The organism is Sphingobacterium sp. UBA3549, from assembly GCF_002376635.1.
Classification (GTDB): domain Bacteria; phylum Bacteroidota; class Bacteroidia; order Sphingobacteriales; family Sphingobacteriaceae; genus Sphingobacterium.
Genome location: NZ_DFOE01000034.1, coordinates 60,899 through 118,569 on the forward strand (window position 1 = coordinate 60,899; position 57,671 = coordinate 118,569).

Consider the following 57,671-nt stretch of genomic DNA (forward strand, 5'->3'; position numbering starts at 1 on the left):
AAATAGAAGATTCTTATTTCAAAAAATAGAAAAAGGGACCCTTTGGTCCCTTACAATGGTTTTATTTTCGGAAACTATCTGTCATTTTTAGGGTATCCTTCTTCATCAAGATCATCTCTCAAATCTTCTTCATTCTCTGCTAATTTCTTGTCTAAAGGAGATAACCGTTCATGATCAAAAGTCTCAATTCGCATGTTCGCCTGATCCAAATCTTCATCCTGAAGTTCATCTTTCGAAGCATATTCATCTCCCACAAATGGATTTGAATTGTCATAGGTTGAATCATCATCAACAGCACCCTCTGCAATAGTATCGTAATCAGCTGGATGAGCATAATCTGGATCGTTACCTTCGACATCCATTTCATAACTGTCAAGCTCTTTGTTAAAAGTAAGGTCCTGATCTTTATCTGGATAGTCTTCTTCAACTTTCCCGTTTCTATATTCTTTTTTTGACATAATTCTGCTAATTTTTATTCATCATTAAAACAGTTCATATAAAAAAAAGTTTGGATTTTACTAGACAAAATGGGGCTCAAGTGCTATTGGAATACCAATCGAATACCAAAAAGATAAAATTTCATTTTAAAAAGGGCAGAACATGTTAGTTTTAGGAGAAGCCATTCAGCTTTGTCTAAATTATAGTGTCCATGGTAGAATTCAGCTCGACAACTAATCAGGCGCTATTTTTAGCTCTTTTATAAGAGCTTGGTGTAATATTTCGTTTCTTCTTATAAAAATTAGTCAAGTGACTCTCATCGTTAAATCCAAGTTCTTCTACAATTTGTTTCATGCTATATGTATTGGAAGCTAACCTATCTTCAATAAGTTTAATACGAATATCATCGATATATGTTTTATAACTCACAGCATATCGCTTTTTAAAAAATGCACCAAAATAATTAGCGGAAATTTGAAACTGATCGGCAATCGATTTAATTTGTAATTTGTCAGGAAAATAAATGTTTTGATGAATATATTGCTCGATCTCTTGAGACATTTCATAAGATGCATGAATAGGCAGGCCCAGGTCCTTTACAATATTTTCCACTAAGGCGAAAAGAGACATAATTTGGTGGAATATGAAAATAGAAGTCGTTGCGTCCTCACGGTCATATTGATGTATCAGTTCGAATACCTGCTCTGTCAATTTTTTATTTTCTTTCTTAAGGGATAGGCTCCTATTTAAAAATGTCTTCGAATTGAAAATATCCACCGGGCTGAAAGAAAGTCTGAAATTTTGCTGTATAAAATGAAGATCTTTAAAATAGGAACCGGAAAAATAAAGTACAAATACTATTGCATCTTTCTTAGTGTCAAGTGTTTCAAATGTCTTATTCAAAAAGAGTAAGTTTCCTTTCGAAAATTTCAACTTATTTTCTTTAGATAGGATCGATCCTTCCAATATATATACTAAAGCAAAATCAAAGCCTGTTTTATTTAGTTCTATTTTTTGTTTCTGCTTGATTTTTTGAGAAGAGAAAGATAAATTCGTCATATGTACGATTCTATTGAATAAATACCAACTACAAACCTAAGAAAAATAGAATAAACACTTAATTTTTCCTCTTGTTGTAATGGAACAATTATGGATTTACATTCATGATAAAATATAAATAATTTTTGATCCCAATGAATTGTTAGGTGCTTTTTGCATTCCTAGTCATTTTTTCAATATTATCCCACTGGTCCTGCGGAATAACATCCAAACCATTAAATTCGCCGGCTCCTTTAAGCCACTCTCCACCATCTATCGTGATGATATCACCGTTGATATAACTTGCATAGTCAGATACTAAATAAGCAGCGAGGTTAGCAAGTTCCTGTAGTTCACCCAGGCGACCCAAAGGGATACGTTTGGTTGGGGAGAGAAGTTCGCCTAATTCTCCAGGCAACAAGCGTTCCATGGCTCCGGAGGTTTGAAATGGACCTGGTGCTATAGCGTTTAGTCGTATCCCTTTTTTCCCCCATTCCACAGCCAACGAACGGGTTAGCGCTAGAACTCCAGCCTTGGCTGTTGCAGATGGTACGACATATCCAGATCCCGTCCACGCATAGGTTGTGACAATACTGAGTACAGCTTTATTTTGTTCATTTTGCGCGATCCACCTTTTTCCTAGCTCGAGGGTATAATTTATACTCCCTTGAAGGACAATTCCAATGACAGATTCAAAGGCTCTATGGCTTAAACGTTCAGTAGGGGAGATAAAATTTCCAGCGGCATTATTTATGAGAATATCTATTCCACCGAAATGTTCATATCCAAATGAAACGACGTGTTCAACATCATCATAATTGCGAACATCCCCCGCCACAGCAAGACATTTAGCCTGATGTTTTTCTGATAATTCTTTTGCTGTCTGTTGTATAATATCATCTTTGCGACTTGTAATCAAGCAAGAGGCCCCAAGCTCGAGAAAGTAATCTGTCATTGCTTTGCCTAGCCCCGTACCACCACCAGTGATCAGAATTCGTTTTCCTTTTAGTGCATTTTCTTTTAACATGCCCATATATCGTCCAGTTTTATGTATCCTTAAGTTACATAAAATTTGATATAAAATAAAAGGGCGGGGCGGGGAAGATTGTATAGTGAGGAAAAAAGATCTAACTAAAACAGGAGCTATTCATTGAATAGCTCCTGTTTTAGTTAGATCCATTTCTACGAATAGAATGGAGGTAGGTTTACGCGCCTAGTTGTACGCGTTTGAAAGCAGTAACAGTCAATCCTTTAGAAACTGAATCTAAGAATTGTGCAATATTTTTAGAAGAATCTTTTACGAACTCTTGGTTTAACAAGGTTGTATCTTTGAAGAATTTGTTCAATTTACCTTGAGCAATTTTTTCAGCCATTTCAGCTGGTTTTCCTTCAGCGATGATTTGCTCTTTTGCAATAGCGATTTCACGCTCAATTGTGTTTTGATCGACACCATCTTTATCAATTGCAATAGGATTCATTGCAGCAATTTGCATTGCAACATCTTTACCAGCTTCTTCAGCACCAGCAGCGTCAGCAGAAAGACCTACCAATACACCTAAACGGTAGTTACCGTGAATATAAGCGATAACTTTTTCAGCAGTGATCGTTTCGTATTTAGAAACGTCGATTTTCTCACCAATTACACCAGTTTGCTCGATTAAAGAATCAGCGATATTTTTGCCATCAAGTTCCAAACCTTTTAATTCTTCTAAAGAAGCAGGCTTATGGTTTAATGCAATATCTGCAATTTTTTCAGCGAAGGCTACGAAGTCTGCGTTTTTAGCTACGAAGTCAGTTTCACAGTTAACTTCAACTACAATACCTGATTTGCCATCAGCAGTAGCTTTAGCGATGATAACACCTTCGTTAGAGTCGCGATCCTGACGGCTAGCAGCTACCTTAGCGCCTTTTTTACGTAAGTAATCTACAGCAGCTTCGAAGTCACCATTAGACTCAACCAAAGCTTTTTTACAATCCATCATACCAGCGCCAGTTTGTTGACGCAATTTGTTTACATCTGATGCAGAAATTTGTACTGACATGTTTATTTCTTTTTATTATTATTTACGACTGAAATTTGTACAATATTAACTTAAAAAAGGTTAAGCTAATATGAAGTTTAACATTCCTTGCTAAACGGGTTCTGTTAAACAAAAAACCGGACAGATAGGCTAGTTCAAGAAAAGTAAACTTTTCCAGAAACTAACGCTACGCCATCCGGTTTGGAATAAAAATATTATTCTCCGTCTTTCGCTTTGCGAGGACGTTTAGCTTCTGAAGCTTCACCATTATCAGCTTTTGCTTTAGCAGCAGCAGCATCTTTTTCAGCTTCTTCTTCTTTGTCGCGTTTGCGCTCGTCCAAACCTTCTTGGATTGCTTGACCAATGATACCTGCGATTAAGCTAATAGATTTGCTAGCGTCATCATTTGCAGGGATTGGGAAATCAATGTTTGAAGGATCAGAGTTTGTATCTACCATTGCAAAAGTAGGGATGTTTAATTTCATTGCTTCAGAAACAGCGATGTGTTCTTTTTTCACATCGATGATGAATAAAGCAGCTGGCAAACGGTTCAAATCAGCGATACCTCCTAAAAGATTTTCTAATTTGATACGCTCACGTTGAATCATCAACTTCTCTTTTTTAGACAATACATCGTAAGTACCGTCTTTTTGCATTTTGTCAATGTTAGACATTTTTTTGATAGACTTACGAACTGTAGCGAAGTTTGTAAGCATACCACCTAACCAACGCTCAGTCACGAAAGGCATGTTGACCTCTTTAGCTTGTTGTGCGATGATCTCTTTTGCTTGTTTTTTCGTAGCTACGAATAAAACTTTGCGACCTGATTTTACGATTTGTTTGATAGCTGATGCAGCTTCTTCTAACTTCGTAAGTGTTTTGTTCAAGTCAATGATGTGGATACCGTTGCGCTCCATGAAAATGTACTTAGCCATTTTCGGATCCCATTTACGTGTAAGGTGACCAAAGTGCACACCTGCATCCAATAAATCTTGATAAGTAGTTCTTGCCATTTTTTGATCCTCCTTTGATTAACGTTTACTGAATTGGAATCTTCTACGAGCTTTACGACGTCCTGGTTTCTTACGCTCAACCATACGGTCGTCACGCGTTACTAAACCTTTAGCACGTAATGCAGGTTTAACTTCTGGGTTAAGTTCAACCAATGCTTTTGCGATCGCTAAGCGAACAGCTTCTGCTTGACCTTTAACACCACCTCCGTTAACGTTTACTTTTACATCAAAGTTTGCTAATTCACCAGCTACGTTCAAAGATTGAGTAGCGATGTATTGCAAAGGTAATGTTGGGAAATACTCTTTGTGGTCTTTACCGTTTATGATTATGTTTCCGCTACCAGCAGTTAAGTAAATGCGGGCAACAGCAGTTTTTCTTCTTCCTGAAGTATTAGTTGTTGACATGTCGATTCTCCTTAAAATTTAACTGGTTTTGGATTTTGTGCTTCATGCTTGTGCTCAGTACCAGCATAAACGTAAAGGTTCTTAAACAATTGACGACCTAAACGGTTTTTAGGAAGCATACCACGAACAGCTTTTTCAATGATGCGCTCAGGGAATTTAGCCATTAACTCTTTAGGAGAAACGAAACGCTGACCACCTGGATATCCAGTGTAGCGTACGTAAACTTTGTCGCCTAATTTGTTTCCTGTCAATTTGATTTTGTCTGCATTGATAACAATCACGTTATCTCCACAGTCTACGTGTGGGGTGAATGTAGGCTTGTGCTTACCACGAATTACTTTCGCGATGTTGCTCGCCAAACGCCCCAAAATCTCTCCTTCAGCGTCAACAACGATCCACTCTTTGTTAACGGTGTTCTTGTTGGCAGAGACAGTTTTGTAACTTAACGTATTCACTTGCTTTTGTTTAAATAATTTATTAAAAAATTTTTCTTCCCCTTATCTCAAGGGTCTGCAAAGGTACATCTAATATTCTATATTTTAAAATCTATTTTGCTTATTTTGCTGAAAACGAGTCGAATTTCCCACACTCCCCCCTAATCTCAATATTTTTACAACTACCTCGAATGAATATTGTTACATTAGTTAGTATATTGCAGGAACAAATTTTTAATTATTTAGCGGAAGTAGATGAGATTTAATTTTTTGAATAAACGATTTTTAAGTTTTATTGGCGTGTTACTTTTGGTAGTGAATTCATTGCACGCGCAATCACAGGATAGGAAAACAAAACCATATGATACCCGATTTAAAAATGTGCAAGAGATATTGAAGCAAGGCAAAATTGGACCAGGTATGGATTCTCTTGACGCTATCATCGCAGACTTTCCGCAGGCAGACGATATCTATTTCACTAAAGCGATTCTTCTTGCTCAGATGAGAAATCAGGATGGAGCGATTCAAGCCATTAAGCAAGCGCTGGATATCCAGTCTAAGCCAGAATATCTGAGTTTCGCAGTCGACGCTTTTAAAAGTAAAAATGATGCTGACAGTGCATTGATTTATCTCGATAAGCTGATTGATCAGGATGATAATAACACCGCGTCACTTAAACGCGAACGCATCATGCTTCTTTTTAATGGCGGATATAAAGATGTGGCCTTAGAGTATTTTTATAAAACCAAAGAAATTGCAGGTGCTTCCGATACGTTGGATATGGTCGGTAGTGTGTTGTTCAATGATGCTGGCAATTATAAAAGTGTCATTGAGCTTTTGAAGCCCTGGGCGGATAAAGGGACTTCTTTAGCCCAGGTGTATGGTCAGCTGGCACAAGCTTATAATCTTTCCAAAAACTCGAAGCTAGCACTTGAATATATCAATAAGGGAATTCTCAACACAAAAGAAGACTTTCTTTATTTTGATTTAGCTGATCTATACCGATTTGATAAAAAGTTCAAGTTATCCTTTGATGCACTCAAACAAGGGTTTCTATCTAAAAAGATAGACTTTGCAGACAAAAATCGAATCATAATGACCTTATTGAATCCAAAGGGGCCTTATACACCGGATCAGCTGCTGGAGTTAGCTAATATCTTGGTGGAGGTTCATCCACGGATTGCTGAAAGCCATATGGCAAAGGGGCAGGTACTATGGCTAAAAGATGATAAAACTGCTGCGCAAAGCTCTTTGGCAGTAGCGGTTAGTATGAACCCTTATCAGATCGATGCCTGGCGAATGTTAATGAGCTTGGATATGGATAAAGGTGAATTCGATCAGGCAATCGCTCATGGCGGAGAGGCTTTGCATTATGTGCCTAATAACGCTACAATACTCTATTTTACCAGTATGGCTTATCTGATGAAGAAGGATATGGAAAATAGTCGGAAGTTTATGGAGGCAGCACTCAATAATGCACAGGAGGAATCTCCATTCTTACAAGCAAATATCTATGGCGGCTTGGGTGATATCTATAACTCGCTTAAAATGTATAAAGCTTCCGACGCAGCTTACATGGAAGCCATCCGACTTGATAGTACAAATGTGACAGCAATGAACAATTTAGCCTACTATTTGTCGTTAAGAAAGGAGCGACTTGATGAGGCTACGAAATACGCTGCTAAGGCAACAGATTTGCAACCTAATAATGGTACGTTTGAGGATACTTATGCTTGGGTGCTATTTGCCGATGGAAAATATGACGAAGCATTAGTTTGGATTCAAAAGGCATTAAAAAATACTAATCCACAAACTTCGGTGTTGCTGGAGCATTATGGTGATATTCTGTTTAAGTTAGGAAAAACAAACGATGCTGTTAAACAATGGACTTTGGCTTTGGAAAAAGGAGTGGATTCGGATGATAATAAGCTGAAATTGAAAAAGAAGATTGACACAAAAAGTTATGTGGAATAAAATTGTTTGGGCTTGTGCTGTAGTGATGTTGCTCTCTTCCTGTAGTTCGAAGAAGAGGATGCTGAAAGAAGCTGAGCTGAGGGCTCAAAACGAATTGATTATAAAGGATAATACCAGAGAGGCAAAGAAAAATAGTTTACGCAATCTTTTTTTGACCAATTTGAATTATTCGACTTTTTCGGGAAAAGCTAAAATGAGGCTTGATATGGGAAAGGACAGTTATGACGTCAATTCGACGATTAGAATAGAAAAGGACAAGCGAATCTGGATTTCCATTTCTGCTACATTGGGTATCGAAGTGGCGCGTGTTCTAATAACGCCAGACAGTGTTCAGATCCTCAATAAGTTCCAAAGTGAATATATGGTTAAGCCTTTTGACTATCTATACCGTTTCGCCAGCTCCGATCTGACCTTTGGAAACTTACAAGACTTATTGCTGGCCAACCTATCTGTGGATCTCCTGTCTGATATTGATCAGGTAAACTTTAAGCAGGATTCAATGTCCGTTCAGTTGGACGGTAAACTCAATGAGTTGGATTTTTTGTATAGGTTGAATAATAACAATAGGCCTTATCAATTTAGATTAGCCCAGCTTTCAAAGAAACAATTATTGGAAGCTAACTATGGCGAATATGCTATGGCTTCGGGACAGGAATTTCCGATGCTTTTAAAAATGATCATTTCTGATGGCCGCCAAGAAATTAAGACAGAAATTAATTTTAACAAAGTTACTTTTAATGAACCTGTCGAAATGCCTTTTTCAGTATCGTCGCGATATAAGGTAATCCGATGACAGGATGTCTATATGATTTAGATTTATTACTTTCGCAATTAGTTTGCTAAAGTAGGATATGAAGTGATAAGTTAGAAAGATGGCAAACACAAAAAAATAGTACTGTAAATGAACTTTAAAAAGACAATACTTGGTATAGCTGTTTTCCTATTCATGATTGGGATTTCATCGGCGCAAACTAGAGCTGAACTTGAAAAGCAACGTGAGAAGCTCAATCGTGAAATTGCTGAATTACAAAATACGGTCAAAGAAATTGCAAAAGAAAAATCATTGACCCAACAACAAGTGACAGCATTGAGTAAGCAGATTAATTTGCGCGAGCAGAAGATAAATACCATTACTTCCGAAGTAGCTGTGATTAATAGACATATTAATGCCAATACGGCTGCAGTGAGTAAATTAAAGGCTGAATTGGAGAAGATGAAACGTGACTATGAGAAAATGGTTATGTTTGCTTTCAGAAATCGGAATGCATACAATAAATTGATGTTTATTTTTGCATCGAAAGATTTCAATCAAGGGTTTAGAAGAGTAAAATATTTACAACAGTTCAACGATTCTAGAAAGCTGAAAGCTGCCGACATCGAAAATACCAAGAAGCAGATTGAACAGAAAATTGCTCAGTTGCAAGCTGACCGCAACAAACAGGTTGCTTTAATGAAAGAGCAGGAAAATGAGAAGAGAACCATATCGCAACAAAGATCCGTTTATTCAGGGCAATTAAGTGAATTGATCGTTACAGAGCGTGGCGTGAAAAAAGATATTACGCAAAAACAAAAAGAGGAGCGTCGTATCAATGCAGCCATTAAGGAAATCATTAGAAGGGAGATTGAGGCTGAACGTCGCCGGGCTGAGGCTGCGCGCCGTGCGGCTGAAGCTGCAGCTGAGCGAAATCGTAAAGCAAATGAGCCTACAACGAATACAAAAAATAAAAATGCCGCAAGTTCAAAAAGCAGCAATACTGCGCGAAAATCAGATTCTGAGATCTTGCGCAGCACACCGGAAGCTGTTAAACTTTCGAATGATTTTAGATCTAATCGCGGTAGTTTACCTTGGCCTGTTTCCAATGCGAAGATCATGCAAGAGTTTGGTTCAGAAAGTGTTGGTAGAAACGTCAATTGGGATCATGAGACGGTTAAAATTCAAACGTCGAGCGGTGCAGCTGTGAAAGCAGTATTTAATGGAGAAGTGTTAAGTATAGTTTCAATGATGGGACAGCGTATTGTCATGATTAAACATGGGGAATACTTTACAGTGTATATGAATTTGGCAGGTGTAAATGTTTCAAAAGGACAAAAAATAAGCACAGGACAAACCATAGGAACAGCTGATGTCGACTCAGATACTGGGGTTCCGATGGTAGAGTTTTCTGTGTTACAGGGAACGACACCACTTAACCCGATGTCATGGTTGGCTAGATAAGAAATAATTACTATATTTAATAATTATCCTTACATTTGTAAGGAGAGCGAGAAATTTAGTTTAAAAGAATTGAAAAACAAGAAATTATAGTTATGTCAACATCATTATTAATCATGGGAATCGGGGGGCAAGAGTTAATTGTCATTGTAGTAATATTGTTACTATTATTTGGTGGCAAGAAGATTCCCGAATTGATGCGCGGGTTGGGTAAGGGCGTTAAGGAATTTAAAGATGGCCAAAAAGAGGACTCTCCAACAGAGAAAAAAACTGAGGTAGAAGATAATAAATAAGGGAAGTTTAGATCCCATTATAGCATGGATACGATTTTGCGAGGAGCAAAATCGTATTTTGTTTTATACTCGACCTAAAGCTGAATAGGGCGAAAACCATTTTTATACTAAAACCCATTTCTAAGCGTTTAGATTATTGTTGATTTTTCAGTAGATCAATCAAACTCGGATTTAACAGTAAATTTATGATCGGAAAACAGGCGTTAATTTCATTACTAGGAGGGGTATGCTTTGTGCTGCCACTTAAGGCCCAAGAAAGCGCTGTAGAAGGTATGAAAGAAGCAGCTCAAAACTTCTTTCAAAAAAGCATCGAAAAGGAAAAACAGGAGATTTACCAATACCTAGATAGTATAAAATCTACGGGGAATAACGGACAGCAGCATTCGGAAATAACAGACGAAGATATACAGCTGGTTCGGAAATTGAAGGCAATAGAACGAGAGGTCCCACTAGACTACTCGCCTCGAGTGAAAGAGCTGGTGGCGAAATACACCTCAGACAATTATAATCCTTATATGTGTAGAATGATGGGATTAGGACAATACTATTTTCCATTGTTTGATAAAATTTTGGATGAGGTCGGTGTGCCACGCGAACTCAAATACCTTAGTGTAGTTGAATCATCCCTAAATCCGCGCGATATTTCCAGTGCAGGAGCGACAGGTTTATGGCAGTTAATGTATTACGAAGCCAAAACTTATCACCTTACAGTAGACAGTTATACCGACCAGCGTATGGATCCGATCGCCTCCAGCTATGCAATCGCAAAGATTTTAAAAGAGGCTTATGAGGAATACGGCGATTGGCTATTAGCGATAGCATCCTATAACGGCGGTAAAGGAGCTGTTAGCCGTGCAATTCAGCGCTCAGGAAAGGAGAAGGCAACTTTTTGGGATGTTGCACCTTATTTGACACAACAAACTCAAAACTATATCCCGAAATTTATCGCTATGACCTATGCGATGAAGTATGCAGATGAAAATAATATCAATGCGGCAGATACCGAACTTTCATTAAGAACGCAGATCTTGGATATCAATAAGCGGATATCATTGAACCAAATAGCAGATGCATTACAGGTGTCTAAAGAAACATTACGCGCATTAAATCCTAGTTTTAAGAAGAATGTATTAAATGGTACCGAGGATGCCCCATTGCGGTTAGTGTTACCTGTAGTGGACAAGAAAATTGCTACAGAAGAGTTGTATGCAGCACTTAATACGCCAGTCGCCCCGTCAAATGCAATCCAAAATGAAAACATAGTGCAGACCCTACTCAATGGAAAGTATAAAGTGAAAGTTGGCGAAACATTCGCTTCCATTGCTGATAAGTTTGACGTGACAGTTCAGGATATAAAATCCTGGAATAATCTGCGCGGCAATCAAATTGTTCCTGGACAAAACCTAATAATAAAAAAGAAGGATGATTTTGTAAATACAAAATTAGCCCGTAATACAGAACGATCTGCAAAGAAAAGCCAGCAGCATGTAGCCAACACCACACGTACAGCTTACTATGTCGTAAAGAAAGGCGATACATTATCTGAGATTGCAGATAAAAATGGTACTTCAGTGGGCCGGCTTAAAAGTGAAAACGATTTGAGCGGAAACCGGATAAAACCAGGTATGAAATTGAAAGTCTCAAAAAAATAACAGCATGGTTTAAATTAACCATGCTGCATCCTCTTCATTGTCAAATTCTTCGAGCGTAACAGTTACGTGCTCCCGTAATATCGTAGAAAGCTTTGTACCATAGTAATCGCTAAATATTGGGAACTTATGGTGACTTCTATCAATTAATACAGCAGTTCTCATTTTTTTTAACGGTACATTCAAAAATACACCCAGCCCATAAGCTAGTGCCCTGCCACTATTGAGTACATCGTCAACAAGGATAATCGTCTTGTCTTTTGCAATGTCAACAGCTAAGTCTGTGTTTGCGCTTAATGACCTGCTGGTCTTCTTCATTGTGACCTTAATCAATAGAATCTCTTTGTCTGAAATGTCCTGCAAAATTGCTTGAAGACGTTGAGCAAATACATAGCCCCGGTCAGCAATACCTACCAATACGAGCGTTTCATCTTCAAAATTGTCTTCCAATATTTGATAGGCAATCCGAATAGATTTTTGTTTTATTTGTTCTTTATTTAAGATGAGGGTTTTCTTTGAAGACATAATAGTATTTCCAATGATTATTGGGTAAAAATAGGATATTATATTGTATAAAAAAAGTCCAAAACGAGTTAAACGCTTTGGACTTTCAGAGAGTGAATCTAATCCTATTAATTCAATTTATTATCTTTTTCTGCTTTGATTATCTCCGCAGTAAGCGTTCTATTATCTTCTGGTAAACGACCTCCATTGTAGTAATAACGTCGCCAGTATGGCTCATCTAGGTTGCTGATCATGACACCTTTACTAGAAGATGCATGTGCAAATTTATTATCTCCGATATAAACCCCTACATGGGTAATACTTCTACTTCTAATTTTGAAGAATACCAAATCACCAGCTTTAAGTTCATTCTTTTCGACAGTTTTTACTTGAGAGTACTGATTTCTGCTATTATACCCCAGCGATGTGTTGAACACTTTGTCGTATAATTCGTAAGAAAATTTTGAACAATCAATGCCTCTCTTTGAATCTCCTCCTAAACGGTAAGGAGTACCTAGCCATTCATAAACAAATTGATAAAGTTTGGTGTTTGTGGTTGCTGATACTGCAACTCCCATGATTTGTGAAAAGTATTCCTTCGCTAAGTTGTCAGGATCTGATTCTGGTTTGGAGTTTCTGTTGGTTTGTGCCTGCGACACTAGACATAAGCCGATAAATAGCATTGACGCTATAAATTTCTTTGTTTTCATTAAATCGCTTTTTTGTACAACATTTAACTTTTAAAAATTGAATACTGTCATCTATTTTGGACAGCACTGTTGCGAATATAATACAATAACAGTTTAAGGTCAAATTTATTTTCACGTATTTAACGAAATTTTAACAATTTTAACATCTTCAAAGATGTATTTATACTTGTTAAGAACGATTTTATCTGGTGCGTTTCCGTATTTATTAAGGATAGCACCTACGCTATTTTAGCGTACTTATGTGATGATAAAATACCACCTCAATGAGGTTACTATTGTGAATCTTAAAAAAAATATTAATTTTCTTTGGTAAAGTGATAATATTTGTTCTATATTTACAGAACATAATTAAAAGCAATGAACACAACTTCAATTATTACGTCGATTATTATTACCACCGGGATAAGACTCAGGAGGAAGTAGTTTCGTTGTATATAATTGTAGACACAATATTTAGAAGCGCTTTCCTCAAAACAGGAAAGCGCTTCTTTTTTTATCGTAAAATCATCAATCTAAACAAACAGTATAAAGTAGCATGAAAGTTTTAAAATTTGGAGGCACATCAGTCGGTACAGTAGAAAGCTTAAAGGCAGTCCTGGGCATCGTGAAAAAATCTTATGATGCAAAGGAAAAACCGTTGGTTGTGTTGTCAGCTATGTCGGGTGTGACAAATTTGCTTACGCAGTTAGCTGAGGACGCTGCAGAAGGAAAATCCTTTTCAGAGGGACTGAAATCCTTGGAAGATAGGCATTTTACAGTAGTGAAAGAACTTCTGGCTGTGAAATATCAAAATCCTGTATTTACAAAGCTGAAATTATTTTTTAATGAAATAGAAGATCTTCTTCAAGGAATTTTTGCACTAAAAGAGCTGAGCTATCAAAGCAAAGATTTGATATTAAGCTACGGCGAGCGTTGTTCGAATTATATGGTATCTAAAGTGATGGAACAATATGTTCCAGAATCATTATTTGTGGATGCTTCTCACTATGTGAAAACTGATTCGAACTTTGGTAATGCGCATTTAAATGAAACATTGACCGAGCAATTGGTGAAATCACTATACATATCACATGGCGATAAATTATTATTTGTGACGGGTTTTATCGGTAGTAACGAAAACGGTCGTATTACCACTCTAGGAAGAGGCGGTTCAGATTATACAGCAGCTATCTTCGGATCCATATTAAACGCGGCAGCTATTGAAATTTGGACAGACGTAAATGGCATGTTGACCGCGGATCCACGCATTGTAAAAAAAGCTTTTTCTTTACCTGTTTTATCATATACCGAGGCCATGGAATTGTCTTACTTTGGTGCTAAGGTGATTTATCCTCCTACCATGATCCCTGCTTTCTTGAAGAAAATTCCGATTGTTATTAGAAATACCTTTGAGCCTGATTTCTCCGGAACCGTCATTCAGTTTGATAGCGGCAAAACAGCGCTACCAATAAAAGGAATTTCCTCTATATCGGATATTTCGGTTATCAATCTAAGTGGTTCAGGCATGATCGGCAAGTCGGGCTTTAGCGGAAGGCTTTTTACTTTATTGGCTAGAGAGCAAATCAATGTTGTGTTAATTACGCAGTCATCTTCCGAACATAGCATCACATTTGCTGTAAACCCATCTGACGCCAAACGCGCGATACAATTAATCGAAGTGGAGTTTGAATTGGAGATCCAAGCCAATAAGCTCATCGTTCCAGCGATTGAAGATAACCTTTCAGTCTTGGCCATCGTTGGCGAAAATATGAAAAAGACACCTGGTATGTCCGGTCGATTATTTGCCGCGCTAGGGAGGAATGGCATTAACGTTCGCGCTATAGCACAGGGCTCATCTGAATACAATATATCTGTTATTATAGGTAAGGAAGATCTGGCGAAGGCGCTTAACGCTGTACACGACGCTTTTTTTGCCGAGCTAAAGAAAACCCTTCATGTGTTTAATATTGGTACGGGCAACATCGGCGCAACTTTATTTAAACAGCTGGAAAGTCAACATGATTTCCTACTGGATAAAAACGATATCGAAATTAAAGTCGTCGGAATTTCGAATAGCCGTAAGATGCTTTTTAATACCGAAGGTGTTGATTTAAATAATTGGTCTAATGAACTCGACAGAAATGGAACTGAATCAGACTTGGCCTTGTTTATTGAACGTATGAAGGCACTCAATCTGCCAAACTGTGTTTTTATAGATAATACCGCGAGCAAATTACCAGCTACCTATTATGAAGACATCTTTAAATCCAATATTTCGATCGTCACCTGCAATAAAATTGCGAACTCAGGTAAGTATGAGCAATATAAAACACTACGCGATACCGCTCATCGACACGGTGTGGACTTTTTTTATGAGACAAACGTAGGCGCGGGACTACCTATCGTCCGCGTACTCAAAGACTTGATGTTGAGTGGTGATCGTATTGTCAAGATAGAGGCTATTTTATCTGGAACAATCTCGTATATCTTCAACAATTTTAAAGCTGATGCTTCTTTTTATGATGTTGTTAAACAGGCACAGGAACTAGGCTATACTGAACCAGATCCAAGGGACGACTTAGGCGGTATAGATTTTATGCGTAAAATGCTCATATTAGCTAGGGATGCCGGATATCCTGTGGAAGCCGAGGACGTAGACCTGGGTTCAATACTTCCGCCGGCATGTTTGAAAGCTGAATCCGTAGATGCGTTTTACGCAGAATTGCAGCGCGAAAATGACTATTTCGAAGGCATGAAGAAGAAAGCTGAAGATGAAAATAAAGTAATACGCTACATCGGAAAATTGGAAAATGGAAAAGTATCCATTGCGATTCAGTTTGTTGATGAAAACCACCCTTTCTATGCATTATCGGGTAGTGACAATATTATATCATTTACAACAGAGCGCTATAAAGAACGTCCTTTAGTAGTAAAAGGTCCGGGGGCTGGGGCTGAAGTAACAGCTGCGGGTGTATTTGCCGATTTAGTCAATGTTGGAGCATAAAAACGATTCAAGGAAAATAACAATTACATGATGGCTAATAATTTAAATGTAGAGTATCTGAAAGATAAGATTGTAAATTTAGACAGCATGCTGTCCGAAGTTCGTGTCTTTGCACCTGCAACTGTCGCCAATATGATCTGTGGTTTTGACATACTGGGCTTTGCGGTTGAGGCGCCAGGCGACGAGGTGGTCATGCGGCGCACTACACAACCCGGGGTAACTATTCGTAAAATAACAGGCGACGATGGAAGATTGCCCCTTGATCCAGGTAAAAATACCGTTTCTGCCTGCGTTCAGTATTTATTACAGGCTCTGAATATTTCTTCAAAGGTCGGTGTGGAAATTGAATTACATAAACATATGCCTATCGGATCGGGTTTAGGTTCTAGCGCAGCCAGCACCGTGGCAGGGCTTTTTGCCATCAATGCCATGCTGGGTAACCCCTTGACAAAAGAAGAATTATTGCCATTCTGTGTCGAAGGCGAGCGCTTGGCCTGTGGTACGGGACATGCTGATAATGTGGCACCAGCACTCTATGGAGGCATAACGCTAATTCGGGGAAATGAACCTTTGGATGTGATTTCCATTCCTTCGCCTAAAGAACTCGTTGCTGCAGTCGTTTTTCCACAGGTCGATGTTCCCACACGCGACGCTAGACAACTTATTAAAGATAAAGTACTATTAAAAGACGCTGTCACCCAGTGGGGTAATATCGCGGGATTGGTAGCTGCTTTGTTCAAAGAAGATTATGATCTCCTTGCGCGAAGCATGAAAGACGTTCTTATCGAACCGACGCGAGCTATTTTAATCCCTCAATTTTATGAAATGAAAGAGATTGCTCTAAAACACGGTGCCTTAAGTTTCGGTATTTCTGGCTCTGGACCATCAGTTGTGGCAATAACACGAGACGAGAAAATAGCAGAGGATATCGCAGACAAAATTCAAACTCATCTCAAAGAAAATGAAATTGATAGTTTTGGATACGTTTCCCGTGTCAATGTAGAAGGCCCCCGAATATTAGATCAAAAGTTATTTACAGCATAGCGGTCTATCAAATCTAAGGTTAATTCATATTTACCTCTTAAAAAGATAACAAAGTGAAATATCCATGTGAAAATATCAATTCAAATTAAAACGGGATGTTTCATATGGCCTTAAAAAAAAAAGAATATTACATATGAAATTTTATAGCACAAATAATAAAACATTAGAAGTTTCCTTTAAAGATGCGGTCTTCAATTCGCTACCAGCAGACAAAGGGTTGTATATGCCGGAAGCGATCCCTCAATTGGATCCATTATTTATTAAGAATATTCAGCAGCATTCTTTACAGGAGATTGCATTTGAAGTCGCTTACACGCTCTTGAGGGATGATATTCCCAAAGAAGATTTAAAACAAATCGTGAACGACGCGATTAACTTTGATGCTCCCGTAAAATTCTTGACCGACAGCACAGCTGTGCTCGAACTTTTCCATGGACCTTCTTACGCCTTTAAGGATTTTGGTGCCCGGTTTATGAGCAGAGTGATGGGTTATTTTTCGAAGACGGATGATAAATTACTGGATGTGCTTGTTGCGACATCTGGCGATACTGGTGGAGCTGTTGCCTTGGGATTTTTGGGTGTTGAGGGAACGCGTGTAACCATCTTATACCCCAAAGGTAAAGTGTCCGAGGTTCAGGAATTACAATTGACTACGAATGGACAAAACATTCGTGCAATTGAAGTGGAAGGTACATTTGACGATTGCCAGGCATTAGTGAAACAGGCTTTCAATGATCCCGAACTGAATGCTGTCTTACGGTTGACTTCAGCTAATTCAATTAATATAGCACGATTGATCCCGCAGACATTCTATTACTTTTATGCGTATGCGCAATTAAAGTCGCAAGGAATCAATGAGGTCGTATTTACAGTACCGAGTGGTAATTTTGGTAATATTGGGGCAGGCCTATTAGCTTATAAGATGGGGCTACCTGTCAAACATTTTGTTGCGGCAACAAATGTAAATGATACCGTACCTAGATTTCTTTCATCAGGCAAATATGAACCGCTGCCTTCAGTACAAACATTGAGCAATGCAATGGATGTCGGAAACCCGAGCAACTGGGTTCGTATACAGGATATCTTTGGAGGAGATGTGGACGAATTAAAAAGTATGTTATCTTCTTATACTTTTACAGACGAAGAAACAGAAAGAGGAATGCAGAAGTTATTTAAAGAATCGAACTATATCGCCTGTCCACATACAGCAATCGCATGGCTTGGCGCTCGTGCCTATGCAAATGAGTATCCTGGTCACTATGCTTCGGTTTTCTTATCTACTGCTCATCCCTGCAAATTCCCTGATGCAATCGCTGTAGATGTGTTTGAAAAGATAGTTCTGCCTAAAGGAGCAGAAGCTTTGCAAGGAAAGGAAAAGTTAGCTGAACCTTTAAAAGTCGATTTTGAAGCATTCAAAAAATATCTAATCAACCATAATTAAATGCTGGGGGCTCCTTTCGGAGCCCTTTTTGCTTTCATTCACAAATAGCGGTTCTTTTACACGGAAGGAATAATTTAAAAAAAGTATGACGTGTTGACAAAGAGCGAGGTTTTATCCAGAAAGTTTCGTCATGATGTCGAATTAATACGTTAATTTTGCAGTAATGAAATCAGTTTATTTGAATAAGGGTAAGGATAAAGCTGCGTGGCAATTGCATCCTTGGGTATTTTCTGGAGCAATTAAATCATTGTCCGATAAAATTGAGGATGGCGAAGTTGTTGGTGTTTACAATGCTGAACGTGAATTTATTGCCTATGGGCTATTTCACAATAGCTCGCGCGTGGCCATTCGTTTGTTAGAATGGAATCCTCAAGTGCCGATTGATGCAGCGTGGTGGCGTTCACGCGTCCAAAAGGCTGTTGCGGCACGACAGCACCTATTACAGAAAGACGTGACGAATACTGTTCGTCTAATCTTTGCTGAAGCAGATTTTCTTCCTGGACTTATTGCAGATAAATATGCAGATTTTATATCTATTCAGGTTCACGCAGTTGGACTTGAAAAAGTTAAATCAATTATTATCGACGAATTGAATGCTTTGCTACAGCCAAAAGGAATTTATGAACGTAGCGATCTGAAATCCCGTGAACATGAGGGACTACCCGACACCAATGGGCTTTTGTATGGAGAACTTCCACCAGAATTTGTTGACGTTGTCGAAAATGGTATCCATTATAAGGTGAACATTATTGATGGACAAAAATCCGGATTCTATTGCGACCAACGAGAAAACCGTCAGCTGACAGCCAACTACGTTTCTAATAAGCGAGTCCTGGATTGTTTTTGCTATTCTGGTGGCTTTACATTGAATAGCCTGAAAAACGGGGCATCAGAAGTCATTTCCGTAGATAGCTCTGCACTAGCTATTGAAACCCTGGAAAAGAATATTGTTGAAAATGAATTTGAACCCAGTCGACATAAAGCAATATTGGCGGATGTAAACAAGCAATTACGCAAATTCATTGATGCGGGTGAAAAATTTGATATGATAGTCTTGGACCCGCCTAAGTATGCACCATCACGATCAGCCTTGGAAAGAGCATCTCGAGCCTACAAAGATCTTAACCGCCGTGGATTGATGTTGTTAAATAGTGGTGGTTTATTAGCAACCTTTTCTTGTTCAGGCGCGATGGATATGGATACCTTCAAACAAGTGCTTGCTTGGGCAGCGTTGGATGCAGGTAAGGAAATTCAGTTTATCAGACAGTTTCATCAACCTGAGGACCATCCTGTGCGAGCCTCTTTTCCCGAAGGAGAATATCTGAAAGGATTGTTGGTCCGCGTATTATAATTTATTACATGAAGATAATTTGGGTTGGTTTGCGAAAACCAACCTTTTTAATTTTTGAACAACGTCATGATACAAGAAAAATCGAGTAGACCTATCTTTTCTATTTTATTTGCCGTAAGCATGGTGCACCTTTTGAATGACATGATTCAGGGAGTGATACCAGCGACATATCCCTTGCTCAAAGAAGAACATCATCTGAGCTTTTCGCAGGTTGGAATGATCACAATGGTTTATCAGATAGCAGCATCAATATTCCAGCCTGTTGTGGGCTCATTTACAGACAAACATCCTGTTCCATATTCGCAGATTATCGGAATGTCTTTTTCTCTCCTTGGTATGCTTTTATTTTCAAAAGCAAATAGTTATGAATGGATCTTATGTTCAGTCTTTCTCGTTGGGGTTGGATCCTCAATTTTTCATCCCGAGTCGTCTCGCGTCGCTTACATGGCGTCAGGTGGAAGAAGGAGTATGGCACAATCTATTTTTCAGATCGGCGGAAATGCAGGGACAGCTATGGCCCCAATTATTGTCGCTTTTTTGATTTTACCGAGAGGGCAGCAGGCAATCGCATGGATGTGCCTATTCACAATCATTGGCCAATTTATATCTTATTATATCGGAAGTTGGTATAAAGAAAGGCTTCGAAATACAGCTAAATCTACCAAGCGAGCGATACGCGTGCCAGATTTACCCAATGGGCGGATCGTCATGACTGTGATTATCCTCCTATTGTTGATCGTATCAAAATATTTCTATATCGCCAGTATCACAAATTACTTTCAGTTTTATACCATTAAAAAATTTGGGATTAGTGAAGTAGAAGCCCAGGTTTATCTCTTTTATTTTCTTATTGCAGTTGCTGTCGGAACCCTATTAGGAGGAGCATTCGGCGATCGATTTGGCCGAAAATATGTTATCTGGTTTTCTGTATTTGGTGTTGCACCATTTGCATTGGCTTTACCCTACGTAGGACTTACCATGACGGGGATATTGATCGTCATGATCGGATTAATTTTATCATCAGCTTTTCCAGCGATTATTGTTTATGCACAGGAGCTATTGCCGAAAAAACTAGGCATGGTTTCCGGTTTATTTTACGGCTTTGCATTTGGAATGGGCGGAATAGGATCAGCTGTGCTAGGCTGGCAGGCAGATCACACTTCTATCGAGTTTATTTATCACTTATGTTCTTATCTTCCTTTGATCGGTATTGTAGCTTATTTTCTTCCCGATCTACAAAAAACGCAATACAAAGAGATTTAAACTTGAAAATAAACAATAGCAATTGTGTCGTCTTTTAAAAATAGCGAGCGAATATCCAGTACGATATCCGCTCGCTATTTTTATTTAATGCATTCCATCCAGGCGGATGCCATCATCTGTGCCCCAGCAAGTGTGGGGTGAACTCCATCTGCCGCCCAGTAGGCACCAGGAGCATTCTTTTGAGCATTATCAAATATTTTTTGATAGGGAATTAAGATTCCCCCAAATTCTTTTGCTATTTCACGGGCAGATTCTTGATAAGCCAAGAACTTTGGATACCAAGCATCAGTAATATGGCCCACCCCTTTGACCGCAAAGGGTTCTCCAATGATCAGTTTGACATTGGGAAGCTTTTGTAGCGTCTCCTGCAATAATTGTTGATATTGGGATTTATATTCATCAACTGTAGTTTGTGCGCCCCGATCAATCGTGCGCCAAAAGTCGTTTACACCAATCAAAATGCTTAATACTGTTGGTTTAATGGCCAATGTATCTTCCTGCCAACGCTTCTGTAGGTCCGGTACACGGTTGCCACTGATACCTGTATTATAAACTTTGAGGTTCTTTGCTGGATATTTATTTAAAAGTTGACTAGCGGCCAATAAAGCGTAACCGTGACCCAGCGCACCAGTGTCATTGGCATTTCTGTTATTCCTATCCCGACCCACATCTGTAATGGAGTCGCCCTGGAATAAAATAATGTCGTCGTTATTTAAACTTATTTTTGAGGCACTGGATGTTGATTCATGGGCGAAAACTTCGTTTCCTAGTAAACTGGCGCCACTCAAAAGACCGGTGCCAATGATACTTTTCTTGATAAATGATCTGCGGTTCGTATTCATTATTAGGTTTTTGTTTATTATGAGGATTTATTATGCTTAAAGTTACATACTTTTAAGCATACTTTTCCAAACCTTTTATAAGGATATTACACGCTTTTTCGATTTCAAGTTCTGTAATCGTCAATGGCGGAGCTACACGCAGGGCTGTTTCACAATGCAGATACCAATCAATCATTACCCCATTCTCAGCACAGTACCTGCTCACATTGTAAACCTGATCAAAAGAGTGCAATTGAAGACACATCATAAGACCTAATCCGCGAATTTCTTTGATCGCAGGATGTTTGAGCTTTTCTTTGAATAAAAGAGCTTTTCTTTCTACCTGCTCAACTAAATTTTCTGTTTTGATGACTGCTAACGAAGCCAGAGCTGCTGCACAACTCACAGGATGGCCACCAAAAGTCGTGATGTGCCCAAGCATAGGATTATCTTTAATAACATCCATAACTTCCTTTGCTGCAATAAAAGCCCCCAAGGGCATACCGCCGCCTATACCTTTGGCGAGCATCAAGATATCGGGAACAATACCAAAGTGTTCAAAAGCGAAAAGACGGCCTGTCCGGCCGAAGCCAGTTTGGATCTCATCAAAGATGAGTAAGGTACCAGTTTCATCACAGCGTCTTCTGACGGCTTGCATGTAAGCGATGTCTGGCACCCGAACACCAGCTTCCCCCTGAATAGCTTCGAGTATAACTGCAGCAGTTTGTTTGGTAATCTTTGTTAGGTCTTCCAGCTCATTAAACTCGATAAAATCTATTTCGGGTAGGAGAGGAGCATACGCTTTACGATACTCGTCGTTTCCGATCAGACTGAGTGCACCCTGTGTGCTGCCATGATAGGCTTTTTTTGCAGCTATAATCTGCCTACGGCCAGTATATTTCTTTGCTATTTTCATGGAACCCTCTACCGCTTCAGTTCCGCTGTTAGTGAAGTAAACAGATTGAAAATGAGCAGGGAGCTCTGCGAGTAATTCTGTTGCAAACTGCACTTGAGGAACCTGCACAAATTCACCATAAACGGTGACATGTAAGTATTTATCCAATTGTGATTTTATGGCCTCTAACACTTTTGGATGACGATGGCCTATATTGCTGACATTAAACCCGGAGACTAAATCCATATATTCTTCTCCATTGGGGCCATAAAGGTAAACACCTTCAGCCTTTACCACTTCAACCAATCTAGGAGAGCTAGATGTTTGAGCAGTATTCATTAAAAATAATTCTCTGTTGCTTAACATGATATTACAAATGTCCGAAAATAAAAAAGAAGTCTTTAAGACTTCTTTTCTATTTTTAAGATTATTTTCTTCTATTCTGCAGGGATTTGTAAAGATGTTCCCTAAATTCTTGCTCAACTTCGAAAAATTGCGATGCCCGCGCGTTGCCAATCACTTTGGCAAATTTAGCCCGGTATTCCTTTTTGACCTCCACTTCCTTCGCATCGTACTGTAGTATATCTCTCGAACCATTTCTAAAGCTATTTTTAGGACTACCATTTAACTTTTCTTTTCTGATATCCCAAAGTGTTTGACTATACTCATTATAGAGTGGGAAGAATTGCTGAGCCTCTCTTGGCGTTAAACCTAGTTCTTTAGTAATGTAAGCTATTTTTTCATTTTCTATAGCTTGAAAACGATTTTTGTCTTGTGCAAAGCTCAAGGCAATAGAAAATATACTAAAGAACAATGTTATCCATATGTATTTTTTCTTGAACATCATTATAAGGTATAATTTAGATAATCTTCTATTTCTTGTTTAGATAAATTGCTACCAAATCCTTTAGTAGGGAGATTAGCTTCATCAGTATATTGGGACATATATATCATATCATCACCAGACGCTGACGCCGCAAGGTAATTAATGATTTCTTGCTTAGGAATTTCAGATAAATGCTGGCTCAGTTGCTCCTCTGTGATACCGTCTGCAGCAACAGCATCTTGTTGTAGATATTGATATCCCCAGTATCCCCCGATACTCAACATGGCTGCAAAAGATGCAGCAACAGCATAACGCGCGTACCATTTTTTCGGCCTGCCTATGCGGTGGACAGGTGTAAAATCTTTTTCAACTTCCTGTACAGTGTTAATAATTCGATCTGACAGATTCTCAAAATAGTGTTGCGGTACATCAAAATTGGTAGTACCAACAGTTTCTTTTAATTTTTCTTCAGCAATACGCGATAAAATAGTCAATTCTAAGGTTTTCTCATAGTCTACTGGTGCGACGAATCCATCTGTAAGAACTGCATCCTTCAATTGGTGTTCAGCTATCCGTGAGAAAATAGAATTTTCAAGGATGCGGTTGAAATCAGAAGGTACAGCAAAACCATCAGATGAAACTTTTTCTTTCAATTTTTCTTCTGAAATTTGGCTGAGAATAGATGCTGATAGTTCCGAACTATAATTTTCAGGAATTTCGAAACCGTCCACAATGACATGACTTTTTAAATTATCTTCCGCGATTTTACACATAATGGTCTCCGGAAGGTTGTCAAAATACCCCTCTGGAACCTCAAAGACGGTGTCTTTGCTTTCAACCAATTTGACTTGCGTAATTATTTTTGATTCTAGATCATTGAAATAATTTTCTGGTAAGCCAAATGGATTTTTACGCAACGATGCTGGAAGATTGTTAGGCTCCAGCCCATCATGATATGTGCCATTTTCCTTCATAGTATCTTTTAGAGCCCAATTTAGCCAAAAGGTTTAATCGTTGTTGTTAAAAAAAGCTTCAATTTTTTTGACGGCCAAATGATAGGAAGCTTTAAGTGCTCCAACACTTGTTCCGAGAACTTCCGAAATCTCTTCATATTTCATGTCTTCAAAATACTTCATATTGAAAACCAATTTCTGTTTCTCCGGCAAGGTCAACAGTGCCTGTTGTAATTTCATTTGAGCCTTGTCGCCGTTGAAGTAGTTGCCATCAGCAAGTGTTTCAGCCAAATAAGCAGTCGTGTCGTCATCCAACGACACGTTCTGCTTTTGTTTTTTCTTATTTAAGAAGGTGATACATTCATTTGTTGCAATGCGATAAAGCCAAGTATATAGTTGTGAGTCTTCTCGAAAGTTTCCAAGATTCTTCCATACTTTCACAAAGATATCCTGCACAACATCGTCCGCATCGTCATGATCGATGACCATTCTTCGCACATGCCAATAAATCTTCTGTTGATATTTCTTCAACAATAAACGGAAAGCTTCTTCTCGCGTACTTTCTTCAGCGAACTTTGCTATAATTAAAGCGTCATCCATATATTGACCTGCGTAGTATTGTTATTTTCTTTTGATTACTTTTTGAGCCGCTGCAACAATAGCTGCTGCATTCAAACCGTATTTCTCCATCAACTGAGCAGGAGTACCTGATTCCCCAAAACTATCATTGACAGCAACATACTCTTGCGGAGTAGGTAACTCTCTTGTTAGTACCTGAGCCACGCTATCACCTAAACCACCAAGACGATTATGCTCTTCTGCCGTTACCACACATTTCGTTTTGGCAACAGATTTCAAAATAGCCTCCTCATCCAAAGGTTTGATTGTATGGATATTGATAATCTCGGCGTTAATACCTAATTCTGCCAATTTTTCCCCAGCTTGTATAGCTTCCCACACTAAGTGACCCGTAGCAATAATGGAAACATCTGTTCCTTCATTTAATAACACCGCCTTACCAATAACAAATTCTTGATCAGCAGGGGTAAAGTTAGGAACAACAGGGCGGCCAAAACGCAAATAAACTGGACCTTCATATTTAGCTACTGCAATAGTAGCCGCTTTTGTTTGATTAAAATCGCAAGGATTGATCACCGTCATTCCTGGTAGCATTTTCATCAAACCAATATCTTCTAAGATTTGGTGAGTTGCACCATCTTCACCCAATGTCAAACCCGCGTGCGATGCAGCAATTTTTACATTTTTATCAGAGTATGCAATCGATTGGCGAATTTGATCGTAAACACGGCCAGTAGAGAAATTCGCGAACGTACCCGTGAATGGGATTTTACCGCCGATAGTCAACCCGGCTGCAATACCCATCATATTTGCTTCCGCAATACCGATTTGGAAAAAGCGCTCTGGAAACTCTTTAATAAAATCGTTCATTTTTAACGAACCGATCAAATCAGCACATAATGCAACCACATTTTCATCTTGCTTTCCCGCTTCCAATAAGCCCGCTCCGAATCCTGAACGTGTATCTTTTGACTCTGTATAAGTATATTTTTTCATTCTAGTAATCTCCTAAAGTTTCTGTAAGCTGATTCAACGCCGACGCCAATTGTTCGTCACTTGGAGCAACACCATGCCATTTGTGAGAGCCCATCATAAAATCAACACCACTACCCATTTCGGTATGCATTAGGATGATGACAGGTTTACCCTTTCCTGTACGTGACTTGGCTTCTGCCAAACCAGCTACCACAGCGTTCATATCATTGCCTTTCGCAATTTCCATCACATCCCAGCCGAACGCTTCCCATTTTGCACGAAGATCACCAAGAGATAATACTTGATCCGTAGATCCGTCAATTTGCGCTTTGTTGTAGTCAACAGTAGCGATCAGATTGTCTATTTTGTTGTGTGGTGCATACATTGCAGCTTCCCAAACTTGGCCCTCCTGCAATTCACCATCACCCATTAATACATAAACTAGATTATTGTCTTTATTCAGTTTTTTTGCCTGTGCGGCACCAATTGCAACAGATAATCCTTGGCCCAAAGATCCCGAAGCAATACGAATGCCCGGAAGGCCCTCGTGTGTTGTAGGGTGACCCTGAAGTCTGGAATTGATTTTTCTGAACGTTGCTAATTCGCTCACTTCAAAATATCCCGCATGTGCCAATGTACTATAAAATACAGGAGAGATGTGTCCATTTGACAGGAAGAATAGATCTTCTCCTTTTCCATCCATGTCAAAGGAAGGATTGCGTTTCATTGCATTGAAATAAAGCGCCACAAAGTAATCTGTACAACCTAACGAACCACCTGGGTGTCCTGATTGACAAGCGTGTACCATACGTACGATATCACGTCTTACCTGTGATGCAATTTGTTCTAGTTTGATAATATCTGCACTCATTTTTTTTGTTGGTTTCACAATTGGTCGTAAAGTTAACTATTTTTAAGCTAGATGCTTGTTAAAAAATGAATTTATATTGACTTATGCCCGAATATCAAGCCGCTTCAGAAGAAGGTTCGCAGGATAGCAATCAAAAAATGCTAGTGAAGCCGAGGAGTTTTGCCTACCTGACTAGTACTTTGATACGCTGGATATTTTCAGACCTTTTACATTACCGGACATAAAAAAAGGATTCAGCACTACTAATTGCCGAATCCTTTTTATTATAAATGTGAAGCTAAGATTACATGGCTTCAGCAACAACTTCAGTCACTTCCGGAACCATGCGCTTCAACAATCCTTCAATGCCTGCTTTTAAAGTAATTGTCGATGATGGACAACCACTACAAGAACCCTTTAGTTCAACCGTTACCACACCTTCATTAAATGATTTATAATGTATGGCACCCCCATCCTGTTCAACAGCAGGTCGTACATAATCGTGTAAAACTTGTTGTATCTTTACTTCAGTTTCGGTGCCCTCAAAATTCACTTCTGTGTCGTGGTGTACCGTTTTTACAGCAAGTTCAGACTCTACAGCCCCTTTTACAAAATCTTTCAACAAAGCTTCGATGTCTTCCCATTCCGCATCTTCCGTTTTGGTGATAGTTACGAAGTTACTCGCGAAAAATACGCCATTTACAAAATTAAATTTGAACAATTCAAGTGCAAACGGTGAATCTTGTGCTGCTTCTTTATTTGGAAAATCCACACTACCGTTGATCAATAACTTATTGACCAAGAATTTCATGGTAGAAGGGTTGGGTGTAGATTCTGTATATACGTTAATCGTAGCCATGTATTATCTATTTTTTTATTCCAAGCAAATATATATCAAAAGGAGCTTTATTAAGGTCATTTATAAGTAAAAGCTTATAAAGTGACACCCGTGTAGTTAGCAGGACTGATCGCTTTGAGTTCTGCTTTGACTTTATCGGAAACATGTAGCTGATCGACAAACGCTGCGATTGTCTCTTTCGTTACCCGCGTGTTTGTACGTGTAAGATCTTTCAGCGCTTCGTACGGTTTTGGATAGCCTTCTCTTCTTAATATGGTTTGTAATGCTTCGGCAACTACAGCCCAGTTATTTTCAAGATCATCAGCCAATGCCTGTTCGTTTAAAATCAATTTACGTAAACCTCTTAATGTCGATTTAACGGCAATTAGCGTGTGCGCAAATGGAACACCAATATTACGTAAAACCGTCGAATCTGTTAAATCACGCTGAAGACGTGAAATCGGTAATTTAGCGGAGAGATGCTCGAAAATAGCATTTGCAATGCCCAAATTTCCTTCTGCATTTTCAAAGTCAATTGGATTGACCTTATGGGGCATAGCGGATGAACCGATCTGTCCGGCAGTGATTTTTTGTTTAAAATAATCCATCGAAATATAAGTCCAGATATCGCGGCATAAATCGATTAGGATATTGTTTATGCGTTTTAAAGCATCACAGCTCGCCGCAAAGTTATCGTAATGTTCAATTTGCGTTGTGGTTTGAGAACGGTCTAAACCCAAGATATTGTTGACAAAATTATTTCCAAAATTGATCCAATTGGTTTCCGGATAAGCAACCTGATGTGCATTGAAATTACCCGTTGCACCACCAAATTTGGCGGAATATGGAACTTGATTGAGTAGTTGTAACTGTCGCTCTATTCGTTCGATAAAAACATAGAACTCTTTGCCCAATCGAGTTGGAGACGCAGGCTGTCCATGTGTACGGGCCAACATCGGAATGCCTGACCATGACGTCGCTAATGATTTTAATTCATGAAGCAACTCGTCAATCGCTGGCGAGTAACTTTCTTTAATGGCTTCTTTCCAAGAAAGCGGAATAGCTGTATTATTGATATCTTGGGATGTTAAACCAAAATGAATGAATTCAAGGTAGTCCTGTAGCCCTAATTTTTCAAATTGATCTTTTAGAAAATATTCAACCGCTTTAACATCATGGTTCGTAACTTTCTCTGTGTCTTTGATCCAAATGGCATCTTCCTCAGAAAAATTTCTATAAATATCACGCAATTTCTCATTTAGACTTTTGTCAAATTGTTGCAATTGGGCAATACCTGATTCACCTAATGCAATAAAATATTCCACTTCCACGCGTACGCGATATTTTATTAAAGCAAATTCAGAAAAAAATGCTGAAAGTTCATGAGTGTTATTGTAATAGCGTCCGTCGATAGGAGTAACTGCTGTTAAAGATGATAAAGCCATAGATTGAATGATTTTTTGGCAAAGGTAAAAAAATGCTTGGAGCTTAGCAATTTAATTGGCGCAGATATAAAAAAAGCCTCCTTGGTGAAGGAAGCTTTTTTATCAAGTCTAAATTCTATTTCAGAAAATTAGTGAGCAGCTTTAGTTGAATCAACTTTAGCCTCAGCTGAATCTACAGCTGATTTTGCTGAATCCAATTGTGTGTTAGCTGAATCTAAAGCAACATTAGCTGAATCAGTAGCAGCGTCAGTTGTTTTACCAGTTTCACCACATGATGCGAAAGCTAATGTTAAAGCTAAACCTAAAAAACCGAATTTGAATGCGTTTTTCATTTTATTAAAATTAAATATTTTTAAATCTTGTTATTTAGGGGTTAATACCGATAAATTAAAAAGGTAACCCCAGATTTTTCTCTTTTTGAAAAAAGAAAGACCTTTTGTTAAAAAAGGCCTTCCAAAAGCTTTATTCAGTCCTAAATTATTTTTTAGTAGCAGCTGAATCAACTTTAGCAGCAGCAGAATCAACTTTAACAGCAGCTGAATCTACGTGGTTAGCAGCTGAATCCAAAGTGTTAGCAGCTGAATCAACTAAAGCAGAAGCTGAATCTGCAGCACCTTCAGCTTTTTTCTCTGAATTGTTACAAGATGCGAAAGCTACAGTTAAAGCTAAACCTAAGAAACCGAATTTTAATGCGTTTTTCATTTTCTAATTTTCTAATTTAAATTGAAATAATTTTCTTTTTCATCTGTTAATACACGTAACCAAAAAAGGTAACCCAAAAAATATATTTTTTTTAAAAATTTATATAAAAGGTTGTTTATCAAAGTTTTATTTTTTTTTAGCAAGACGTGTATCTTAGGCTTTCGACTGCGCTATCCTTTAGCGTTACAAAGGTTAATTAAGGCAATCGCTGGGTGGATCTTGTCTATTTGTTGTGCATAAGTTGTGTGCAGCCTCTAACTCGACAAATGTATCGGTCCAACTGTTATTAAATAGCAAACAATTTTCGGTTATTTTTCTTATTTTGAGAAGTACGCACTTTTAAAAAAAATACACATATGTTTGATAAAGTTAAGAATATAATGGATTTGGCAAAATCGATAGACTTTGGCAAATTGGAAGAAATAGCAAAAAAAGTGGATTTGGGAGCAGTTATGGATGCTGTATCAAAAATGGATGATAAACAGCTGCATGGTTTAATGAAAATGCTGAATTCCGGAAAGGAAAAGCGAGAATTGCCTCCTATTAATGGTGATTTCTATGCGATGGATAGTAAATTAAACGATACAGACCGCGCTTTACAATTGAAGGTGAGAGAATTTATGGAGACCGAAGTCAAACCAATAGTTAATAAATATTGGTTGAGAGATGAATTTCCTTTTGAAATCGTACCCAAACTGGCGGCATTAAATATTTGTGGCTATACATACAATGGGTATGGATGTATGGGCGGAAGTTCTTTGATGGAAGGAATTATAGCGGCTGAGATAGCACGTGTGGATGCTTCTGTAGCAACATTCTTTGGCGTACAGAGTGGTTTGGCAATGGGGTCAATTTATCTTTGCGGATCTGAAGAACAAAAGCAAGAGTGGTTGCCCAAGATGCAACAGATGCAGGTGATAGGTGCGTTTGGATTAACAGAACCTGAAGTGGGCTCGGGGGCTGCAGGCGGATTGACGACAACTTGTAAAAAAACAACCGATGGTTGGGTTTTGAATGGTCAGAAAAAATGGATCGGAAATTCTACGTTTTCCGATATCACAATTTTATGGGCTAGGGATCTCGATGATGGAGAAGTCAAAGGTTTTATTGTAAGGAAGGATAACCCAGGTTTTTCTGTCGAAAAGATCAAAGATAAGATGGCATTGCGTATTGTGCAGAATGGCCTCATTACTTTAAATCATTGTATCATTCCTGAAAGTGACCGTTTACAAAAGGCAGACTCCTTTAAAGATACAGGTAAGGTTCTTCAGATGACGCGGGCCGGGGTCGCCTGGATGGCTGTGGGCTGTGCTAGAGGAGCCTATGAAAATGCATTGGATTATACCCGAAAAAGGAAGCAGTTTGGTAAGCCAATCGCCTCTTTTCAGCTTATTCAGAATCACCTGGTTGAAATGTTGTCCAATTTGACCGCTATGCAAACGCTAGTCTTTAGGCTATCTGAACTTCAGGATAGAGGTGAGTTAAGAGATGAACATGCTTCGCTGGCAAAAGTGTTCTGCTCTTTGCGTACGAGAGATATTGTTTCCAAAGCCCGTGAAGTGATGGGGGGCAATGGCATTTTGTTAGAGTATAATGTCGCGCGATTTCTGGCGGATGCAGAAGCAATTTATTCCTATGAGGGTACAAAGGAGATTAATTCCCTCATTGTTGGTCGAAGTATAACTGGATTTAGTGCTTTCGTGTAGCTGCTTTCCGGCTAACTTTTCGTTTCTTGATGTCGAGAATTACTAAAAAGGACTTTGTTAAACAACAAAGCCCTTTTTAGCTGAATTAAACGCAAACCGAACTTGACTATTTGCGTTTAAACCGCATCATGGCGATATCGCCCATGATAAATGTTAGGGTATTCTCGCTGATACTGTATGTGTTTACCTTTTCTAAGGTAGAGAAAAAAGTTGCTTCGCCATTCCCTTCGCAAGCCATTTTTGTTGACATAATTGGGCCGAAATTAATACTATTTCCATTGGTTTTGAACGTCATATTATAGTTGTTACAGCTACTATTGCCATTTACCTTTCCGCTGACCGCGTCAAATATCATTGTTGGTTTACGGTCGGGATATAGACCATCGAAAGCAATGCGTGCGCCCGATATATAATCAAGCTCCCAAGTTCCAGAAAGTTGCTGCTTATCGTCCTGGATCAACTTAAATTTTGCCAATGGAGCCATTTTAGCTTTGTTCAGGCTAAGAATACCATTGTTGACAGTGTAATTATCTGCAGCGATCAAGTTTTTTGATAGCGCTTGTTCGATAGACATGTCCGGACAGGCCATCATAGTTGACATTCCCTGACCAAATTTAATTTTTCCATTTTTGGATAGTATTAAATCTCCTCCGATGCCATTGCAGCCCCCACTTGCACTGTAGCGTTTTTCCTCCAGTTGCAGATAGGGCATTTTACCATTGATTTGATCCGCTACGGCATGCCCATTGATTTCAATTAATTGCCACTTTTTTCCAATGACAGCTGATGTCGAACTGTTTTCACTTTGATCAGTCGACTTCTTATTGACGACAGAACAACTACCAAGACCAATACTTAAGATGGCCAATATTGCGAAGTTTTTAAAGTTCATATTTTAAATTTTAACCTATTAACATCCCTTTTAACGTTTGGTTTGGCAAAGTGCTACAAAAGTTTACAAACAAATAAGGCTTCCAATCTGGAAGCCTTATTTATCAATCGAATAAATGTTACTATTTATTTTTATTTTGTTGTGCCTGCTGTTGAGCACGCATCATTTCTTCCATTTTAGCCTGGAAGCTTGATTTTTTTTCTGCTTTTGGATTCTTTTTGTTCTCCTCCAATTTAGCTAATATTTTCTCATCATTCACCATGGTGCGGATTACCAATTGCGTCAAGAATGTAAATAAAGCACTCAAGAAGTAATAGTAGTTCAAACCAGCCGGGAAGCTGTTCAACACAAAGAAGAAAATCAACGGCATGATATAGCCCATGTATTTCATCTGACCTGTAGCGCCTGATGTAGCATTGTTATACCAAGTGGTCAACAACGTTGTTAACGTCATCAGGATACACATCAAAGAAATGTGGTTAAACGATCCAAAGATGGGAGCAAATGTGAATAGGGTATCATAGGTTGACATGTCCTTCATAAACAAGAAACTCTGTCCTCTCAATTCAAACAAATTTGGGAAGAAATAGAAGAATGCAATTGTAAAAGGCATTTGTAATACGAGGGGAAGGCATCCACCAAGAGGATTGACACCGACCTGTTTGTACAATTTCATTTGCTCCTGTTGCATCAACATTTGGTTGTCTTCGCCGACTTTTGCTTTGATCTCGTCCAGCTGCGGTTTTAATACGCGCATTTTGGCCATAGAAACATAAGATTTGTAGGTCATTGGCGAAAGGATCAATTTCAACATCAGTGTCAATAAGAGTATAACGATACCGTAGCTCATATGGAAACCATCCAGGAAGTTGAATACCGGTACTGTAATCCATTGGTTGATCCAACGCATAGGGCCCCAGCCCATATTGATGATCGATTGATAATCATTACCCTCCGCTTTCAGCACATTGTATTGGTTGGGACCAAAGAAGAAGTTCAACGAATAGCTATTGTCCTTATGGTTGTCAAATGCTAATTCCGCGTTCGTATTGTAAAACTTGATGACATCCGATTCAGTCGCATGTTTTACATCCACTTTAGCATTCACAAAACCATCTTTCGCGTTCAAGATACTAGAAAAGTAATGTTGCTTAAAAGCAATCCATTCCACTTTTTTCTCCAATGCTTCATCAGCGTCTTTTGATTCTGAAAGATGATCTACCTTATTGTCTTCTTTATAGTAAAGAGTAGATTTTTGTCTTTCAGACTCTATATTTTGTTCCTTCTGTCTTAACGTGGTATTCCAGTTAAGGGTCAACGTTTTTTGACTTTGTGGAACTAAATTCTGTATCCCTTTTGTATGGATGTCCAGCGCTACATTATAACCTTTGCCGGCAATAGAGTATATATATTCAATGTATTGGTCGGCACTGTAATTTAGTCTGAATTTTACCGATTGTTTTCCTTCACCAGAAACTTGGATATCCGAAGATTCTGTATTGAAGTACAAATCGTTTGTTGCCACGTTTTGACCCGCTGCATTAAACAGAAAACCAAATTTATTGTCCTCACCTTCAAAAAGCATCAACGGTTTTCCATTGAAATTCTTTTCACCTTTTAGTTCGACAGATTTAACTTTACCGCCTTTCGTGCTGATCTTGGCAATGATTTTTTCATTTTCAATCGTGATGACTTTCTCGGTTCCAAATTTCGTGGCACCAAAAGGCTTTTTCAGTTCCGCCGAATCAGCAATCACTGCTGTTTGTGCTGTTTTGGCTTTCGCGGTAGAGTCACTTTCAGCAGGAAGTCCTTTTTCTGTACGCGCTTTAGCCTCTTGTCGCGCTTGTTCTTGTTTGATTTCTGATTCTGAAGGCTTCATCAGGTAAAATGAACCAGTGATGATAGCAAACATCAGGACCAAACCAATTAGGGTATTTCTATCCATTTTTAATAATTAAACTTAATTAATTGTATCCTTCTATTACTACTTTGATTTCTTGTTGGCCAAAGCAGCGGCTACAAAGCTAACAAAAAGTGGGTGAGGATTTGCAACTGTTGACTTTAATTCTGGATGAAATTGTCCGGCAACGAAAAATGGATGGTTTTTCAGTTCCACAATTTCTACCAATCCAGTCTCTGGATTGAAGCCTGAAGCAATCATTCCGGCCGCTTCATATTGCTTCAAATAGTCGTTGTTAAATTCATAACGGTGACGGTGTCTTTCAGAAATTTTTGTTTTGCCATAGATTGCAAAGGCTTTAGTTCCTTTTTTAATTTCACAATCGTAAGCGCCCAAACGCATGGTACCACCCATATTGGTAATGGTTTTTTGCTCCTCCATCAGATTGATAACCGGATTAGTCGTGTTGGCATCCATCTCAAAACTGTTGGCATCTTTCAGTCCCAATACGTTTCTTCCGAATTCAATTACCGAACATTGCATACCTAAACAGATCCCAAAGAAAGGAATATTATTTTCACGAACGTATTGGATAGCATTTAACTTACCATCCAAACCGCGTTCACCGAATCCTGGAGCAACCAACACGCCGTCCATTCCTTTTAGCTTTTCAGCAACATTTTCTTTTGTAACACTTTCGGCGGCAATGTAACTCACTTTTACTTTACACTCATTTGTAGCACCCGCATGGATAAATCCTTCAGTAATGGATTTATACGCATCTGGAAGTTCAACATATTTCCCAATCAATGCAATATTAATTTCATTTGTCGGGTTTTTTAGCTTACCTAAAAAGTTTTTCCAGTTTTCCAGATCAGGCTCATTTTTGTTGGAAAGTTTCAGTTTTGTTAATGCCGTTTTATCCAAGTTCTCCTTCAGCATCAGTAAAGGCACATCATAAATTGTAGAAGCATCGATGGATTCGACTACTGCATTGATATTGACATTACAGAATTGCGCTAATTTTTTACGGATTTCCTGAGATAATTTATGTTCTGTACGACAAACAAGAATATCAGGTTGTACCCCATATTCCAATAATGTTTTAACAGAATGTTGAGTAGGTTTTGTTTTCAGCTCGCCAGCAGCAGCCAAATATGGAACCAAAGTCAAATGGATAACCAACGAATTATTGGCTCCCAATTCCCAACGGAGTTGTCTTACTGCTTCCACGAAGGGTAAAGATTCAATATCACCAACAGTTCCTCCTAATTCGGTGATCACAATATCATATTGACCAGACTCTCCCAGCAATTGCATTCTGCGTTTTATCTCATCTGTGATATGCGGAATTACTTGAACGGTTTTTCCTAAATATGCACCTTCACGTTCCTGTTGGATAACGTGTTGATAGATGCGGCCTGTTGTGACATTGTTTGCTTGTGAGGTAGGGACATTCAAGAAACGCTCGTAATGACCCAAATCAAGGTCAGTTTCGGCGCCATCTTCAGTCACATAACATTCGCCATGTTCATATGGATTTAGTGTTCCTGGATCAATGTTAATGTAAGGGTCAAATTTTTGAATGGTAACTTTATAGCCACGCGCTTGGAGAAGTTTAGCAAGGGAGGCAGCAATAATACCTTTCCCCAACGACGAAGTAACGCCGCCCGTAACAAAAATATATTTAGTCATAACAATTAAAGGATTTTCAATTTTATGTGGTCAAAATGACCAATAATAGTTGCTTTATGTACGGGATACAAAGGTAGCAATTATTATTAAAAATTAGCATTGAAGATTGCTCTAATAATTAAATTAAAAATAAATATTACCCCGGCTATCTATAGTTGTCTTTAATGTACGCTTTGTTTTTGACTTGATTTCAACACGATAGAAATTATTACTATTTGAAAATATGATGTCATATTTTTTCCGCTCATTCAAAATTTCAGGATATAGTTTGCTCAATTCCAAAATAGACGTCGCATAGCGTTTTTTATCGTTTCTAAAGATTTGTTGTAAATAAGAAATATTCCAGGCCATTTTTTCAAGAGATAAGAATTGCTCATCGATAAATAGCTGATTGGAACTATCGATAAATTTGATATGTCCCCATCGTTCAGGATAATGCATATTAACAAGACCAATAGGAGACCATACCCAGTTCTCCTCGGCAAGAGTCTTTCCAGTATCGTCTTTTTTCTTGCTATAAGTTGTTCCCGTATTCTCATAAAGCCATTGAACGCGGGAGAAATTTATCTTCCAGATCTCATTGGCCTTAATCTGATCTCCTTCGCCAAAGTATTTCAGACTCTTAACCGGTATTTTCATTTCCACTGTCCAATATTCATCTTTATCTTTTGGGTTGTTGATTGTTCCTGAATGATAAACGGCGCTTTCAATATCTTTTGTGTCCCAATTTAGATTAGCCCTGCCGCCAAAGCGATACGGTTTAGTCATCAAAAGATCCATGACCGTATTTAAAGCATTTACTTCAATCTCTATATATTCCGGAGATAGTAAATTTGGCTTAAGAAAAACCTCAAAGTCATTGTCGTGATAAATGATGGTGTCCTTTTGTTTTAAATATCCTTTAATATGAGGCTCTTCAAGCTTAGCAAATAAGTATAGGTTTTCCTTGTCCCAAAGCATCTTGACTTTTGTGTCAAATATGGGATGAGGTTTTTGTGCTCCTTCAATATCCTTAAAAGAATCTGTCCATACGGCTTTAGACCACGAATCTTCACTGTCTTTGCCATCTATAATAATAGCATCTGTTATTGGCTGCACATAATACACTTGAGGCTGCGGCTGTAGTTGAAGAAATTCTTTCATATTCCGCTGTGCGAAAGCAAAGTTCGGATAGATAATAAAAATAAGGATAAAAGCGATAGTTCTCATCGATATATAGTTTAATTATTCGAGCCAAAAATAAAGTGAAGATAATACGGTATTAAAAGTAAGTAAAATGTTTTAGTGAGGCAAAAAGAGGGGACTATTTTAAAGAGCAAGATATAATTATCCTAAATTTATTACAGAAGGAAGTTGGTAATATGTATTGGGGGGTAAAAAGGAAATCTATAGTCCATAAAAAAAGGCTTTGAATGATTGATTTCAAAGCCTTTTTTTATGCCGTGGTAGTCGTAATTAGATTCTTTTCGATTTAATACGAGCAGCTTTACCAGTAAGGCCGCGTAAATAGAATAATTTCGCGCGACGAACTTTACCGTAGCTGTTTACTACAATTTTTTCAATGTTTGGTGAGTTTACAGGGAAAATACGTTCAACACCTACACCGTTTGAGATTTTACGAACGGTAAAAGTAGCGTTAGCACCTTCGCTGTTTAATTGAATTACTACACCTTGGTACACCTGTACACGCTCTTTATTTCCTTCGCGAATTTTATAATGAACGCTGATGGTATCTCCAGCTTTGAAAGCGGGAATTTCATTCTTTACTACCGCTTGTTCTTCTACAAATTTTACTAAATCCATGATTTCGAGTAATTATTAACGATTTATATCCTGTAAAAATCGGAATGCAATATTACGACTTATTTTCTGAATATAAAAATACTTTTTTAAAAAACTATTGACTGATATTCAAATCGGATGCAAAGATATGAAAATGAATTGGATAATTTAAAGATATTTTGAATATTCCTTTGGCAGTTATTTAGGCGGGGTTTTCGACAAGGAAAGGCTAGAGAATATATTATTCCTGTAAAAATAGTATGCAATTAATCAGTTGGTTAGTGATTATTTTTTGGTCGACTGTTGACAAAGTCAAAAAATGATTAGATATTTGTGCCACACAAAACAAAGGTGATACCTTTTCGGGGTGTAGCGTAGCCCGGTATCGCGCCACATTTGGGATGTGGAGGTCGTAGGTTCGAATCCTGCCACCCCGACTTAAAAGCTCGACATTCGTCGAGCTTTTTTTGTTTTGTCTATTATTCGTCTCGTAAACTATTTACAGGATTGGCTATCGCTATTCGGATGGCTTGCCATCCTACCGTCATCAGAGCGATAGCTATCGTCACAGCTCCAGCGAGCAAAAAGAGCCACCATGGAATAGTAATGCGGTAAGCAAAGTCCTCCAGCCATTTATTCATGATCAGCCAGGCCGTTGGTGCCGCGATAAGTAAAGCAATTAGTACGGGTTTCAGAAAATCTTTTGACAACAATGCTGTAACGCCGGATACCGAGGCGCCAAGCACCTTACGTATTCCAATCTCTTTATTTCTTTTGGTAGCCGTAAATGAAGCTAGGCCGTACAGGCCGAGACAGGCTATAAATATGGCTAATCCCGCAAAAAGACTAAGAATGCGCTGTTGCCTGAGGTCGGTTTTGTAGAGGGTGTCAAACTTTTGGTCCAAAAAGCTATATTCAAAAGGGTATAAGGGAGCTGATTTAGCAAATGCCTTTTTAATAGTATTTAGCGCCGCAGGGAAATCCTTTGTGTTCAATCTCAGAAGCGCTACCCTTAGGTCATCGGAAGGAGAAATCACGAGTGCATCCATGTTTTCTTTTAGGGATAGAAAGTTGAAGTCGTCCACTACGCCGATGATTGTTCGTGGAGATTGGTCACGGATCGTATTTTTTATCCATTTTCCAACGGCCTGTTCTGGAGTATATCCGAGCATTGATGCTGCAGTACGATTAACTAGTACGGCGCTAGCGGAGTCTGTTGGATATTGCGCCGAGAAGTTACGGCCGGCAATTATTTTAAGTTTTAAGGTGCTTACGTAATCAAAATCAGTGAATTCAGTTCTGGATTTCCACTTCTCACCGATTTTTCTCTCTACTTCAAATGTGTGGCTATCGAAAAAGCCGCCTGGTTCGCCAGACATAAAGGAGACCGATGCAATGTCTCTGCTCGCAGATAGTTCATTTTTGAATGTACGTAGGTTGTTATATAGTTCTTCATTGTCAATAGGGATAACGACGGTCTGTTGGTCGTCGTATCCAAGCCCCATTTCTTTTACATATTTCATCTGCTTGGTAATAATCATTGTACCTATGATAAGCAGAATGGAGATGCTGAACTGCACCACAACTAACGTATGGCGAAACACCGTTCCACCTTTACCTATGCGTAATTTGCCTTTTAATGCTTGTGTAGGGGAAAAGGTCGAAAGGTATAATGCAGGATAGCTGCCTGCTAATAAGCCTACAATAACGATAAGCGCCAGTAGAAAAATATAGATGGGCCACCAATTCCAGGGAACTGTCAGCGTGTATCCCAAGAGCTGATTGTATATGGGCATTAATAGTTGTAGCAGGCAGATGGCGAGCAAACAGGATATTGCAGTTAGTAAAATAGACTCTCCGATAAACTGTCCCATTAATTGAATACGTTGTGCTCCGAGCACCTTCCGTAAGCCGACTTCTTTTGATCGGTCAACCGCACGTATCGTTGAAAGATTCATGAAGTTGATGCAGGCGATAACCAATATGAGTATGGCGATCGATAAAAAGATGTAAATGACTTTTTTATCACCATGTTTTGCACTGTCAAATGCGCTGTGTGACTCAAGATATACGTCTTTCAGCGGGGTGAGCGCTAGATCAAAATGAATTCCCATATTTGTGGAAACCGCTTTCATATGCCTGTCCATAAAAGAGGGGAGCTGATTTTCAAGTTTTTGGGCGTTTTTATTTTCGTTGAGTAGGATATAAGTAAATAAGTTGTTGTTTTCCCATGCTTTGAACGGTTCGGTATTGATATAGTTGGATAATGGAATGACCAAATCAAAATCTAAGTGAGAGTTGACCGGAAGATCTTTTGCAATCCCTGTAACGGTGAGTTGTTTGCTTTTATCCAACTGGAGTATTTTGCCAATTGGATTGTCATTTCCAAAATATTTTCTCGCTGTTTTTTCTGTTAATACTACACTTGTTGGGTTTTTCAAAACAGTCGTTGGATTTCCTTTGAGCAGGGGAAAGCTAAAGAGTTCAAAGAAATCAGCATCAGCAATAAAGAGTTTTTTTTCATTGAACGTAATGCTATCAAAAGCGAATAGTCCATTGGCGGGCATGACTCGTACAGCCTTTTTGATTTCATCCGGATAATCGGTTAATAGGGCAGGAGCATATGGGGCAGATAAATAAGGTGCACGATCTTTGCTATTGTCGAAACCGCGCATGAGGCGATAAATGCGGTCACCCTGGCTGTGAAATTTGTCAAAACTAAACTGATTGGCAATAAATAGGAATATCATAGCACAGACCGTGATCCCTATCGTTAAACCAAGAATATTGATAAAGGAGAAGACCTTGTTTTTCATCAGGTTCCGCCATGCGATTTGTAAATAATTCTTTATCATACTTTTCGTTATATGTGTTCATTTTGATCTTCTGATAATCAATAGCTTTGAATAATATCTTAATCTACAGACTCTTAAAAATATTAATTTAGGTCAGTTTCAAAAAAACTGCCAAATCAATAAATATCTAGTAGTTAATGAATTACATTTTTTTTAATGATTTAAGTGTTTGGATATGAACACCTGATGTTCATATCCGAACATGTTAAGTGCTGAAATAAAAGCGAGTTATCGGAGAGGTGCTGTAAATGGAAAAGACGGTTGTGAGAAGAATATGTCGCAATGAAACAACAGGTTAGTTTTATTTTGTGCATTTCATTTGCAAATAAATTGTAAGAAGCGTATATTTGTGCACACAAAACAAAGGTGATACCTTTTCGGGGTGTAGCGTAGCCCGGTATCGCGCCACATTTGGGATGTGGAGGTCGTAGGTTCGAATCCTGCCACCCCGACTAGAAAAAGCTCTAACGAAAGTTAGGGCTTTTTTTTGTTTCGGGACAGAGTGAAGATATCGGGTTTTTCAGATACGCTATTGCTCAATCTTTAGAACATTTAGCCGGTCCTGCCGTTTAAGCTACCACTATTTAATCGTTTGCTTGTGTATTTATTCTACAAATTAGGGGGGTGTTATATTAGTTTTTATACCGAAATTGATTGAGGCATTAAATCTTTTATAAATTATTTTACAATAAATCAGTTTGTTAAGTGTTTTATGAAGAATATTCTTGAAAGATAGCTATATTTAATGTACTTTTGTGCCACACAAAACAAAGGTGATACCTTTTTCGGGGTGTAGCGTAGCCCGGTATCGCGCCACATTTGGGATGTGGAGGTCGTAGGTTCGAATCCTGCCACCCCGACTAAGAGAGCTCTAACGAAAGTTAGGGCTTTTTTTATATCTATTTTTAACATAATATCCTTGTAAACCCGCTGTTAAACAGTTAAATTGCTTTAAATTTACTGTCAATTCGAATATAAACATAAATAATATGAACAGAAAAGCGGCATTTCTTTTAGGAATTTTGGCCTCTTGTGCATTACCGCAAGTAACCTTTGCTACACATTCAGTTGGAGAGTCTTTCCATTATCAACAAGATGTAGAGGGTAAAGAGCTGATAGGGCGATGGGATATCGAAGTGGATGTCAACGGTACACCAGCACCATCCTGGTTAGAGGTGAAATTGTCAGGCTATAGAACGTTAGTCGGTCACTATGTGAGTACTTCTGGGAGTGCCCGACCGGTTTCTCATGTGTTTTACGAAAAAGGAAAATTTAAGTTTTCTATCCCTCCTCAATGGGAGAGTGGAAAGATGAATTTGAGTGTGGAGGGCGAACTTGTCAATGGTGTTTTGGAAGGAACGATAACAGAGCCGGATGGCAAAACATATCGTTTTAAAGGTACACGCGCTCCAGAACTAAAGCGCACCGCTGCTGTCAAATGGGGTAAACCTATTCAACTATTTAATGGAAAAGATCTATCCGGATGGAAAGCCACAGGTAAGACAAATCAATGGTTGGTAAAAAATGGTATTTTGACCAGTCCGCAGTCCGGATCTAATTTAGTTTCTGAACAAAAATTTGAAGATTTCAAATTGCACGTCGAGTTTAAAATTCCAGCAGGGAGCAACAGTGGAGTCTACCTGAGAGGTCGTTATGAGGTTCAGATAGAGGATAGTCCCAAGGATGCCCATCCAAATGCCGTGCTTTTCGCAGGGGTATATGGCTTTTTAGCTGCCAATGAAATGGTCAATAAAGGAGCCGGACAATGGCAAACATTCGACATTACACTTATTGGCCGTCTCGTGACGGTAGTGGCAAATGGTAAGACTGTGATCTGTAATCAAGAAATCCCAGGCATAACTGGCGGTGCGTTGGATAGCAAAGAGGCAGAGCCGGGACCGATCTATTTCCAGGGGGATCATGGTCCGGTTGAATTCCGTAAGGTGATTATTACACCAGCAATTAAGTAACAGCACATCACGCTAAGGCTGCCTGAGAATAGGTAGCCTTTTTAAATTCCTATGACAACGACCACAATATCTTCATTCTGGTAGGATGTATAATAACGTTCAATAGATCCATTATCCTTGTATTCCTTCAGTTCTTCAAAAACCATTTTTTTGAGCATTCCTTTTCCCTTGCCATGAATAAACTTTATTTCGTTCATTTCCCAATAAATAGCTGCGTCTAGATTAGATCGCATAAAATCAATGGATTCCTGTAAGAGTTCCTCTGGTGAATAATCTTCCCAATCATCAAGGAAGGCATCGGTATGTAAGTCAACAATAGCTGAAGGTTTGCGCATTTCTCAATATTTTACAATGCTGCAAAAGTATAACAAAACGGCGACTTAATAGGTGAAGTCGTTTACGAAATAAATCGCTTGGGCAAATTTTTCATGCCATTTTTTGATAATAGCTGCAATTTCATATTCTTCCTCATCGGCATGGCTGAGCATCAATGATTCGATCGACTGTAGTAACTGCTTGACATCAAGAAAATAACCGTCAAAATCCCGGAATCCAGAAATTGTGTCGCGAACCAGCAGCATCACATCGTGGCGAAGTGTTATCATATCGTAGCGCGAAGAAATTCTATCCAGCAACCATTCCTTTTGGAAATTGGAATCAATATGTCTGTTGCACGCCTGATTGAAAAGTAGCTCAAATTCAACGACTTGATGCTTAAGGTCATAAATAGCTTGTTGGAGCTCTTCAAAAGTGCTGATAATTTTCTCCTGCGTCTCCATATTCTTCGATACAATTGCCATGATAATTTACTTAAAATGATATACAATTGATTTTTAGCTGTTTAAATAAAAATATGTAAGGTAAATACAAATAGGTAAGCAGAATGTTTTTAATGTTTTAATTTGTATGCGTAACTATTAGTTTTACTCTTTTTAACCTTAGTATTAGTCCAATACAGGGAAGAGAATAGGTTATTTGCTGTTTTTTTACGTTATTCGCGTAAACAAAAAATAGCTTAATAAAATCAAATGAAGGAAAAGGCGATTGGGAATTACCAATTAGAAATCTGTTCAAATTCTGTGGCGTCTGCTATAGAGGCCGAAAAGGGGGGAGCAACCCGCGTAGAGTTTTGTCAAAATTTAGAAAACGGGGGAACTACACCTTCGTTTGGCCAGCTACAGTTAGTACGAAAATTGGTTAACATTGGAATTCATGTGCTTATCAGGCCACGTGGAGGCGACTTCCTTTATACCGAGACTGAGATTTTGGAAATGATCGCAGATATTGAAATATGTAAGCAGTTGGGGATGGATGGCGTTGTAATCGGTATGCTGAATGCAGATGGTACGGTCGATAAAGTCAATACCTTGCGGTTGGTTGAAGCTGCACGCCCCATGCATGTTACGTTCCATCGCGCCTTTGATCGCGTAGAAAATCCTTTCCGTGCGTTGGAAGACGTTATTGATATGGGGATAGATCGTATTTTGACATCCGGTTTAAGAAATTCTGCACTCGCTGGAGTTTCATTACTCAAAGAGTTGGTTCAACAAGCCAGTGGCCGTATTGTAATTATGCCTGGTGCAGGTGTCGATGCATCTAATATCGTTCACATTTTAAAAGAAACGGGTGCAGTTGCGATACACAGTTCGGCAAAGGAGCTGCATGTTTCGAAAATGAGATTTAAGCAGGCTCAAGTCAATGGAATGGATGAAGCACAGTGGATGAGCTCAAAAGAAAAAGTCCACCAAATGGTGGACCTATTAAAAAGCCTTTAAAGTTATACTTTAAAGGCTATTAGATTCTTCTTACTTATTTAGCTTCTGAAGCTAATTGATTTAAGATAGCATCGTTTTTAACGATTTGGTTGCTAGCTTTCATTTTTGATCTAGAACCCAACTCTACGTTAGTTCCTAATTTCAAAAACTGAACTTCAACACGTGAAACAGTTTTATTTCTTCTATCTTTTCTTTTTAAACGTGTAACTCCCATTTTGATAATATTTTTATTGTTTAAAATAAAACGAGGTCGGAAGCGGATTCGAACCGCTGTAGGAGGTTTTGCAGACCTCAGCCTAGCCACTCGGCCATCCGACCCTATTTTTTCCTTTTGAAGGTCTGCAAAAATAAAACTTATAATTGGAATTAAAAAATCTTTATGATAAAACTTTTGAGTTTTTAAGCATTACTCTGAAAACCAAGCTTGTATTTTCAATGCATAGCCTTTAACACATGTTTATGAAAATGTGTTTAGCAATTGAAAGCGAAATTTTAGCCGCTTTACTTCAAAAAAGTATCCAGCTATTTATGAAGGCTTTTTTAGATGATTATTACCAAAATAGTAAGGTGGAATTTACTGCACCAATTGTCTTTTTTAAAGGACATTAGTAAGTATAGTATTTTTGAATTTTAATATTTTTTTGATTTGAAAATGAACGTATTATATATTTTGGAATAGATATTGCAAATCACGTTGTCAGAAATCTCATACAGGAAATATATGAGAATAAAAGATAAAGAACAAAGTAATTAAATTGGGAAACATGAAAAAATTATTATTATCTGCAGCAATTTTATTTGGATCAATGGGCGCATTTGCACAAGGAGGATTGGGTTATGGATTACGTGCGGGTGTAAATATCCCTAAATATTCGTACGAGAATGGAAGTTCAGAATCAAATACCGGCTTCTTTGTGACCGGTTATTTGGATGCCCCTGTGTCTCCATACTTCTCCATCCTGCCTGGATTGTCTTTGCAAAATAAAGGTGGCAAGAGAACAATAAGTGAGGGATCAAGTTCTGGTGAATTTAAACAGAGTATCATGTCGTTAGACATCCCTGTGAATTTAGTAGCTAAATTGCCTACGGGTGCATCTGGTAATTTCATTGTTGGTGCTGGACCATATGTTGGCTTCGGACTGAGTGGTAAAAACAAAGTTAAAGGTAATGTTGGAAATTGGGGGGCAGAGGGCGAAACTGACGTGAAATTTGGAAGTGGCGACAACGATCAATTAAAGCGTACCGATTTTGGTGTTAATTTCTTGGCGGGTTATCAATTAACCAATGGCTTTCAAATTAATGCTGGTTATGGTTTGGGTTTGACAAATTTAGCGCCAAATGGTGGTTCGGCTAAAAACAGAGTTTGGTCCGTTGGTATCGGTTTCGGACTTTAAGAAATATAAGTACTTAAACTTATTATGAGGAAAGAGTCCCTGCAGTTGTGGGGACTTTTTTAATGGATTAAACTTAAATCGACCTAAATTGTTATTTTTATGCAAAAGATAGCTGTATGAAAAGATTTCTTACTTTACCATTCTATGTGAAGTTGGCCAGTGTACTTATTTGTATTCTCCTGTTAGGTTATTTAGCAAAAATTGGCGATACCATTCTGGTCCCGATGATCCTGGGATTACTATTCTCCCTACTTTTAATACCGTTGAGCAATTTCATGGAACGTAAACTACGCTTCCCGAGAACATTAGCGGGCATTTTAAGTGTAATATTATTCTTCGGAGTTTTGGGGTACGGGCTTTTTCTATTAGCTTCCCAACTCACACTCCTGAAGGAAGATTTTCCAGCATTTAAGGAGCAGATAATGGATGGTGCGAGCAAACTGCAAAGCTGGGTCAGTGAACAATTTGGCATAAGGCACAAAGAGCAAATGGAATTCATCAATAAGACGGCTTCGAAGTCTGTGGATTCTGGCACGCTATTTCTAGGAACGGCATTGGTTTCTCTTTCATCCATGTTTATATTATTTGTCTTTACTTTCCTTTATACGTTTTTCCTCCTCATCTATAGAGGGCATATCGTGAAGTTTCTTCTATTTGTCAATCGCGTCGAAGACCGGCCCATTGTGGTCGATGTAGTACAGCAGGTACAGTATGTGGTCAAAAAGTATCTCATTGGTCTATTGATCCAGATGAGCTTAGTGTCGCTTTTGGTCTTTATTGTTTTGTCATTGATTGGTGTCAAATATAGTTTGCTTTTAGCATTGATTACAGGGGTGTTCAATGTGCTACCCTATGTCGGTATTTTTTCCTCTATACTTATTATTTCCATTCTTACTTTCGCGACATCATCGTTGACCCATGTGGTTTTGGTCATCTTAGCGTTGATTATTGTACACATGATTGATAGTAACTTTATCGTCCCCAAAATTGTGGGGTCTAAAGTTAAAGTAAATTCATTGTTTGCGATGTTGTCTATCATTATTGGTGAGATGATATGGGGTATTTCCGGGATGTTTTTAGCCATTCCTATTTTGGCAATAGTTAAGATTGTGATGGATCGCATTAGAGAGCTTAAGCCCTGGGGATTTTTACTGGGAGAAGAAGATAGCAAAGATGAAGTATATAAGGATTTATTTGAGACGCTCAATCCGATAGAGAAGAATATTATTGACAATGAAGTGAAGGAGTAACTTGATTCTACATTATGTGCCTCATGCTTTTGTATGCCTTGTCTCGCCCTTGGATCGTACCATCTTCGGATTGCCCCCTATAGCTTGCCTGTAGATAATATGGTAAGGCGGCGGGGGAACAAATTGCGAAGCATCCCCCAATTGAATATTAATAAACACTAAACTATTTGCAGAAAATCTTATCCTCTTAATTTTATCGGCTTTATGGACGTTGTCTATAGATGGCGGTCCACAGATGGTGCTAAGGTGTAATTACCATATCGCCATCGTTTAAATTAATGCCGCTGATCCATATTGGTCTTAGAAAATCTTCTTTTGTGATAGGGGCAGTCATATAACTACGTATAATCTGAAAAGGGTCTCCATCAAAAAGGTCTACCTCTTTTGTATCCGATATTTGAAAATGTATTGTTGAGTTTGCAAGGATAGCCTCGTCCTCTTCCATTAGTTTTCTTTTAAAATATTTTCTATCTACCAGATTTTTCATAGTTTCATAATCTGCGTCGGATTCAATGAAAATTGATGCTGCTCGCCCGAAGGTGATTTCATTGACATACATTAAATCTTTAGGGTCGAGCTTCGCTAGAGCGGAATGTGCTTTTGCTTTGGCAATATCCGTCATACACGTCAAACTATAGATCAGATTGGTGAAACTTACAGCATAGAGGTATTTAGAACCTTTAGATTGTGGGTTAACAGCAAGCATGACCTCCGAGTTGATCTTTTGACCAAAAACTGCTCCTAATTTTTCGTAAGATGCAACCCTTTGAACTTTGGGTATTGATTCGCTGACTATGCCTGCTAGGTCATCGCCTTCAATATTTTTGAGAATGAAATTAACCATTGCAGCTTTACTGGGCATGATTACCGCGTCAGCTGTCTTTGAATTAACGTTCACGGTTGGAAGATTCGAAGCTTCAATAAATTCATAATTATCCTTATGAAGGGAGCTGATTTTCATAATGGCACCTAGATACAATTTGTCAAGATTTTTTATTCATGAAAAATCGGCTGGCTTCATCTTCTATCTCCTGCGCGGCGATGTTTAAATTTTTTGAATTAATTAGTATAAAACGGTTATGGGTTAATATCTAGAAGTCTGTCTCTTACAAGTAGGCATGCTCCGATCACCCCTGCCTTTTCTTGTAGCTGTGATAATTTTATTTTGGTGTCTGTACTTACAAGATTTAATGAATATTTGTTGATTGCACTCTTTATAGGGAGTAGGATATAATCGTTAGTTTGTGCCAAAGGACCTCCGAGAACAATCAATTCTGGATTGTATAGGTTTATCAGAATTGCTATAGCTCTGCCGAGTTTTTCACCAATTTTCGCCAGTAATTCAATGGCTAGCACATCATCCGAGTGAATTGCCGAAATAATGTGGTTTAAATTGATATCTTCGATCTGAACGGTTTGTGTTAAGGTGGTGGCATAGCCTTCAGCAACTTTTTGTATAAAAAGATCCTTTAAAGCGCGGCCAGAAGCCTCAGTCTCAAGACAACCTTTCTTGCCACAGTGACAGATGATTTCATTGTCAAACATTGGGATATGGCCAAACTCACCCGCAAATCCAGATTGACCGTAATAAATCTGTCCATTGATAAGCGTGCCCATCCCAATACCATAATCGAGATTTAAAAAAAGTACATTTTTTTCCTGTTTCACTACCCCTGACATAAACTCTCCATATGCCATTGCTCGTGAATCGTTCTCAATGAAAGTCTTTATTTTTAAAGTTTCTTCAAGGTATTTGCTTAGCGGTGTCTCACTGAAATAAAAGAAACTATAACTATACCCTGTCTTGTAGTTAATCCGGCCACTTAGATTCATGCCCAAGGCTAAAATCTTTTCTTTCGGAACAGTGGATTTCTTTATGAAATCCTGAATGATCTTACAGAGATGATCCAAAGAAGCTTGATTATTGGCCAACTTATAGGGAAGGTGCTCGGCAATAGATATTACATTTTTGTTAAGATCAATAAGCCCTATATTCACATGGTTGTGCTTGACATCAACTCCAACAAAGAAGCCTGAAGTGGGAAGTAGTCCGTAGATATTTGGTTTCCTTCCACTGACAGATGTCGACTTTCCATAATCTTTTACCAGTCCTTCTTCGATTAGTTCATTGATTACATTCGTGATTTTTGGTACGCTAAGCTTCAGTTCCTTACTTAAATCTGCGATCGTACTGTTGCCATTCATAGAAAGGATCACAATAATATGCTTCTTGATGGAATTGTTTTTGTAGGCAACGCCAGAAATATTCTCGTTTTCGATATGCTCAAAAAATGTCATCGGATATAAATTGTAAAAAACAAATCTAACAAATTTAAATGTATATATTGAATCTTAACTGTCTTTAAGGCTTAAATAACATTATTTATTTTTATATAGAAGCTATTTATTAAATTATTTTATTAAATACATTGCATTATTAAAATTTATTTTTAATTTAGCATTGTCTTCTGCTGGGTAAGCCTTATAACCTAGTTCAGAAATTCGCAAAAATGCCAACTAATAACATTATGGATAAGCAGAATCGTAGAAAATTTTTAAAACAATCATTTCGTACCGGCCTTGCCGGAGTGGGAAGCTCGATTCTGTTGCAGCGTTGCGGTATAGAAGATGGGGCTGATTTGGAAAAAATCCCCACGATCAATACAGAGATTCGAGATACTTACTTGGTAAATTCCAACGATGCTCTTCCAATAACGGCAACTTTTCTTGATGAAATATCGCATGATATTCCACATCAGAATTGGGGCGAGCCAGAATGGGACTTAGATTTTAGACATATGAAAAAAATGGGGATAAATACCGTTATTTTGATCCGATCTGGCTATCGCAAATTCATTACCTATCCTTCGAATTATTTACTTGCGCAAGGCTGCTATAAACCTAGCACTGATTTGCTTGATATGTTTTTACGGTTGGCGGACAAATACAACATGTTGTTTTATTTTGGCCTGTATGATTCTGGTGCATATTGGGATACAGGGGATTTGTATAAGGAGGTAGAGCACAACAAGTACGTGGTGGATGAGGTGTGGTCGAAATATGGGGTAAAGCATAAAAGCTTCGCCGGTTGGTATATCAGTGGCGAGATCAGTAGAAAAACCAAAGGGTCCATCCGCGCATTCCGCGATTTGGGGATCATGTGTAAATCAATATCAGATGGTTTACCGACCTTTATCTCTCCTTGGATTGATGGCAAAAAAGCGGTAATGTCAGCTTCCGCAGGTCTTTCCAAGTCAGATACCGTTAGCGTTAGGCAACATGAAGAAGATTGGTCGGAGATATTTGATGGTATACGGGGCGTTATAGATGCCTGCGCATTTCAAGATGGACACATAGATTACAATGAACTCGATGCTTTTTTTACAGTAAATAAGCAACTTGCGGATCGTTATGGCATCGCCTGTTGGACAAATGCCGAAACATTCGATCGTGATATGCCCATTAAGTTTATGCCAATAAAATTCGATAAGTTGCGCTTGAAGTTGGAGGCAGCCAAGCGGGCCAGCTACGAAAAAGCGATTACCTTTGAGTTCTCCCACTTTATGAGTCCGCAATCTGCTTATCGTCAGGCGGCGAATCTTTACGACCGTTATATGCAATTCTTTAACCGTCGATAACAATAAATACCTAGTTACCTAATGAATAATATCATCGATATGAACAATAACCAAATTAACTTAAATTATATCAGCTTCCTCTCGGTCGTGGCAGCTATAGGCGGATTTCTATTCGGATACGATACAGCGGTTATATCTGGAACGATCGCACAGGTAACGACACAATACGGCTTGGATAACGTTTCTCAGGGATGGTACGTAGGCTGCGCATTGGTAGGTTCCATACTGGGTGTCACCTGTGGAGGTTACCTTGGTGATCGCTTTGGCCGTCGTAAAATGTTGTTTATCAGTGCTGTTCTGTTTTCTGCTTCGGCGCTTTACTGTATGCTTTCTTCTGGTTTTCAACAGCTTATTTATGCACGTATCATCGGAGGGATAGGTATTGGGGTGGTTTCGATCATATCGCCTATGTATATTTCAGAGCTTGCCGTACCCCAATATCGAGGCAGATTAGTGTCTCTCTATCAACTGGCGGTTACGATCGGGTTTCTGGGTGCTTATATCGTGAACTATTTACTTATGCAATACGCGATCGGTGATGCACAAAATTTACAAGGTGATTGGCTTCGGCTCATATTCTATCAGGAAGTATGGCGTGGCATGCTTGGGATATCTGGATTGCCGGCTGTTTTTTTCTTTCTCATTATCTTCTTCATTCCGGAAAGTCCACGTTGGCTGGTGAGACATGGTCGATCAGAAAAAGCACATGATATATTCCGGCGGATCTATGGCTCGGAGAGTGAGGCCAGAACAGAACTCAATAAAATTCAGGATGCAAGTTCCAAAGAAAAAAAAGTCGATTGGAAGCTGTTGGCTCAACCCGGTGTACGTAAAGCTGTGTGGATCGGAGCTGCAATAGCCATCCTCGGGCAGTTCATGGGGGTAAATGCCGTACTTTACTACGGTCCTACCATTTTTGAAAGTAGTGGCATTTCTGGTGGCGACTCACTCTTCTATCAGGTAATCGTTGGATTGGTCAATGTCTTGACGACCGTACTGGCTGTTTTTATCATTGATAAAATAGGGCGCAAGAAGCTGGTATACCTAGGTGTTTCAGGAATGATCGTTTTTCTTTTGCTTATTGGTGTATATTTCTTTTGGGGCAAAGTCCTTGGCCTCCCAAGTTTGTTTATGTTAAGCTGCTTTTTAGCTTATGTATTTTGTTGTGCCATTTCTATATCAGCGGTAATCTGGGTATTGCTCTCGGAAATGTATCCAAACTCCATTCGCGGACTGGCCATGTCCATAGCAGGTCTTTCCCTTTGGTTGGGGACCTACCTGATCGGACAGCTTACCCCATGGCTATTGGATAATTTAAGCCCCGGCGGAACTTTTTTCCTTTTCGCAGCAATGTGCGTACCCTATATGCTCATTGTGTGGAAACTCGTGCCGGAAACAACAGGCAGATCCTTGGAAGATATTGAACGACATTGGATTCATTAACCTGCTTATTATAAATGAAAGTATAAAGAATTATTAGATTATAGATGGATTTTAAAAAACTTAGTAAACAGTACAAATCGGAACTGTTAGAGAACGTATTGCCCTTTTGGTTGGAAAATTCGTTGGATAGGGAATATGGTGGATATTACAGTTGCTTGGACAGGAAAGGGCAGGTTTTTGACACCGATAAGTTTATCTGGTTGCAAGCGCGTGAGGTTTATATGTTTGCGAGCATGTATAACAAGACGGAGAAAAAGCAGGAGTGGCTTGAGGCAGCGGAACATGGCGCCGCCTTTTTGCTGGAGCATGGCCATGATGGTCACTACAATTGGTACTTTGCAATAGATCGGGTAGGTAACCCGCTCGTAGAGCCGTACAACATTTTTTCCTATACATTTGCGACCATCGCATTTGGGCAACTTCACTTGGCAACAGGCAATCCACGTTATGCTGAAGTAGCGAAGGAAACCTTTAGACTGATCTGTTCGAAGCTTGACAATCCCAAGGGGAAGTGGAACAAAGCGGTTCCTGGCAGCCGTAGCCTCAAGAATTTTGCCCTTCCCATGATCCTCTGCAACCTAGCTTTGGAAATTGAGCACCTGCTTTCAGCGGAGCTGTTGGATGGCTTTATTGATAACTGTTTGCACGAAGTGATGGCGGTTTTTTACAGACCGGAACTCGGTGGTATTGTCGTAGAAAATGTCACCTTGGAAGGGCAGTTGTCGGATACCTTTGACGGGCGCTTAATCAATCCTGGGCATGCGATCGAAGCAATGTGGTTTATCATGGAGCTCGGCAAACGCCTAAAACGCGACGACCTGATTCAGAAGGCCGTAGAGATAACGCTCAATATGGTCGAATATGGATGGGATCATAACCATGGTGGAATTTTCTATTTCATGGATCGTTCGGGCAATCCCCCGCAACAGTTGGAATGGGATCAAAAGCTCTGGTGGGTGCATATTGAAACCTTGATTTCGCTTATTAAAGGCTATCAATTGACCGGATCGCCGGAATGTCTAGCTTGGTTTGAACGTGTCCACGATTATACATGGGCGCATTTTAAAGATACAGAATATCCAGAATGGTTCGGATATCTTAACAGACAGGGAGAGGTGCTGTTGCCACTTAAAGGTGGTAAATGGAAAGGTTGTTTCCATGTGCCGCGGGGCCTTTATCAATGCTGGAAAGTACTCGAAGATATTGCCTGTAAAGATTTGTTTGTTCAAGTTGTTTAGTTTGGAGCCGGCCTTCGCCCTTCGGGGCCGGCCTCTCTTATAGTTAATTTACCTATTTATGATGAAGTCAGTTTTGTTACTTTTATTCAGGCTTTCGCTCATTTGCGCTATACCCTTATGTACTTTTGCACAAAGAGCCAAAAAATACCCTTTAGCCTTATCGTTGGAAAAAGCGGTATTGGAAGATAAAATAAAGGGCGGATGGGCAGGTCAAACAATAGGTGTAACTTATGGGTGGCCTACAGAATTTCTCTATCAAGGTACGTTAATTCAGGATTACGAACGTATTCGCTGGGAAGATGATTATGTAAATCGCGCCATGCGCGAGTTTCCTGGATTATTTGACGATGTGTATGTGGACCTTACGTTTATGGAAGTACTGCATCGATTGGGATTAGATGCTCCGGTAGATTCCCTTGCACATGCTTTCGCAAAGAAAGAGTATGAACTTTGGCATGCCAACCAGGTAGCACGATATAATCTCAATAACGGCATTCCGCCAGATAAATCCGGACATTGGTTGAACAATCCACATGCTGACGATATCGATTTTCAGATTGAAGCTGATTTTGCAGGCCTGATCAACCCGGCTATGCCGGAGGCTGTTACAGCCATCTGTGAAAAGACCGGTAAAATGATAGCCTCCGGTGATGGGTATTATGGCGGGCTCTTCGTTGCACATCTATATGCCCAAGCATTTCGGATGAATGAAGTGAAACCCCTGATCGAAGAGGCGTTGCAGGTGTTGCCGCCGCAAAGTAAATTCTACCAATGTATACGTGATGTGTTAGCATGGTACGCCCAGGAACCGTCTGATTGGAAAGAGACTTGGTGGCAGATCCAGAAGAAATGGTCGGAGGATCACGGCTGTCCAAACTTTGTTTTTCACCCGCTGAATATCGATGCAAAACTTAATGCCGCTTATGTCGTCATGGCATTACTTTATGGAAATGGTGATTTTTTTCATACCATGGACATTGCGACCAGAGCGGGGCAAGATTCGGACTGCAATCCTGCAACAGCTTGTGGTATACTCGGAACCATGCTGGGATATAGTCAAATACCGAGCACTTGGATAGGCCCACTAAAAAAAGCAGAGGATGTGTCCTTTAGTTATAGTAACTATTCCCTCAATGATGTATATCGTGTCAATGTGGACCTTGCACTGGCAAGCATCGTTAAGGCAGGTGGTGTAGTGGGCAAAAATCGCGTAACCATCCCGTACCAAAAAATAGTGCAAGTACCTTTCGAAGAAAACTTCGCCGGGCATTACCCAAAAGAGCGTGTAAAGGTTGCGAAATCTTTTCCTCAAAGCTATCAATTTAATTTCGAAGGTTGCGGTCTGGTGCTCAGTGGATACGTGCAAAAAGTGGATAATGCAGTGAGCGATAGGGCGGTACAGTTGGGCTTGTATATCGATGATCAATTAGTAGAAACGGCAAGTCTTTTTTCCAATGCGAATATGCGTCGTCCGGAATTATGTTGGCGGTATCAAATGCCCGATAAAAAGCATCGGGTAGAAATAAAACTATTGATGGAAGAACCGGGGTATCAGCTCTACGTCACTGACTACTTGGTTTATGCATCTCATCCGCAAACGCTAATCCCATACCATCATGATTAAAATAACACTTTTGTTTACGGCGTTACTGTCGATGATCTGCCTATCAACAGCATGTTGTGCAAGGGGATTGGAAGTGCAGGGGCAGGTGCGACAGGTCGACGGCCAGCCGGTAGCAAAAGTGGCCGTTACTGATGGATATAAAATCGTCTTTTCTGACCATCGGGGACACTATCGTATCATTCCTTCACCTTTGGCCCGTTTTGTCTATATCACGGTTCCTGCTGGCTTTGAGATGTCCGCAAAAAATAACGGAGGTAATTTTTATATCCCATTGCCCAAAGAGGGGACCACAGATGCTTTCAATTTCGTTTTGGAACCTATAGGAATTGATTCAACGCATGCATTTTTCGTATTGGGCGATCCGCAGGTATATAACGCTGCTGATGTGCAACGTTGTGCGCTGTTTGCAGCGGATATAAAAAACTACAAGGATAGCGCTTTGCGCAATATTCCCGTGCATGGAATGGTGGTGGGCGATATGGTGGGTGATAGGCCAGACCTCTTTGTTGGAGTAAAACAGGCATTTGAATTGGCAAATATGAACTATTTCTTTAGCAAAGGTAACCATGATCTACGTACAGACCAACGTTCAAATACGACGGCAAGTATGTTATACGAAGAAAATTTTGGTCCACGTTACTATGCATTTGATCGCGGTTCCATGCATTACATTGTGCTTGACGATGTTTTCTATTTGGGGCGCGGTGGCGAGTATGTAGGGTATATCTGTGAAGAACAGTTCCGTTGGCTCAGGCTGGATCTTCAAAAAGTGCCCAAAGGTAATACGATCGTCATGATGTTCCATATTCCGACTGCTAGTAAGGATTTTCGAAAAATAGAACGAAAGCAACAAGTCGTTAATGCTAAACATCTGTATACGATGTTGAAGGACTATAAGGTACATATATTGTCTGGACATACTCATTTACACGACCATTTTCAGCCTGCGCCCCGTATTATGGAGCATAACCAAGCCTCGATTTCGGGCATCTTTTGGCAAGAGAAAAATTCCTGTGCGGATGGAACACCAGTTGGTTATTCCGTTTATGTGGCTAAAGGCGACAGCCTCACTTGGAGATATAAATCGCTCGGATTGCCGGACAATATCCAAAGCAGGGCATATGGTCTAGGAGAAAATCCAGAGCGCCCGAATGAGCTCACAGCTTTGGTATGGAATTATGATAATGTCTGGCGAGTCTCTTGGTATGAAGACGGTGTTTATGCGGGGGAAATGCAGCAGTTCATCGGACATGATCCGCAGACAAGAAAGAAAATCGTCGAAAATAAAAATAAATACGCTTACGATTGGATTTGGACGACAACAACAGACCATTTGTTTGCAGCGAAACCACTGAATCCAGATTCAGAAATGATGATTTTGGTAGAGGATAGATTTGGAATTAAATACAAAACATATGTTCAACAGAAAAAAGATAGATAGCTTGTTCTTGATGGCCCTAGTGATCCTTTTATGCATCGCATCCCCATCAATCCTGCTAGCTCAAACACCGTTGATTTCGCTTAGCAATTACACAATCCCACTTAACAGCAAGGGAGCTTATGTCGCAACCATTCATGCTCCGTTGCCGCTGAACCAGCTGCGGATGAAGATTGTCTGTGATACGGCAAAGCTTTTTACTTTGGACAAAAACGGGAAAATTTATCTTCGAAAGTCAAAGCTGGTGCCCGCAAATGATGGTATCCGCGCGTATAGTATAACGGTAGAATTTGACAGAAAAAGGTACGAAGTGGAACTGGTGAAGGATGAATTCCTGCGCAACAAAGTAATCGCACATCGTGGGGCATGGCGTGCAGAAGGTGTCATGCAGAACTCCATCCGTTCTTTTCAACAAGCCGTCGCCCTAGGCTGTGCCGGTTCTGAGTTTGATGTATGGTTGTCTAAGGACCGACAGGTTGTGCTGTCTCATGATCCACATATCGGCGGTCTCGCTGTAGAAGAATCTACGGCACAAGAACTTTATACATCAACGCTCAAAGGGGGCGATCCTGTACCCACGCTAATCGAGTTCATCAAGCTGGCAAAACAGCAGAACAAAACGAAAATGATCCTGGAGATAAAATCTTCGCCAACGGGTAGAAGCCTGGAGCTTGCGGATTCGGTTTTAGCTGTCGTGCACCGCCTTAAAGCACAGGGCTATATCGAATATATTAGTTTTGATTATGCTGTTCTCTGCCATATCATTAAACGTGATCCGAGTGCTCGCACGGCTTATTTATACGGGAACAAGACTGTCGATGAACTTAAAGTAGATAGGCTCGCCGGACTCGATTATGATTTCTACCAGTATAGGAACGACCCTACATTGATAAAGCGCGCAAAGGAAGCAGGTCTATGGACCAATGTGTGGACAGTCAATACCGTAGACGAACTGCGCAAGTTTCTAGATAGCGAAGTAGATTGGATTACCACTGACGAACCCGAGCTACTGTTAAAACTAAGCCATGAAAAAAAACTAAAATTTAGACTATGAATAAGCTGAGAAAACTTTTGCTGTCCTGGATGCTAATCCTTATCATGGTACCATTTGCTGTGATTGCACAGGAAGGTATATCCCTTACGTTAATTCCACCGACGACGATTACTAATCAGGTTGATCTCGACATCCGTGCGGGTTTAAGAAATGAGGAAGGAACGGCTAAAATTGTAGAACTATCTGTTTACTTAGGGAAGGAACGACCCGAAAACCTGTTGCATTATTCAAAGAAAGAAGTAATGCCCCAAACAGCGTACGAAATCAAGCATATCCTCTCGACAAAAAATTTGGTGGGAAATCAAAAGATTACCCTTGTGGTCAAGTACGGTAATAAAAAATACCGAAAAGTTCGCGATA

The 57,671-nt window shown here is 39.2% G+C and carries 53 protein-coding genes and 4 tRNA genes (1 of these 57 cut by a window edge); 25 read left to right on the forward strand and 32 right to left on the reverse strand.

Annotation, left to right across the window (positions count from 1 at the left end; all coding sequences use genetic code 11):
• Window positions 1–74 precede the first annotated feature (74 nt).
• From B2W36_RS16725 to rplM, 7 genes are all read right to left on the reverse strand, one after another.
• Window positions 75–458 (reverse strand): hypothetical protein, encoded by a 384-nt coding sequence (locus B2W36_RS16725; RefSeq protein WP_293888820.1) that lies wholly within the window; start codon window positions 456–458, stop codon window positions 75–77.
• Window positions 459–675: 217 nt separating this feature from the next.
• Window positions 676–1,497, reverse strand: coding sequence for a helix-turn-helix domain-containing protein (locus B2W36_RS16730; protein WP_293888822.1), 822 nt, complete (start codon window positions 1,495–1,497; stop codon window positions 676–678).
• Between the two features lie 142 nt (window positions 1,498–1,639).
• Window positions 1,640–2,503 carry an SDR family oxidoreductase gene (locus B2W36_RS16735; protein WP_293888980.1) on the reverse strand — a complete coding sequence of 288 codons (864 nt, stop codon included), beginning with the start codon at window positions 2,501–2,503 and terminating at the stop codon, window positions 1,640–1,642.
• Between the two features lie 178 nt (window positions 2,504–2,681).
• The gene (gene tsf / locus B2W36_RS16740) at window positions 2,682–3,518 is read right to left on the reverse strand and encodes a translation elongation factor Ts (protein ID WP_209581459.1); all 837 of its coding nucleotides are present in this window, start codon (window positions 3,516–3,518) and stop codon (window positions 2,682–2,684) included.
• A gap of 194 nt (window positions 3,519–3,712) precedes the next feature.
• A complete protein-coding gene (gene rpsB / locus B2W36_RS16745) occupies window positions 3,713–4,510 on the reverse strand; it encodes a 30S ribosomal protein S2 (protein ID WP_075994149.1) in 798 nt (265 codons plus the stop codon).
• Between the two features lie 18 nt (window positions 4,511–4,528).
• Entirely contained in the window at window positions 4,529–4,915 is a 387-nt protein-coding gene (rpsI, locus tag B2W36_RS16750; protein WP_209581462.1) for a 30S ribosomal protein S9, read from the reverse strand.
• Window positions 4,916–4,926: 11 nt separating this feature from the next.
• Complete coding sequence (gene rplM, locus B2W36_RS16755) at window positions 4,927–5,370, reverse strand: 50S ribosomal protein L13 (RefSeq protein ID WP_046671993.1); 444 nt, start codon at window positions 5,368–5,370, stop codon at window positions 4,927–4,929.
• 234 nt (window positions 5,371–5,604) lie between these two features.
• On the opposite strand from rplM, the gene B2W36_RS16760 reads away from it, so the two are divergent.
• The 5 genes from B2W36_RS16760 (at window position 5,605) to B2W36_RS16780 (ending at window position 11,480) form a co-directional block, all read left to right on the forward strand.
• Window positions 5,605–7,323 (forward strand): tetratricopeptide repeat protein, encoded by a 1,719-nt coding sequence (locus B2W36_RS16760; protein ID WP_293888824.1) that lies wholly within the window; start codon window positions 5,605–5,607, stop codon window positions 7,321–7,323.
• Window positions 7,313–8,116 carry a DUF4292 domain-containing protein gene (locus B2W36_RS16765; protein WP_209581468.1) on the forward strand — a complete coding sequence of 268 codons (804 nt, stop codon included), beginning with the start codon at window positions 7,313–7,315 and terminating at the stop codon, window positions 8,114–8,116. Before B2W36_RS16760 ends, B2W36_RS16765 begins: the two co-directional genes overlap by 11 nt.
• Before the next feature lie 108 nt (window positions 8,117–8,224).
• Complete coding sequence (locus B2W36_RS16770) at window positions 8,225–9,538, forward strand: murein hydrolase activator EnvC family protein (protein WP_293881875.1); 1,314 nt, start codon at window positions 8,225–8,227, stop codon at window positions 9,536–9,538.
• Between the two features lie 92 nt (window positions 9,539–9,630).
• Window positions 9,631–9,828: a twin-arginine translocase TatA/TatE family subunit gene (tatA, locus tag B2W36_RS16775; protein WP_209581473.1), complete on the forward strand. Its 198-nt coding sequence runs from the start codon at window positions 9,631–9,633 to the stop codon at window positions 9,826–9,828.
• Between the two features lie 185 nt (window positions 9,829–10,013).
• Window positions 10,014–11,480: a LysM peptidoglycan-binding domain-containing protein gene (locus tag B2W36_RS16780; RefSeq protein WP_293888826.1), complete on the forward strand. Its 1,467-nt coding sequence runs from the start codon at window positions 10,014–10,016 to the stop codon at window positions 11,478–11,480.
• Between the two features lie 9 nt (window positions 11,481–11,489).
• On the opposite strand, the gene B2W36_RS16785 is transcribed toward B2W36_RS16780, so the two are convergent.
• Window positions 11,490–12,002: a phosphoribosyltransferase family protein gene (locus B2W36_RS16785; RefSeq protein ID WP_209581480.1), complete on the reverse strand. Its 513-nt coding sequence runs from the start codon at window positions 12,000–12,002 to the stop codon at window positions 11,490–11,492.
• Window positions 12,003–12,109: 107 nt separating this feature from the next.
• Entirely contained in the window at window positions 12,110–12,691 is a 582-nt protein-coding gene (locus tag B2W36_RS16790; RefSeq protein ID WP_209581483.1) for a C40 family peptidase, read from the reverse strand.
• 535 nt (window positions 12,692–13,226) lie between these two features.
• Between B2W36_RS16790 and thrA the strand changes: the two genes are divergently transcribed.
• The 5 genes from thrA (at window position 13,227) to B2W36_RS16815 (ending at window position 20,773) form a co-directional block, all read left to right on the forward strand.
• Complete coding sequence (gene thrA / locus B2W36_RS16795) at window positions 13,227–15,674, forward strand: bifunctional aspartate kinase/homoserine dehydrogenase I (protein WP_293881919.1); 2,448 nt, start codon at window positions 13,227–13,229, stop codon at window positions 15,672–15,674.
• Between the two features lie 87 nt (window positions 15,675–15,761).
• Window positions 15,762–16,718, forward strand: a complete 957-nt coding sequence (locus tag B2W36_RS16800; protein ID WP_293882015.1) for a homoserine kinase — start codon at window positions 15,762–15,764, stop codon at window positions 16,716–16,718.
• Window positions 16,719–16,851: 133 nt separating this feature from the next.
• A complete protein-coding gene (thrC, locus tag B2W36_RS16805) occupies window positions 16,852–18,159 on the forward strand; it encodes a threonine synthase (RefSeq protein WP_293881921.1) in 1,308 nt (435 codons plus the stop codon).
• Between the two features lie 163 nt (window positions 18,160–18,322).
• Window positions 18,323–19,510 (forward strand): class I SAM-dependent rRNA methyltransferase, encoded by a 1,188-nt coding sequence (locus tag B2W36_RS16810; RefSeq protein ID WP_293888828.1) that lies wholly within the window; start codon window positions 18,323–18,325, stop codon window positions 19,508–19,510.
• A 66-nt stretch (window positions 19,511–19,576) separates the two neighbouring features.
• Window positions 19,577–20,773 (forward strand): MFS transporter, encoded by a 1,197-nt coding sequence (locus B2W36_RS16815; protein WP_293888830.1) that lies wholly within the window; start codon window positions 19,577–19,579, stop codon window positions 20,771–20,773.
• Window positions 20,774–20,853: 80 nt separating this feature from the next.
• Here the strand turns inward: B2W36_RS16815 and B2W36_RS16820 are convergent, their stop codons facing one another.
• From B2W36_RS16820 to B2W36_RS16870, 11 genes are all read right to left on the reverse strand, one after another.
• Complete coding sequence (locus B2W36_RS16820) at window positions 20,854–21,615, reverse strand: SGNH/GDSL hydrolase family protein (RefSeq protein WP_293881927.1); 762 nt, start codon at window positions 21,613–21,615, stop codon at window positions 20,854–20,856.
• A 52-nt stretch (window positions 21,616–21,667) separates the two neighbouring features.
• Window positions 21,668–22,855, reverse strand: coding sequence for an aspartate aminotransferase family protein (locus B2W36_RS16825; RefSeq protein WP_293888832.1), 1,188 nt, complete (start codon window positions 22,853–22,855; stop codon window positions 21,668–21,670).
• A 61-nt stretch (window positions 22,856–22,916) separates the two neighbouring features.
• Window positions 22,917–23,336, reverse strand: a complete 420-nt coding sequence (locus tag B2W36_RS16830) for a hypothetical protein (RefSeq protein ID WP_293888834.1) — start codon at window positions 23,334–23,336, stop codon at window positions 22,917–22,919.
• Window positions 23,336–24,289 carry a hypothetical protein gene (locus B2W36_RS16835; protein WP_293888836.1) on the reverse strand — a complete coding sequence of 318 codons (954 nt, stop codon included), beginning with the start codon at window positions 24,287–24,289 and terminating at the stop codon, window positions 23,336–23,338. The genes B2W36_RS16830 and B2W36_RS16835 overlap by 1 nt, the downstream gene beginning before the upstream one ends.
• A gap of 33 nt (window positions 24,290–24,322) precedes the next feature.
• Complete coding sequence (locus tag B2W36_RS16840; RefSeq protein ID WP_046671841.1) at window positions 24,323–24,868, reverse strand: RNA polymerase sigma factor; 546 nt, start codon at window positions 24,866–24,868, stop codon at window positions 24,323–24,325.
• A 21-nt stretch (window positions 24,869–24,889) separates the two neighbouring features.
• On the reverse strand, window positions 24,890–25,843 hold the full coding sequence (locus B2W36_RS16845; RefSeq protein WP_293881937.1) for a transketolase family protein: 954 nt from the start codon (window positions 25,841–25,843) through the stop codon (window positions 24,890–24,892).
• Window position 25,844: 1 nt separating this feature from the next.
• A complete protein-coding gene (locus B2W36_RS16850) occupies window positions 25,845–26,693 on the reverse strand; it encodes a transketolase (RefSeq protein WP_293888839.1) in 849 nt (282 codons plus the stop codon).
• 283 nt (window positions 26,694–26,976) lie between these two features.
• Window positions 26,977–27,531 (reverse strand): NifU family protein, encoded by a 555-nt coding sequence (locus B2W36_RS16855; protein WP_209581510.1) that lies wholly within the window; start codon window positions 27,529–27,531, stop codon window positions 26,977–26,979.
• A 74-nt stretch (window positions 27,532–27,605) separates the two neighbouring features.
• A complete protein-coding gene (gene purB, locus B2W36_RS16860) occupies window positions 27,606–28,955 on the reverse strand; it encodes an adenylosuccinate lyase (protein ID WP_293888840.1) in 1,350 nt (449 codons plus the stop codon).
• Window positions 28,956–29,083: 128 nt separating this feature from the next.
• The gene (locus tag B2W36_RS16865) at window positions 29,084–29,287 is read right to left on the reverse strand and encodes a hypothetical protein (RefSeq protein WP_293888842.1); all 204 of its coding nucleotides are present in this window, start codon (window positions 29,285–29,287) and stop codon (window positions 29,084–29,086) included.
• Window positions 29,288–29,432: 145 nt separating this feature from the next.
• Window positions 29,433–29,657 carry a hypothetical protein gene (locus tag B2W36_RS16870; RefSeq protein WP_286778244.1) on the reverse strand — a complete coding sequence of 75 codons (225 nt, stop codon included), beginning with the start codon at window positions 29,655–29,657 and terminating at the stop codon, window positions 29,433–29,435.
• A 356-nt stretch (window positions 29,658–30,013) separates the two neighbouring features.
• On the opposite strand from B2W36_RS16870, the gene B2W36_RS16875 reads away from it, so the two are divergent.
• Window positions 30,014–31,363, forward strand: a complete 1,350-nt coding sequence (locus B2W36_RS16875) for an acyl-CoA dehydrogenase family protein (protein WP_293888844.1) — start codon at window positions 30,014–30,016, stop codon at window positions 31,361–31,363.
• 106 nt (window positions 31,364–31,469) lie between these two features.
• Here the strand turns inward: B2W36_RS16875 and B2W36_RS16880 are convergent, their stop codons facing one another.
• The 5 genes from B2W36_RS16880 to rplS form a co-directional block, all read right to left on the reverse strand.
• Window positions 31,470–32,255, reverse strand: a complete 786-nt coding sequence (locus tag B2W36_RS16880) for an META domain-containing protein (protein WP_293888845.1) — start codon at window positions 32,253–32,255, stop codon at window positions 31,470–31,472.
• A 121-nt stretch (window positions 32,256–32,376) separates the two neighbouring features.
• Window positions 32,377–34,200: a membrane protein insertase YidC gene (gene yidC, locus B2W36_RS16885; protein WP_293888847.1), complete on the reverse strand. Its 1,824-nt coding sequence runs from the start codon at window positions 34,198–34,200 to the stop codon at window positions 32,377–32,379.
• A 39-nt stretch (window positions 34,201–34,239) separates the two neighbouring features.
• Entirely contained in the window at window positions 34,240–35,850 is a 1,611-nt protein-coding gene (locus tag B2W36_RS16890; protein ID WP_293881953.1) for a CTP synthase, read from the reverse strand.
• 123 nt (window positions 35,851–35,973) lie between these two features.
• Window positions 35,974–37,059, reverse strand: a complete 1,086-nt coding sequence (locus tag B2W36_RS16895; protein ID WP_293881955.1) for a carbohydrate-binding family 9-like protein — start codon at window positions 37,057–37,059, stop codon at window positions 35,974–35,976.
• A 246-nt stretch (window positions 37,060–37,305) separates the two neighbouring features.
• A complete protein-coding gene (gene rplS, locus B2W36_RS16900) occupies window positions 37,306–37,653 on the reverse strand; it encodes a 50S ribosomal protein L19 (protein WP_209581561.1) in 348 nt (115 codons plus the stop codon).
• 342 nt (window positions 37,654–37,995) lie between these two features.
• Between rplS and B2W36_RS16905 the strand changes: the two genes are divergently transcribed.
• A tRNA-Pro gene (locus B2W36_RS16905) sits at window positions 37,996–38,069 on the forward strand.
• 42 nt (window positions 38,070–38,111) lie between these two features.
• Here the strand turns inward: B2W36_RS16905 and B2W36_RS16910 are convergent.
• Window positions 38,112–40,487 carry an ABC transporter permease gene (locus tag B2W36_RS16910; protein ID WP_293888848.1) on the reverse strand — a complete coding sequence of 792 codons (2,376 nt, stop codon included), beginning with the start codon at window positions 40,485–40,487 and terminating at the stop codon, window positions 38,112–38,114.
• A 378-nt stretch (window positions 40,488–40,865) separates the two neighbouring features.
• On the opposite strand from B2W36_RS16910, the gene B2W36_RS16915 reads away from it, so the two are divergent.
• The 3 genes from B2W36_RS16915 (at window position 40,866) to B2W36_RS16925 (ending at window position 42,457) form a co-directional block, all read left to right on the forward strand.
• Window positions 40,866–40,939, forward strand: a tRNA-Pro gene (locus B2W36_RS16915).
• 334 nt (window positions 40,940–41,273) lie between these two features.
• A tRNA-Pro gene (locus B2W36_RS16920) sits at window positions 41,274–41,347 on the forward strand.
• Between the two features lie 129 nt (window positions 41,348–41,476).
• Complete coding sequence (locus B2W36_RS16925; RefSeq protein WP_293888849.1) at window positions 41,477–42,457, forward strand: 3-keto-disaccharide hydrolase; 981 nt, start codon at window positions 41,477–41,479, stop codon at window positions 42,455–42,457.
• 41 nt (window positions 42,458–42,498) lie between these two features.
• On the opposite strand, the gene B2W36_RS16930 is transcribed toward B2W36_RS16925, so the two are convergent.
• Window positions 42,499–42,792, reverse strand: coding sequence for a Smr/MutS family protein (locus B2W36_RS16930; RefSeq protein WP_209581567.1), 294 nt, complete (start codon window positions 42,790–42,792; stop codon window positions 42,499–42,501).
• A gap of 45 nt (window positions 42,793–42,837) precedes the next feature.
• On the reverse strand, window positions 42,838–43,257 hold the full coding sequence (locus B2W36_RS16935; protein WP_209581568.1) for a hypothetical protein: 420 nt from the start codon (window positions 43,255–43,257) through the stop codon (window positions 42,838–42,840).
• A 228-nt stretch (window positions 43,258–43,485) separates the two neighbouring features.
• On the opposite strand from B2W36_RS16935, the gene B2W36_RS16940 reads away from it, so the two are divergent.
• Window positions 43,486–44,232, forward strand: coding sequence for a copper homeostasis protein CutC (locus B2W36_RS16940; protein ID WP_293881965.1), 747 nt, complete (start codon window positions 43,486–43,488; stop codon window positions 44,230–44,232).
• Between the two features lie 34 nt (window positions 44,233–44,266).
• On the opposite strand, the gene B2W36_RS16945 is transcribed toward B2W36_RS16940, so the two are convergent.
• A complete protein-coding gene (locus B2W36_RS16945; protein ID WP_046671880.1) occupies window positions 44,267–44,446 on the reverse strand; it encodes a hypothetical protein in 180 nt (59 codons plus the stop codon).
• Between the two features lie 33 nt (window positions 44,447–44,479).
• Window positions 44,480–44,550, reverse strand: a tRNA-Cys gene (locus B2W36_RS16950).
• A gap of 446 nt (window positions 44,551–44,996) precedes the next feature.
• Here B2W36_RS16950 and B2W36_RS16955 point away from each other — a divergent pair.
• The gene (locus B2W36_RS16955; RefSeq protein ID WP_293888851.1) at window positions 44,997–45,626 is read left to right on the forward strand and encodes a porin family protein; all 630 of its coding nucleotides are present in this window, start codon (window positions 44,997–44,999) and stop codon (window positions 45,624–45,626) included.
• Window positions 45,627–45,742: 116 nt separating this feature from the next.
• Window positions 45,743–46,876 (forward strand): AI-2E family transporter, encoded by a 1,134-nt coding sequence (locus B2W36_RS16960; RefSeq protein WP_293888853.1) that lies wholly within the window; start codon window positions 45,743–45,745, stop codon window positions 46,874–46,876.
• A gap of 241 nt (window positions 46,877–47,117) precedes the next feature.
• On the opposite strand, the gene B2W36_RS16965 is transcribed toward B2W36_RS16960, so the two are convergent.
• Window positions 47,118–47,837, reverse strand: coding sequence for a hypothetical protein (locus B2W36_RS16965; RefSeq protein ID WP_293888854.1), 720 nt, complete (start codon window positions 47,835–47,837; stop codon window positions 47,118–47,120).
• 116 nt (window positions 47,838–47,953) lie between these two features.
• Window positions 47,954–49,174, reverse strand: a complete 1,221-nt coding sequence (locus tag B2W36_RS16970) for an ROK family transcriptional regulator (RefSeq protein ID WP_293881979.1) — start codon at window positions 49,172–49,174, stop codon at window positions 47,954–47,956.
• Between the two features lie 230 nt (window positions 49,175–49,404).
• On the opposite strand from B2W36_RS16970, the gene B2W36_RS16975 reads away from it, so the two are divergent.
• The 7 genes in view from B2W36_RS16975 to B2W36_RS17005 are tightly spaced (at most 58 nt apart) and all read left to right on the forward strand, a layout consistent with a single transcriptional unit that may run on beyond the window.
• On the forward strand, window positions 49,405–50,514 hold the full coding sequence (locus B2W36_RS16975; protein ID WP_293881981.1) for a DUF4434 domain-containing protein: 1,110 nt from the start codon (window positions 49,405–49,407) through the stop codon (window positions 50,512–50,514).
• Window positions 50,515–50,553: 39 nt separating this feature from the next.
• Window positions 50,554–51,957, forward strand: a complete 1,404-nt coding sequence (locus tag B2W36_RS16980; protein WP_293888856.1) for a sugar porter family MFS transporter — start codon at window positions 50,554–50,556, stop codon at window positions 51,955–51,957.
• Between the two features lie 44 nt (window positions 51,958–52,001).
• On the forward strand, window positions 52,002–53,195 hold the full coding sequence (locus B2W36_RS16985) for an AGE family epimerase/isomerase (RefSeq protein WP_293888858.1): 1,194 nt from the start codon (window positions 52,002–52,004) through the stop codon (window positions 53,193–53,195).
• A gap of 58 nt (window positions 53,196–53,253) precedes the next feature.
• On the forward strand, window positions 53,254–54,819 hold the full coding sequence (locus B2W36_RS16990) for an ADP-ribosylglycohydrolase family protein (protein ID WP_293888860.1): 1,566 nt from the start codon (window positions 53,254–53,256) through the stop codon (window positions 54,817–54,819).
• Window positions 54,812–56,260, forward strand: a complete 1,449-nt coding sequence (locus B2W36_RS16995) for a calcineurin-like phosphoesterase family protein (RefSeq protein ID WP_293888862.1) — start codon at window positions 54,812–54,814, stop codon at window positions 56,258–56,260. Before B2W36_RS16990 ends, B2W36_RS16995 begins: the two co-directional genes overlap by 8 nt.
• Window positions 56,235–57,311: a glycerophosphodiester phosphodiesterase gene (locus B2W36_RS17000; RefSeq protein WP_293888864.1), complete on the forward strand. Its 1,077-nt coding sequence runs from the start codon at window positions 56,235–56,237 to the stop codon at window positions 57,309–57,311. The genes B2W36_RS16995 and B2W36_RS17000 overlap by 26 nt, the downstream gene beginning before the upstream one ends.
• Window positions 57,308–57,671, forward strand: the 5' end (the start) of a protein-coding gene (locus B2W36_RS17005) for a DUF4434 domain-containing protein (protein WP_293888866.1). It continues 1,049 nt past the right edge of the window; only the first 364 of its 1,413 coding nucleotides appear in the window; it begins with the start codon at window positions 57,308–57,310; its stop codon lies beyond the right edge, outside the window. Before B2W36_RS17000 ends, B2W36_RS17005 begins: the two co-directional genes overlap by 4 nt.

Bases quoted from the DNA above. Each gene is read 5' to 3' on its own strand.
- B2W36_RS16725 (WP_293888820.1), bottom strand. From the start codon at position 458: ATGTCAAAAAAAGAATATAGAAACGGGAAAGTTGAAGAAGACTATCCA.
- B2W36_RS16730 (WP_293888822.1), bottom strand. From the start codon at position 1,497: ATGACGAATTTATCTTTCTCTTCTCAAAAAATCAAGCAGAAACAAAAA.
- B2W36_RS16735 (WP_293888980.1), bottom strand. From the start codon at position 2,503: ATGTTAAAAGAAAATGCACTAAAAGGAAAACGAATTCTGATCACTGGT.
- tsf (WP_209581459.1), bottom strand. From the start codon at position 3,518: ATGTCAGTACAAATTTCTGCATCAGATGTAAACAAATTGCGTCAACAA.
- rpsB (WP_075994149.1), bottom strand. From the start codon at position 4,510: ATGGCAAGAACTACTTATCAAGATTTATTGGATGCAGGTGTGCACTTT.
- rpsI (WP_209581462.1), bottom strand. From the start codon at position 4,915: ATGTCAACAACTAATACTTCAGGAAGAAGAAAAACTGCTGTTGCCCGC.
- B2W36_RS16760 (WP_293888824.1), top strand. From the start codon at position 5,605: ATGAGATTTAATTTTTTGAATAAACGATTTTTAAGTTTTATTGGCGTG.
- B2W36_RS16765 (WP_209581468.1), top strand. From the start codon at position 7,313: ATGTGGAATAAAATTGTTTGGGCTTGTGCTGTAGTGATGTTGCTCTCT.
- B2W36_RS16770 (WP_293881875.1), top strand. From the start codon at position 8,225: ATGAACTTTAAAAAGACAATACTTGGTATAGCTGTTTTCCTATTCATG.
- tatA (WP_209581473.1), top strand. From the start codon at position 9,631: ATGTCAACATCATTATTAATCATGGGAATCGGGGGGCAAGAGTTAATT.
- B2W36_RS16780 (WP_293888826.1), top strand. From the start codon at position 10,014: ATGATCGGAAAACAGGCGTTAATTTCATTACTAGGAGGGGTATGCTTT.
- B2W36_RS16785 (WP_209581480.1), bottom strand. From the start codon at position 12,002: ATGTCTTCAAAGAAAACCCTCATCTTAAATAAAGAACAAATAAAACAA.
- B2W36_RS16790 (WP_209581483.1), bottom strand. From the start codon at position 12,691: ATGAAAACAAAGAAATTTATAGCGTCAATGCTATTTATCGGCTTATGT.
- thrA (WP_293881919.1), top strand. From the start codon at position 13,227: ATGAAAGTTTTAAAATTTGGAGGCACATCAGTCGGTACAGTAGAAAGC.
- B2W36_RS16800 (WP_293882015.1), top strand. From the start codon at position 15,762: ATGCTGTCCGAAGTTCGTGTCTTTGCACCTGCAACTGTCGCCAATATG.
- thrC (WP_293881921.1), top strand. From the start codon at position 16,852: ATGAAATTTTATAGCACAAATAATAAAACATTAGAAGTTTCCTTTAAA.
- B2W36_RS16810 (WP_293888828.1), top strand. From the start codon at position 18,323: ATGAAATCAGTTTATTTGAATAAGGGTAAGGATAAAGCTGCGTGGCAA.
- B2W36_RS16815 (WP_293888830.1), top strand. From the start codon at position 19,577: ATGATACAAGAAAAATCGAGTAGACCTATCTTTTCTATTTTATTTGCC.
- B2W36_RS16820 (WP_293881927.1), bottom strand. From the start codon at position 21,615: ATGAATACGAACCGCAGATCATTTATCAAGAAAAGTATCATTGGCACC.
- B2W36_RS16825 (WP_293888832.1), bottom strand. From the start codon at position 22,855: ATGTTAAGCAACAGAGAATTATTTTTAATGAATACTGCTCAAACATCT.
- B2W36_RS16830 (WP_293888834.1), bottom strand. From the start codon at position 23,336: ATGATGTTCAAGAAAAAATACATATGGATAACATTGTTCTTTAGTATA.
- B2W36_RS16835 (WP_293888836.1), bottom strand. From the start codon at position 24,289: ATGAAGGAAAATGGCACATATCATGATGGGCTGGAGCCTAACAATCTT.
- B2W36_RS16840 (WP_046671841.1), bottom strand. From the start codon at position 24,868: ATGGATGACGCTTTAATTATAGCAAAGTTCGCTGAAGAAAGTACGCGA.
- B2W36_RS16845 (WP_293881937.1), bottom strand. From the start codon at position 25,843: ATGAAAAAATATACTTATACAGAGTCAAAAGATACACGTTCAGGATTC.
- B2W36_RS16850 (WP_293888839.1), bottom strand. From the start codon at position 26,693: ATGAGTGCAGATATTATCAAACTAGAACAAATTGCATCACAGGTAAGA.
- B2W36_RS16855 (WP_209581510.1), bottom strand. From the start codon at position 27,531: ATGGCTACGATTAACGTATATACAGAATCTACACCCAACCCTTCTACC.
- purB (WP_293888840.1), bottom strand. From the start codon at position 28,955: ATGGCTTTATCATCTTTAACAGCAGTTACTCCTATCGACGGACGCTAT.
- B2W36_RS16865 (WP_293888842.1), bottom strand. From the start codon at position 29,287: ATGAAAAACGCATTCAAATTCGGTTTTTTAGGTTTAGCTTTAACATTA.
- B2W36_RS16870 (WP_286778244.1), bottom strand. From the start codon at position 29,657: ATGAAAAACGCATTAAAATTCGGTTTCTTAGGTTTAGCTTTAACTGTA.
- B2W36_RS16875 (WP_293888844.1), top strand. From the start codon at position 30,014: ATGTTTGATAAAGTTAAGAATATAATGGATTTGGCAAAATCGATAGAC.
- B2W36_RS16880 (WP_293888845.1), bottom strand. From the start codon at position 32,255: ATGAACTTTAAAAACTTCGCAATATTGGCCATCTTAAGTATTGGTCTT.
- yidC (WP_293888847.1), bottom strand. From the start codon at position 34,200: ATGGATAGAAATACCCTAATTGGTTTGGTCCTGATGTTTGCTATCATC.
- B2W36_RS16890 (WP_293881953.1), bottom strand. From the start codon at position 35,850: ATGACTAAATATATTTTTGTTACGGGCGGCGTTACTTCGTCGTTGGGG.
- B2W36_RS16895 (WP_293881955.1), bottom strand. From the start codon at position 37,059: ATGAGAACTATCGCTTTTATCCTTATTTTTATTATCTATCCGAACTTT.
- rplS (WP_209581561.1), bottom strand. From the start codon at position 37,653: ATGGATTTAGTAAAATTTGTAGAAGAACAAGCGGTAGTAAAGAATGAA.
- B2W36_RS16910 (WP_293888848.1), bottom strand. From the start codon at position 40,487: ATGATAAAGAATTATTTACAAATCGCATGGCGGAACCTGATGAAAAAC.
- B2W36_RS16925 (WP_293888849.1), top strand. From the start codon at position 41,477: ATGAACAGAAAAGCGGCATTTCTTTTAGGAATTTTGGCCTCTTGTGCA.
- B2W36_RS16930 (WP_209581567.1), bottom strand. From the start codon at position 42,792: ATGCGCAAACCTTCAGCTATTGTTGACTTACATACCGATGCCTTCCTT.
- B2W36_RS16935 (WP_209581568.1), bottom strand. From the start codon at position 43,257: ATGGCAATTGTATCGAAGAATATGGAGACGCAGGAGAAAATTATCAGC.
- B2W36_RS16940 (WP_293881965.1), top strand. From the start codon at position 43,486: ATGAAGGAAAAGGCGATTGGGAATTACCAATTAGAAATCTGTTCAAAT.
- B2W36_RS16945 (WP_046671880.1), bottom strand. From the start codon at position 44,446: ATGGGAGTTACACGTTTAAAAAGAAAAGATAGAAGAAATAAAACTGTT.
- B2W36_RS16955 (WP_293888851.1), top strand. From the start codon at position 44,997: ATGAAAAAATTATTATTATCTGCAGCAATTTTATTTGGATCAATGGGC.
- B2W36_RS16960 (WP_293888853.1), top strand. From the start codon at position 45,743: ATGAAAAGATTTCTTACTTTACCATTCTATGTGAAGTTGGCCAGTGTA.
- B2W36_RS16965 (WP_293888854.1), bottom strand. From the start codon at position 47,837: ATGAAAATCAGCTCCCTTCATAAGGATAATTATGAATTTATTGAAGCT.
- B2W36_RS16970 (WP_293881979.1), bottom strand. From the start codon at position 49,174: ATGACATTTTTTGAGCATATCGAAAACGAGAATATTTCTGGCGTTGCC.
- B2W36_RS16975 (WP_293881981.1), top strand. From the start codon at position 49,405: ATGGATAAGCAGAATCGTAGAAAATTTTTAAAACAATCATTTCGTACC.
- B2W36_RS16980 (WP_293888856.1), top strand. From the start codon at position 50,554: ATGAACAATAACCAAATTAACTTAAATTATATCAGCTTCCTCTCGGTC.
- B2W36_RS16985 (WP_293888858.1), top strand. From the start codon at position 52,002: ATGGATTTTAAAAAACTTAGTAAACAGTACAAATCGGAACTGTTAGAG.
- B2W36_RS16990 (WP_293888860.1), top strand. From the start codon at position 53,254: ATGATGAAGTCAGTTTTGTTACTTTTATTCAGGCTTTCGCTCATTTGC.
- B2W36_RS16995 (WP_293888862.1), top strand. From the start codon at position 54,812: ATGATTAAAATAACACTTTTGTTTACGGCGTTACTGTCGATGATCTGC.
- B2W36_RS17000 (WP_293888864.1), top strand. From the start codon at position 56,235: ATGTTCAACAGAAAAAAGATAGATAGCTTGTTCTTGATGGCCCTAGTG.